Raw genomic sequence first — 57671 nt, 5'->3', positions numbered from 1 at the left:
CTTTCTACAACTTTCACCTCTTCCACAGCACTTACAGTTTGCTCTACCGGTTCTTTTGCCTCTAAACTCTTATCTTTTACTTCATTAGCAATATTATTACTATGATTAGCTGTCTTCCATTTATGTTTATTTTTTCGTAACTGTTCTTTTTGCGGCTCTTCTTCAGTATAATCAGCACTATGATTCTGAATCACCGGCTTAACAGGATTAACGTTATTGTTGTTTTTCTTCAACAGCTTCACTTTTTCAATTGAATAACTATCTGATGTAGCATTAGGATCAGAATAAAAATTAAGCTGTATATTATATTTTTCTTCAATAAATTTTATCTCAGCGCGTTTATTATTAAGTAGATAAATAACTGAAACGATATTGGTAAAAACATTTATTACATCAATTCTTTCTTCAAAAATTTCATTCTCTATAGTACGTAAAATTAACATAGCATTAGCATCACTCGCCCTAATGACTCCTTTACCGTTACAATGAGAACAAATAGCCGAATTAGTTTCTAAGAAAGAAGAACGTAATCGCTGCCTTGAGAATTCAAGGAGTCCAAACTGACTAATATTACCGGTTTGTATACGAGCACGATCACGACTTAAAAACTCTTTAAAGGATCGTTCAATGATTTTACGATTCTTAGCTTCGCTCATGTCTATAAAATCAACAACTATCAAACCTGATAGATCTCTAAGCTTTACTTGCTTTGCTACTTCTTTTGCTGCTTCTAAATTAGTTTTTAGTGCCGTTTCTTCGATATTGTTTTCAGAAGTTGATTTACCGGAATTTACATCAATTGAAATAAGAGCTTCCGTAGGATTAATAACGATATATCCCCCTGAAGGTAGTGTCACGACAGGCTGATATAATTTAACTAATTGCTCTTCTACTTGAAACTTAGTAAATATAGGAGTTTTATTTTTATGCTCTTTCAGCTTTGCAAGCTCTGAAGGTAATAAATCCTGCATAAATCTTGAAGCATCCTCATAGGCTTCCTGTCCTTGAATCACTACTTCTTTAACATTGTGATCACACATATCACGTATGGTTTTACGTATTATACTATCTTCTTCATGGATAAAACACGGAGCTGGAAATTTAATAGTACTTTTACGAATTTTATTCCATAATCTTGCTAAATAATTATAGTCTTTCTTCAAATCTAAGGTACTACTTCCTCTACCTGCAGTTCTAACAATTACGCTATAAGTATTTTTGTCACCACTTACTATTTTATTTAAAATATCTTTCAGTCTTTTTCTTTCTTCCCCGTTTGATATTTTACGTGATATGCCGTTTTGCGAACCTTTATTAGGCATTAAAACACAATATTTGCCGGCTAAAGATATATACGTAGTAAAAGCGGCACACTTATTTCCTCGTTCTTCCTTAGTAACCTGTACTAATAATATTTGGTTTTTTCTTATTACTTCTTGAACTTTATATTGTTTATATTGCGGAATATTTGACTCAGTGGTACCGCTTTGAATAATTTCAATATCATCAGCCGCTTCTAAATTAAGTTCTGACTGGAATTTACTCTCTACTAAATCTTCTATAGTTTTTAGGTCAATTTCTTCACTATCAACCAAAGAATCATATATAGCAACCGGTTTCTCTTTATCATCCTCAACCGTAATATTCGAAAGAGCTATTTCAGGAAAAGCATTAACCGGAAAATTTCTCTCCGAGGTAGGCAAATTGTAATAGTTAGGATGGATTTCACTAAACGGTAAAAAACCGCTTTTATCCATTCCATACTCTATAAAAACAGCTTGTAACGACGGTTCTATTCTTGTAACTTTTGCTAAATAAATATTACCTTTGTTTTGTTGTCTTACAGTTGTTTGAAATTCAATATCTTCTATATTGTTGCTTTGTCCTAATAAAACTACTCTTGTTTCACTTGGAAAATTAGCATCAATTATAATCTTTTTATTCATTTATCTTGCTCACTAACTTGAAGAACAAATAATTAATATAATGCCTGTATCTTAAGAACAATCATTGTTTATCTTGTATTAATTTATTTAAATAGATAATTTATCTATGATTAAAGAGCAAAAATGTAAATTCTAGATAAACTTCAAAGAACACCTCTTTAAAATACTAAAAAATATATTATTATTTTTCTTACATTAAAATATTTTCATATTATTTAATTCATTAATTTTTTTAAAATTAAACAATAATTATATACAAATTATAAATAAGACTACCATACTTGATTAAAAGCTGATAATCTAATAACTATCCATATATACTTAAATTACAAATCTCTTGAATTTTTAAGATAATAATCTTAATCATTATAATTAATGAGTTATATACCATGTATTTATGTTTAGCAAACACTTAATTTATGACTTTAAAAAACGATTATAAAACTATTTTTTTCTCGCTTTTGGGAATATTTATTTTTTCCTGTATCAATGCTATAAATTTTTATAATTTTAAAATCTTTTTACTGATAAATAAAAATCTAGGCGGAGAACAAATAAATCATATAAATCAAACTAAATTTATAGGTTCGATAATCGCAGGCTTTGCCTTAACACAGTTAATTAATAAGTTAAGTAATAAAAAAATTATTTTACTTAGCTTATCTTTATTAATTATTTGTACAATAAACCTCATTGTATTAAATAATTATACTCTAATTAAAATTAATTTTATTTTAATTAATTTTGGAACATTTTCATATTTCACTTCTATAACATTAGACATTGTTGAGAGTAGCAAAGAAAAGAAATATTTTTTTTTAGCTTGTATAATGTTGTTATGGGCGGGTGGAAACTTAATGGTAGATTTATTAAATCCATTTATAAAACCGACAAATAATACTATAGTAATTTGTGCATTGTTATATTGTATCAATATACTAACTGAATTTTTGCATTATAATCCTACATCTCATAAATTAAATCTAAATTCAAAATTCTCATCCTTAATAAAAAATGTCGAATTACAATTATTGACAGGCTTCGTAGTTGCTTATGTCACCTTGGATATATTATGGTATTATGAAGCTTTTGCATTAAAGAAAGAATTAGCATTAATTAATTTAAGACTCATATTAAAATATATTTTCCTAGCAATATGTGTTTCTATAATTCCTATATGCTACATATTAAGCAAAGTAAACAAATATTTGGCTAATTTATCACTAACTATAATTCTGCTCGTCTGCTTTATTTTACTACCGCTTCATGGAACTAGTAAAAACCTTAATATATTATATATAATACTAATCGGTAGTTGTTTAGGATCCATTTATATTTGCAATATTTTAATACTAATTGATAAATTTAGAGATTACGAACTCAGAACAGCTTTATTTTCGTATTTTTCAATGTGCAGCATCGGTATATATGCCGGAGCTTTATCATCTCATGTACCTTACGGCACTATTAACGGCAGTGATTTCTTATTTTCTGTTTTTGCCGTAGTCGGTAGTTTTGTAGCCTATCATTTTTGGTATTTTATTAAGTATCAATTGTATAGATTTTAAATTTAACTCTATGTCATTCCTGCAAACGCAGGAATGACATAAAATGAGCCGTACAACAATACCTATTACTGCTCGTAATGACGATTATGTAATATTTTGTAACATAATATAACTTGTATAATTTGGCATTAAAGATTAATATTTAAATATATTTTTTATAGTCTCGCATGCAGCAAAGTACATTATTAAAACCGGTTAGTTGTTACGGAATTGGGGTTCACTCAGGCAAACGCACCCAGTTAACTATAGAACCCGCTAAAGCAAATACCGGAATTATATTCATTAGCACCGATATATCTTCTGAAAATAATTATATTGAAGCTAACTATTTCAATGTTTCCGATACCTTGTTATCTACCACTATAAGTAATGAGCATAAAGTGCAAATTTCAACAATTGAACATTTAATGGCAGCACTTTGGGGATGCAGTATTGATAATGCAATTATTAAAATTGACGGTCCTGAAGTACCAATTATGGACGGCAGTAGTAAACCTTTTGTATTTATGATTGAATGTGCAGGAAAAAAATTACAAAATGCTCCTAAAAAATATCTAAAAATTTTAAAAGATATAAAAGTAGTTCATAAAGATTGTGAATTATATTGTACTCCTGCCGATCACATGACTGTAGATTTAACTATTGATTTTAACAGTAAAGCTATAGGTAGACAAAATCTAAGTTTTAGAGATCAAGAATCTTTTACTAAAAATATTGCGGATGCTAGAACTTTTGGATTTATAAGAGATGTTGATTATTTAAAAAGCAAAGGACTTGCCCAAGGTGCCTCATTTGAGAATGCTATAGGAATAGATGAGCAGGATAAAATCTTAAACCCAAACGGCTTACGTTATGAAGATGAATTTGTTCGCCATAAATTATTAGATTTATTCGGTGATTTATATACCAGCGGCACTAGCGTTGTAAGTTCAATTAAAGGCTACAAAACCAGTCACGCTCTTAATAATGAATTATTGCATAAAATATTTAGCGATACTACCTCTTACAAATTTGTAACTAGCAACGAGTTATAATAATCATTTCATATTGTTAAATTTCGCTTTCTTTTTTGCATCCTTTTTAAATTTTCACGTTTTGTTCTTTTTATTTCAGCATTATTAACTTTATCTTTATCCATAGCTTTAGTTAACGGACTATATCCTTCGGCTTTACTAGGCTTTTCATAAAATGGATTCATTACATTTTTAATATCTTTAACATAACTCTCTTGTCTATTATCCATTGTTATTTTATTTTCTTTAAAAAATTCTTCTAAACCGTTTCTTTCTATTTCAAAATTAAAATTACCTCTTATTTCTCGAAATTTTTGTATTTTTTGGTCTTTATTCATACTCCAATAATTCTTATCCGTTATTAATTTTTTTAAAGCCAACGTTTGCAATACTTGATTTTTAGTATAATTCTCTAATAGTTCTAAATTTTCATATATAGGAGTGTCTTGTTTTTTATATTCTTCATTTATATTTAATTTAAATATTGCTTTTATTTCTATTTTTTCCTTTTCAGTAAGACCGTCGATAATTAATGATACGGTCGTAACTACACCGTAACCCGTAGCTTTTAATATATCAAGCACATTACCGCTAGCACCTTTAATAATAGAGGCAGCCAAATTTACGACTCCACCCAAATTATTTCCAAATATTCGTCCTGTACTTTTCAATTTATTTACATTTAACTCATACTTATCTTGAGTAACATCCTTACATGCCGTTTGCGGCGTATATAATTCATTTTTCAAAATATCTTTTAAGCTTGGTTCTAATGATAATATATAATCTTGCTGACTTTTAGCATTTCTGTTATGTACTAATAAATTATTCTCTTTATGAAGTTTACGCAAACCATGCACTTTCAAAGTCTCATTTATAGCTTGAATTCCTACGCTAACTCCTGAAACAACAGCTACAGCTATAATTATCGGTGATATAGGAGTAAAAAGCCCGGAAACTGCAATTGCTATAGAAGCTACGGAAACTGTATAACTTAAACTATTGCTAAATAATATTTTACCGATTTTACTTTGTCTAAAACTAGTCCAATAAGATTTTAGCTTATTAAATATTGTTCTAACCCTTGATTTTTTTGAATCAGACATTTATTTTTCTCTCCAAAGAACAAATATTTTTATAAATTTTTCTTTTATTTAATTAACTTCTCTTACAACTTAAATTATAGTATAAATTCTAATAAAAAAACAAAATAAATGTCTGGAAAAGAATTAAATAAAATTGTTGCAGCCATCTTATTTGCTAGTTTAATTGCTATGATGGTTGGATTTATTGCAAATATATTATATAAACCCACTCTAGAGTTACAGCATCGCGGCTACAGCGTTGCGGTTCAAGAATCATCAGAAAATCAAGATACTATCGCACTAGAGCAAGCACCAATCAATATACCGGAATTGATGAAAACAGCGAATGCCGATAACGGTCGTGAAATAGCCAAGAAATGTTTAATGTGTCATTCTCTTGATAAAGACGGTCCAAATAAACTAGGACCGCATCTCTGGAATGTAGCAGGCAGGCCAAAAGCAAGCATAGCAGACTATAAATATTCCCCTGCTCTATCAAAACTCGGTGGCATATGGGATGATGATAGTTTATTTGCTTTCTTACATAAACCAAGTAGCTATACACCAGGAACTAAAATGTCCTTTGCCGGTATCTCAAGACCACAAGACATAGCGGACGTCATATTATTTTTAAAAACTTATGTTCATGATAAATAATCACCTCACCGAAATATGGTTAATAATCGGCATAATTTGTGTAGTTGTTGAATTTTTTGCAGTTCCAAATATTGGATTTTTATTCTTTGGGCTTGGAGCATTATCAAACACTCTTGTGGTATATCACTATCCTCTAGTTAGCTTAACAAATCAAATAACATTTTTTGGTATATTATCGCTTATTTGGTTTTGCATATTATATTATCCTCTTAAAAAATATGTTTATAATAAAACTGATAGAACAGAAAATTACTCAGATATGATAGGCAAAACGGTAGAGGTTTATAGTTCTACCGTTTCTTCTGATACTATAGGACAAGTAAGATGGTCCGGTGCTATTATGAATGCTTACCTTGCTCCAAGTGAAATCGATGCAAAAACAGGCGAGCAACTCTTCATCATTGCAATCAAAGGGAATGTACTAATTTGTTCTAAGCATAGACCTAAAACATAGAATCAAACCCTATATAATTTATGCCAAGATTAATAACGCATCATGGATTAAATAAATCTACTTTTGATGCTTCACAACTTAAAAAAGAGTTAGAAAGTCTTTGCCATTAGATGAACAGCTTTCCTTACTTGATCAATTACGCGAATTTGAGTTAGGTCGTTTTTTGTTGGCAAATAAAGGACTCAATGGTTATTGGACATCTTATATAATAATTCATGGTCTTTCAAAAGAAAAACTCCACATTTTAGAAAGATGGATTTTGTACCATGCTCCTTCTGTTAAAGCTACCCAAGAACGCTTTAACATATTGTACAACATTTTACAGGATAAGTTAGAAGACAGAATGAAATTTATTTCTGTTCCTTGCGGTACTATGGACGATTTGCTTACATTAGATTACAGCAAAATAAAAGAAATTTATATGACAGGGATTGATCTAGATGCTAGTTCTTTAGAACTAGCACAAGAAAACGCTAAAAAGCATCATCTTACGCATGTTAACTTTTGGCAACAAGATACTTGGAATCTTGATATTCACTAGGAATATAATATCCTTACGAGTAATGGTCTTAATATCTATGAATTTGATGATGATAAAGTTACTGATCTATATAAACAATTTAGTAAAGTGCTTAAACCTAGTGGTATACTAATTGCAAGCTTTTTAACACCTCATCTAACATTATCAAAGAAATCTACATGGACAAATGTTAATACTGTGAATGCTTTAAAACAAAAGGCTATTTTTGCAATATTATTAACGCTACATAGCAAGTTTTTCGTACAGAAGCCAAAACACGTACACAGCTAAAAAAAAGCAGGATTCCAAATCCTTGAAATTACATATGATTCTCAAGGTATTTTTCAGACAATAGTAGCAAGAAAAAATAATAATCGAATTCAAACATTCTCTTTAAACCAATCAAAAGCTTTTTTAAAGAAGCTACTATTTTCATCAAGTCTAATATGAGCAAATTCTTTTTGCTGTTTTAGAGCATGAATTTTTAGCATTCCTATAGTTGCTGAATACATAGCCGGATTATAGTCTTCTGTAAAACCGGCAATAATCTCCGGTTTACCGATTCTACTCTGTTTTTCAAAAATTTTATTTGAAAGCTCTTTAAGCCCTCTAAGCTGAGACCCGCCGCCGGTAATTACAACTCTAAAAACTTCAACCTGCCCTTTTGTTGCTTTATCATATTCGGCTTTTACCATTGATAATATTTCTTCGACTCTTGCTCTTATTACCTCGGCTAATTTATAAATTGTTACGGAAGTATTTAAATTATGATGAGTCTCAACCTGAAAATCATCCATATTTATAATACTATCTTTCTCAAATAAAGGTATCATTGCATTACCGTATAAAATTTTTAATTTCTCTGCCGTAACAAGATCAATACCGAAAACTTTAGCAATATCTGAGCTAATATGAAAACTACCTATATTTACATGCCATGTATATATTAATTTACCGGCAAAAAAAATGCCGAAAGAGGTAGTTTTATCGCCCATATCTATAATAAGCGAGCCTAAATTTTTTTCATCATTTGTAAGACAGCTAATAGCAGAAGCATAAATTGCTAGAGTAATATTTGTGACTTCAACATGACATTTAGCAAAGCATTGTACAATATTTGATAACATATTTGAACTAGCTGCAATAATATGTAATTCACAACTAAGCTCTCTACCGTACATACCTATAGGATTCTCGACTGAATTATTATCAAGAGTAAATTCAAGAGGAAAATAATGAATAATTTCTTGGTTTTTAACTTTAAACTCAAGTAATGCTTTTTGTAATAACTTTTTAATATCCTGCTGCGTTACGGTTTGCCCGTTAACTTTAATGGTATAATTAATATAATAAGATTTAGTATCGGCACCTGACAACGATAATATAACTTTTTTTATATTTTTACCGCAATCTTTTTCAAGTGCATAAATTGCCGAAACAATGCTAGTTTCAGCATTTTTTAAATCTGATATAACTCCTGATTTAATACCTTTAGAATGATGCAAATTTTGGCTAGCTACTTTAATCTCACCATTTTTACTAATATAGGCAGCAATTATAGCGATCTTACTACTGCCAAAATCAAGCGTTACAAAATTTGATATTTTCTCTTTCATTTTTTTATGTTTGTTATTCCAAAAACATCATTGCGAGGAGCGAAGCAACATGGCAATCTAGAAAAAAATTTAAAAAATTCTGTAAATCAGAATTTTTAACTAAATTGCTTCGTCGAATTACTACGTAATTCTCCTCGCAATGACGATTCTCAATACTTTTCAATATAATACTTGTTCTTATCCCTTAAATCCAAAGCCTTATAATTTTGGTTAAATAGCTTGTTAGCTTTATTTAGTGCATCGACATACTTTAATGCTGCTTCAAACTCTTTTTCAGGTAACTTAATACTTATATTACCTTTAAGATTTAAATCCCACCTTCTATCTCCAACCCTTATAGCAACTAAAGCTTTATTCATTAATGCCGGATATTTCTGTAGCTCTAGTACTAATTTACCTGCATAGATATTTGCCCCTTCCCCTACAACATGTAATAAATGAGGAAAAGGTTGAATATTTTTACTAATTTCGTAACCTTCTTCATCGACTAAGAAAAGCTGATTATTAATTTGCCAAATAGCAATAGGTTCTCTTTCAAATAATTTTATATATACCGTATTTGGTAATCTTCTACTGACATATACCTCCTTGATCCATTTATTTTTCTTTAAATTATTTCTAATTTCATCTAATTTAAGAGCAAAAATAGGACTGCCATTATTCGTATTTAAAACCTTTAATATTGTAGACTCACCGACATTTTGCTGTCCTTCGATGATAACATTCTCAAGTTTAAACCCAAGTTTCGTTGTTGTTTGATATATATTTGTTATTAAGTAGGTTTTTATGCCGGCAAAATATTTTGTAAAAACAAATATACATACAAAGATAATTAAAGCAATCTTAAGCCCTAATATTGCTTTTTTGTAAATTAGTCCTAATTTTCGGCGTAATGAGATATTATTAGGTTTTTTTTTGTTTTTTTTATTGGAGCTTGTTTTTTTTCTCATGATTCAAAACTTGCCGTCTTTATAATTTCTTCAATTAAGTTAGTAAAATTTATCCCTGCATAAGCTGCAATTTCCGGCACTATTGATAAAAGAGTCATACCTGGGTGAGTATTTATCTCCAAAGCATATAATTTGTTTGTCTGCTCTTCTAAAATAAACTCTGCTCTAGCAGGACCTTTACAATTCATTGTTTTATAAATTTTTTCTGATGCTATAAGTAATTTTTCATATAAATTAGCAGGTAGCGGAGCAGGACAAAGATGTTCAGCAAATCCTTCAGTATATTTAGTTGCATAATCATAGAAACGATTTTTTAGTAATTTAATCTCTAAAACTCCTAAAGCTTTACTGTTTAATACCGCTACTTGCAATTCGCGTCCTTTTATATATCTCTCTATTACTACCTGATCACCGTAAGGAAAATCATAATCGGCAAAGTTAAAATCATCTTCTTCAAATATCACTTCAACACCAATACTTGATCCTTGCGTAAGAGGTTTGATTACATATGGTCGTTTCATAGGATCAGTTTTTATATTATCGCTTTTACTTACAACAATACTTTCTGCCGTATTAATATTATTCGTTACAAACCAACTGCTAGAATGTATTTTATCGAATGCTAAAGCTGAAGATAACACGCCGCTATGAGTATAAGGAATCCGCATTATATTAAGTAATCCAGGCAAGCAACCATCTTCACCATATGTACCGTGTAAACAGTTAAAAACAATATCAGGTTTTATTTTTTGTAATTTAACCGCAATATCCGCTCCCATATCAATAAAGGTCACTTTATATCCTAATTCAATCAAGGCTTTATGAACCCCTTCGCTTGATACTAACGATACTTCACGCTCAGCAGACATACCGCCAGCTACTAACGCTATATGTTTTTTACCGGTAGTACTTAATATCTTGACTACAGAATGTTCTATCCAATGTGTTTGATATTTCATATTATTTATTGCGAGGAAAAACTGTAAGTTTTGACGAAGCAATCCAGTACAAAATGCTAATTTATAGCATTTTGTACTGGATTGCCACGCAGTCTACGACTGCGCGCAATGACGGTTTTTAACCACACTGCCCTATTCTCTTAATTTCCCACTTTAATTCAACGCCGCTATCTTCAAATACTTTCTGCCGGACAAAATCAGCTAAATCTTCTAAATCCTTAGCGGTAGCATCACCATTATTTATCATAAAATTACAGTGAAGTTCTGACATCGAAGCACCGCCTATTCTATAGCCCCTAAGCCCTGCTTTGTCAATAAGTTCCCAAGATTTAAGCCCTTCAGGATTTGCAAAAGTACTACCGCCCGTACGCTCTTTAATAGGCTGAGTCGATGATCTTGCGTTATTGATTTCATTCATCCGTAATAATATATTCTCACTATCGCCTTTATTTACTTTAAAAACGGCTTTGAGAATAATTAAATCCTTTGGTAAATTGTTGCCGCGATATTTAAAACCGCTTTCTTCATTAGTAAATGTTCGAAAATTTCCTGCAAAGTCAATCGCTTCTATTTTAACTATAATATCTTTAAATTCAGAGCCGTAAGCTCCAGCATTCATAGCAACACCGCCACCGATAGTACCAGGAATACCTACTAAAAACTCAAAACCGGAAATAGCATTTGCTTGACAGAATTTTGCTAAATTATAATTAAGGCAGCTGCTACCTACTATTAAATGATTATCTATAAACTCAATATTGCTAAAATTCTGACCAAGTTTTATAACAACCCCTTCTATGCCGCCGTCTCTTATAATAATATTTGAGCCTGCACCGAAAGTAGTTATAGGTAATTTTTGTTTATTTTGTATTAAGAAATTTGCTAAATCTTCGCTATCTAAAGGTTTAAAGAAAATTTCGGCATCACCGCCTACTTTAAACCATGTCAGATGTTTTAAATTATAATCTTTTTTATACTCGCCCTTTACTGTCGGTAAAATTAACATATTTTTACTTTCATCTGTTTTCTTGTATTACGTTGTTGCATGGATATCAAGTGCGGGATGACAATCTCTCATCTAATTCATTAGCAAAACTTGAAATATTACCTGCTCCCATCATAATGATCATATCACCGGAAGCCGCATTATCTATAATAACTCCAACTACATCCTCTAATTCAGCTAAAAAATTTGCTTGGTCATGATGCTTATTTTTAGTAATCTCATTAACTAAATTTTGACCTGTAATCCCTTCTATGTGCTCTTCTCCTGCAGCATATATATCGGTAATATAAACCATATCCGCATCATTAAAACAACGCATAAAATCATCAAATAAATGCTGCATCCTTGAATATCTATGAGGCTGAAAAATAGCAATAACTTTACCGTTTTGCTTATCGGCTATATTTCGAGCCGTAGCAAGCGTCGCTTTGATTTCCTCAGGATGATGAGCGTAATCATCGATAACCACCGCCTTATTATATTCAGCTACTTTAGTAAATCTCCTCTTCACTCCTTTAAAATTATTAAAACCGTTTTTAATAGCTTTAATACCAAAATCTAATTCTATCCCAACGGCAATTGCAGCAAGACTATTTAAAATATTATGTCTTCCAGGCGTGGGAATAGTAATTTTTTCAATAATCGTTGTACCTAGTACATTTGGTAGACTAATTTTTACGTCAAAAGTAGAGGAAGCAATATCAGTGTTAATATTAAACGCTATAATATGAGCATCTTCTGAATCGATTCCATAAGTAACAATCTTCCTTTCAGTAATATCATCTACTAACTTACGAACTATTTTATGATCGATACAACAAACGGCAAAACCGTAAAACGGCAAATTAGTAATAAAGCTTTTAAATGCACCAATTAATGTTTCAAAATCTTTATAATAATCTAAATGTTCAGGATCAATGTTAGTTATTATCGCAATAGTTGATGGAATATGAATAAACGTTGCATCCGATTCATCGGCCTCCGCAATTAAATAATTACTTGAACCAAGATATGCATTAGTCGATTTATTATTTATAATCCCGCCGTTAATAACTGTAGGACATAAACCGGCAGCCTCAAATAAACAAGCAATTAAAGAAGTAGTAGTGGTTTTACCGTGCGATCCCGACACTGCTACAGAACATTTTAATCTCATAAGTTCAGCGAGCATTTCCGCACGCCTAATAATCGGAATTTTACGCTCTAATGCCTCTGTTATTTCAGGATTATTTGAATTAATTGCCGATGAAATAACAACATACGAAACATTGGTAATGTGCTGCTTAGCATGTCCTAAAAATATTTTAATGCCGTATGACTCAAGTCTTTTAGTATTATAATTTTCTACTAAATCGGAACCTTGTACTTTATAACCTAGATTATGTAATATCTCAGCAATACCACTCATTCCAACACCGCCGATACCTAAAAAATGTATAGTTTCTAAAGTTTGGTTAGTTTTTTTTAATTCAAGTAACAGCATCTAAGTTTAATTATTTAAAGTTGAGTTCTGCATAGAGGTTTTTATGTAGATTGTCAAGTATTATACTTCGTATGTCATTCCCGCGTAGGCGGGAATGACATACGAGACAGATTTACACTACTCCACCCTATCAAATTTTGCTTCGGAATAGAAGTTCCCTTGTAGCCCACCGACTTTTAGATCAATTAAAAATTTGGCTATTTCTCCGTTTTCTACGAATTCAGCTACTGTTTCAATACCTAAATCTTCTGAAATTTTAATTAATCTTTCTACAAAATACCTACTTTGTACATCACTTGTAATACTACGCACATATTTACCGTCAATTTTGATAATATCAATTGGTAAGCTTTGAAGTTGTTTAAAAGAAGTAAAACCCGAGCCAAAATCGTCTAATGCAAATTTACATCTGTACTTACGTAGTTTATTAATAAATAAAGTTATTTTATCATAATTCTCATTGAAAGAAGTTTCTGTAATTTCAATAATTAAACGATCCCGAACATTATGAGCTTTTAATAAGTTTTCTGCTATTTCCCATAAAGCTTCATCGCCTGTTCCTATATTTGAAATATTAACGGCTAACATTAAGTTTGGGTTGCTTGCAAGTTCGTTAATAGTCATTTCCAAAACAATTTGATCAATTATAAAAATTAATCCTTTATTTTCAGCAATAGGTATTATAGGACCTACGGAAATATAAACGCCGTTCTCGTCAGGTATACGAAGCAGACATTCATAATAATGCACTTTCATGGTATTGCGACCTATTATAGGCTGATAAGCAAATCGCATAGTATTTTTTGCTAAGGCTTGTCGTAATAAGTTAAGCTGAAGATTAGATTTTCTTATATTTTCCAAATCATGTTCTGTACTGCTATATTCACGGTAATAATAATTATTATTTTGTGAAAGTAACATATTTAATATTTTTTCAATTTCTTGAGCATTATTACTTACTTTTGGAAATTTAATACTAGCAATATAACAATTCATATAAATTGCCGGCTTCTGTTCATTAATATAAAGCTGCGAAAATAAATATAATTTTCTAGCAAAATTTTTAATTAAGTCAGAATCAGTAGTATTTAGGATAAATAATATTCTATCTTTCTTTATTTTCTTAAACTTTGAAAAAATATTAAGTTCTTTGCTTACATCCTCAATGATTTGATCTAAATCTTCAATTATAAAATGCTTATCCTGCTCTATAAATTCTATTTCATCATAATTCACTAATCTACAAGCAAAACATACGCCTTTTTCCAATTTATCTATCTCATCTTGTAAATCTTTATAATCCGTTATTAATTCTGACATTGCCATTTTTATCATAAAATTATATACTTAAGGATATTAGGACATTTTTACTGTAAATGAAATAAAAATATGAGCCGCATAGAAAGGATACAAGAAAAATTAAGTGTGTTAAAACCACATTTTCAAGAAATAATAGATGAAAGCTATAAACATGCTAGTCATTATGACGGAATTCACAGCCATATAAAAATAAGAATTGCTGCAGAAACATTACAGGGAAAAAGCTTAATTGTAAGTCACCGCACTATTAATAACTTACTTGCCGATGAATTTAATAGCGGCTTACATGCTTTATCTATAGAGGTGATATGAAAACAAATAATATTTTAAAAGTAGCCGTTGGAGCGAGCAGCGTAGCACAAAAAGCCTTAAATAGTATATCGGATAAAAGCTGTGGCATAATTGAGGATAAAATAATTAAAGGTAATTACGTCACTCGCGAAGAATTTGAAAAATTACAAACTTTAGTAATAAAACTAAAAAAAGAGTTAACAGAGTTAAGCGGTAAATAATTAATCAACTAGCTTTAGAATTTTCTATTTTTGCTTCTAGCTCTTCTATTTCTGCTTTAGATAATCCTGTGCACTCTATTATTTGCTGAACAGTTTTACCTTGTTCTAGCATCATTTGTATCCGCTCTGCTTTCCCTTCGGCTTTACCTTTTTCAAAATTTTTAGATAAAGCTATTTCCTCAGCATCTTCTATTAATTTTGCTCTTATGTATGCGTCATACTCTTTTCGCGGGGGTAGGTTATGCATTTCTATTACATTATACACATCTAATACTTTCTTACTCTTGATATTTGCAGGCGGACTAGTTTCGTTTTCTGCACACTTAAATAAATGTAGCCATTCATCTATAGTATTATCAAACTTATCTTTATCAAACTTTTTAAGCTCTATAAATACATAGAAAAATCAAATAAATATTGCTTATTTGTTTTAGTTTCAAGCATTTGATGCAGACTTATACAAGGTACTTCATCATCAAAAATTTTAGTCTTACTAAGCGCAATAACTATTACCGGTAGTAAATCTTTATGCTGTATTCCTTGAGTAAGTTGCTGTACGTATGAATGAGCCAAATAATATTGCACTCTTTTTTAAGTAATCGCTTTCATTTCTTTTTTGCATTTCGATTATATACCAGCTACCTGCTTCATCTTTAACCTTTAAATCAAATATGCTTTTTTTCCCTTTATCAATAATAGGTACTTGCTCTACAGGTATAAAGTCTATTTCTTTAATCCTAAACCCCTCAGGTAATTCAAGAACTGCATTGATAAATTCCTTTAACCTTTCTAAATCACGAAAGATTTTTTTAAATAAACTATCATTAGTGGGATCTAAATATCTTTGCACATTAATTATTACTTTTGGTATTACTGATATTATATAGCTTTTTAAGTAATAAGTAAATAATACTAGAATATGTACTTTTAAGAGAATAATTATTGCTATTTTTTGACGAACATTATGTCTTTTGATCGGTTCTGATTGATACTATTGCTGACATGCCAGGGACTAGATTAGCATTTGGGGATTCAAAATCTATTAAAACAGGTACACGTTGTACGATTTTAGTAAAATTACCTGTAGCATTATCGGGTGGGATTAAACTAAATTTAGAGCCGGTAGCAGGAGCAATATTACGAATCTTCCCGTCAATTATTTTTTTAGGCAAAGCATCAAATTCAATTTTGACTTTCATACCAGACTTAAATTTCTTAATTTGCGTTTCTTTAAAATTAGCCTGAATATACATAGTATTATCTTGAACTATAGAAAACAACACCCTACCCGGTACTATGTAATTTCTGACTTCTAAACTACTATTACCGAATATACCGGGTACCATAGCAATAAGTTTAGTATTTTTTAAGCTCCTTAACGTTACTTTTTTGTTTTCCGTTAGCTCTTTAAGTTTTGCCTGTTCTGCTTGCTTTTTCAAGCTCAAGAAGTTGTAAATTTTGCTTAGATATATCTAACTAACTGTGCTTGTTTATAATACGTTTTGGCTTTTTGATATGCGTTTTTAGCATCACCTAATGTTTTAGAACTAGCAAATTTTGCCTTATTTAATTCCTGCACTCTAGTAAAATCTGTTGAAACAATATCAAAGCTTATTTTAGTAAGCTTTAATTTTTCAGCCGCCTGTTCTAGGCTAATCTGCCCTATTGAGGTTTTTTGCTATATAATTTCTATATTTTTTATGCAAGCTTCAATAGATGCTTCAAGTGCTGCAAGCTTTGCCTTATAATCTCTATCGTCAATTTCACCTATCAGATCACCTTTATTAACTTTAGTATTATCGGTAACAAATAACTTTGTTAAAACACCGCTAACTTCAGCACTAACATTTGAAATATCTGCATCTATGTAAGCATTATCCGTGGATTGTGTATTTGCTCAAACATACATTCTATATCCCAAATAAATAAATATTATTAAGGCTATAATAATTACATATTTAGTAAATGGATGATGTTTGTATTTGTCGATAGCTTGTTGTAATATACTCGGCATAATTAACTTTACCAATACCCTCTATGTTTAAAAAAATAACAAATTGGTATAGAAAGAATATATATAACTGCAATTAACGGCAGTGAATACCATGGATATATGATAAGATTTATAATCACAATAGCAATTAAAATCATTGCAAGCGATAAATATTCAGGTTTAATACTCAAATTTTTTGTTGAGATTGTAGGAAGCCTACTAGCAAGTAGAAAAGCTATAATAACCAAATATATATTAATTGTTATAGTATGAGTACGGGTATTAATATTTAATAACGTACCGATTTCAAAATCTATCATTACAGGAGTTAAAGCAAGTAAAGCACCGCATGGGGCAGGTACACCGGTAAAAAAATATTCAGTTTTTTTATCTTGTTTCGGTTGATAAATACCAACGTTAAAGCGCGCTAAACGTAATGCCATACACACTATAAATAATAGCATTACTGCTGATGAAAATACCTTATATTCATATTGCTGAAAAGACCATAAATATATTAAATAAGCAGGAGCTATACCAAAATTAGCAAAATCGCATAATGAATCAAGCTCTGCACCAAATGGGCTAGCTGCATTTAGCATCCTTGCTATTCTACCGTCGATACCATCAACAATTGCCGCTACTATAATGCAATATACCGCAAGTTCCCACCTGCTATCCAAAGCAAATTTTAAAGAACTCATACCGGTTACTAAACCAAGCAACGTAATAAAGTTGGGAATTAATTTTATTAGAGGTACAGGTTTAGTTATTATAGATTTACGAATTTTTAACAATTTTTATACTCCCAAGTGTCATAACATTGCTTGACTACGGTATCCATAAAAACAATAAAAAATACTAGTATTTTACTGGATCCCACGATTAAGTCGCCGGGGGGATATGACAAGGTGGTGGCATCGATCCACACAACGACGCTGGTCAAGCCCACGGTATGATATTTAACTATCTTCTCTCAAACTTAAATTCTGCTGTCTTTTTACATCCAAAATCAGCAATGATAGTTTCACCACCTATAGCAGTCTGCCCTTTACTCACTAATAAAGCTGTTTTCAACGGTAGATACACATCTACTCTGCTACCAAAACGAATTATACCGTATCGCTCACCCGTTTTAACTTCATTCCCCTCTTCTAAATCACAAACTATACGCCTTGCTATAAGTCCTGCTATTTGAACAAAAACGATTTTCTGCCCTTTATCAGTTTCCATTAATACTGATTGACGCTCATTATAAATACTAGCTTTATCAAGTGAAGCATTAAAAAACTTTCCGGGATTATAATGAAGTGCTAAAATTTTTCCGTTTGCCGGGATCCTATTAACATGGACATTAAAAATATTTAGAAAAATACTAACTCTAATCATTTCCATATCACCAAGACCTAATTCTGGGGGTGGCAGTGCTTCCTTAATTTCTTGAATTATTCCGTCTGCAGGACTTATTACCAGATCATCACTTATAGGCACAAAACGATCAGGATTACGGAAAAAATAAATACACCAAGCAGTAGCGATAAATCCAATACAGCCAAGTTTTTCATTAAATGATGCTAATAAAAAACTTACTAATGCAAAGCTAGCAATAAATATATATCCTTCGCGGTGAATAATTTTAAATAAATCATTATATTGTTTCATTTTAATCCCTATGAATCTTCTTAACGCGAATAGCGCATTACATAAGTAATTTGCTATTCGCGATTCTTATTATTTTTAACTATGCCTGCTCTGCTTTATCTTCGTGGTTTTCACTCTCATCTTCATCTTCTTCTTGAGGGGTAGCTTGGGCTTCTTGAGCAGAACCAAGAGCATATACGCATAAATCCGGAAGTGGAACACCGTTTTTTTTAGCAAGATCATTTAGCTGTGATATTGCTTTCATAACCTCATCAGGAATAGTACCGCCTCTTTCGTCAGATAACCATTTTGCTTGAAATTGTAGCGGATGATGCCCTTCTTGAGGCGTCCCTATATAAAACTTAAACTTGGCTCTTTGTCCACCAAAATCGCAGTCAAATTCAAACTCTTTGTAATGTGCCATAACTTATATGAATTAATAATTATATTCTAACAATAAAAATGCAAATCTAAAATAATTTCTTTCCAAGAGGTTACTGAATCAGTTACTTTAAAGCTAATCAAATGCTTTTTTGCTACAAATTATAAGATTTTCTTGAAAAGAACTACTATTCCTTCCAAAATCTTATTAATTTTTGCTATAAAATTTCTTTAATTATCAATTAAAATAACTGATACAGATAACCTCTAATATTTTTTAAGTTTCTTAGCAATATAACAATTTGAATATATAAATTTATCTCTAGAATCTATAATTATCCCGCCTCCTTCCTTAATAAGAAGCTCAAATGCATAATATAATGTAAAATTTAATACTGATAAACATATTAAATCCGCTTTACCTGAAGCTACAAGCGTAACACCGTAGCAAGGAGAACCAAAAGATCTAATATTATCTACCTCTATCGCCTCCAAATCATTATGATTTACATCTTCAATAATTGCTAAACAGTTTTTTAAATCGGCATTATCGGAAACTCTAAGTCTTAATCCTTGATAATTAGAGTTTAAATTATTTTTTTCTATCCAAGCTCCTTTGCCTTTTTCAGCATAATAAACTTCATTAAGAGCAGGAAAATATATTACTGTAGAAGTAGGAGTTAAAACTTCTTGATTCCTTTTCAAATACGTTACAGATATCGAAAAAAAAGGTATGCTTCTAGCGAAATTATTTGGGCTATCTATAGGATTAATTAAAAAAACACTCTCATAATTATTATTTAAATCAAATTGATCCTCCGGAAAAAATAAATATTGTGTATGTTTTTGCAATTCTTCACATAATAAAGTTTTTAATCTTAAATAAGATCGCTTACAAAATTCTTCGTTTCTTACAGAATTTCTTTGCAGCATTTCAAGTTCTAAAAAATCTCTATGCAAAAACTTAACTGCTTTACGCAGGGCATTAATTAATAAATTAGTTATAGGTTGCATAATAGAAATTTATTTAGCTCGCTCGACATATGTTATATCATCAGTTTTAACAACAATTTTTTCTCCTATTTCTAAATATTGCGGTACCTTAACTTTAATACCGTTTTCTAAAACTGCCGGTTTATAAGAAGCGGTTGCGGTTGCTCCTTTTATTACCGGATCAGTTTCACTAATTTCAAGTATAACAGTTGGAGGAAGCTCAATATTTAAAGGCTTTTCATTATAAAATTCGACTTTAACAATCATATTTTCAGTTAATAAAGGTAATTTTTCTTCTAAAATTTCCTTAGGGACATTTATTTGATCAAAATGTTTGGTATCCATCAATATTAAATCATCACCTTCAAAATATAAAAATTGATAGTCTTTTTGTTCAAGTTCGGCTTTTTCTAAATAATCGGAAGAACTGAATCTATCGTTACGCTTTGTACCTGTTTTTAAATTTTTCATCTCAACTTGTACATAAGCTCCACCTTTGCCAGGTTGCGTATGTTCTGGTGTTTTGCATACAACCCATAAATCATTATTACAAACTAATATGTTACCTGTTCTAATTGAATTTGCTGAGATTTTCATATATTATACATTTAAGACTTAAAATTAAAGTATAAATATACAAATTATTTCATTTAAAAACAAGAATTTAATCTTATGACCACAATATTAGTAGTAGATGATATAGAAACCAATATTAAGTTACTGACAGCCAAACTTTTAAAAGAGTATTATACGGTTCTTACTGCAAATAACGGCAAAGAAGCAATAGCAATTCTTAAAAAGGAGAAAATCGATACTATACTACTTGATGTTATGATGCCGGAAATGGATGGATTTGAGGTATGTAAAACGATAAAAACCGATCCGGAAACTACTCATATACCGGTCGTAATGGTCACTGCACTTTCTGATATTGATGATCGAGTTAAAGGTCTTGAGGCAGGGGCTGATGAGTTTTTAACAAAGCCGATTAACGATACTGCTCTATTTGTAAGACTTAAATCGCTATCTAGAATGAAAAGCTTAATTGATGAATTAAAGCTTCGTAATAGCACTAATGCATTATTAGGCGTAACAAATATCGAAATGCATGACACTTTTGCAGATAAAAAAATATTACTAATTAATGATGATGTAGTACAAGCTAAAAATATAAAACAAATGTTACTTAAGATTACCCAAAACGTAAAGGTCATCAGTAATTCCGATGAATTAGATATTATAAATGAATATACACCAGATTTAGTAATTATCAGTAGTACGCTCGAAAATGAAGATCCTTTGAGAATCAGTGTTATTTTAAGAGGTAAAGCAGAAATAAGCGGCGTGGTAATAATTTTACAAATTGATGAAGACGGTATGCCTTTAGTTGTGAAAGGTATTGAACTCGGTATTAATGATTATTTCGTTTACCCTATAGAGGAAAGCGAACTACTTGCCAGAATTAGAACACAATTAAGGCGTAAGCAATATCAAGATAATTTACGTAATGATCTTGAACAAAGTGTTAATTTAGCAGCTAAAGATGGCTTAACCGGCTTATTTAATCGTCGCTATTTTGATATACACCTCAAACAAATGATTGAGAAAGCTAATAACGAAACTATTAAATTATATTTACTTATGTGCGATATCGACAATTTTAAACACGTAAACGATACTTACGGTCATCAAGCAGGCGATAAGGTTTTAACGATTGTATCACGTATTTTGAAGAATACGCTCAGAGTAACAGACTTAATAGCAAGATTCGGCGGTGAAGAATTTACTATACTTTTAACGGATATAGATATTTCTAAAGCAATTGAAACTGCGGAGAGAATTAGAGTTAAAATAGAATATATGGATTTTCACATTGAAGATCAAATTGAACCTTTACAAAAAACTATTTCAATCGGAGTTACGGAATATAAAAAAGAAGAATCAATAGAATCTTTCATTGAACGTGCTGATAAAGCTATGTATGAAGCTAAAACAACGGGTAAAAATAAAGTAGTAAAATTATAATTGATTTTTTAAAGTAAAAAAATAATGAGAAATTCTTCCAAAAAACATCTTGATTTACCATATAGACTAGGAGTCGGCATGATGATATTAAATTCCGATAACCATATATTCGTCGGTAAAAGAATAGATACAAAAATATCTGCATGGCAAATGCCTCAAGGTGGGATAGTCCCGGGTGAAACTCCAAGTATTGCAGCAATGCGTGAGATGTTAGAAGAAATAGGAAGCGATAAAGGATATATTATTGCCGAAAGCAAATGCTGGTATAGTTATGATGTACCAAGCTTTTTAATACCTAAATTGTGGAACGGTAATTTTCGTGGACAAAAACAACGCTGGTTTTTAATTAGGTTTACCGGACATAACAAAGATATTAATATAAATACCTCTAATCCGGAATTTGACCAATGGCGTTGGGCATCACTTGACGAACTATTATCTATTATAATTCCTTTCAAACGGAAACTTTATCAAGCCGTCGTAAAAGAATTTGAATCATTAATTCAGTAAAAATTTTATATATACCTCTCATAAATGAAGAGTTGGTAGACGAAGTTTAATTTGGAAAAGAGAGAAGCATCTTGAAACTAATAAATGCAACGTACATATTAGTACGTGAGGACTATCAGCACAAGATAACGTAGCCAATTTTTCAAATTAAACAAGTATACTTAACTATTTAGACCCTCTTGATACTCTATTTGACCTAAACATATATTATGTTGATCGCTATCATCATAGTAATCAGAATTTATATGTATCTTAATTTTATTAGCTATGTATCTTATGCCTAATATGCTTAATGTTACTGCTGTTGTAATACAGATAAATATAGTACTTGTAGCAGCACTATTGACCTCTCCATCACCTTCAACTAATTCATTTATAGCACTAAATAATGAAGTATCCGTATCATTGCCTAAAGTAAATACAGCACATTCATTTGTTCCTCTAGACAATAAACTAATATCTTTATCGCAACTAGATTCAATCATATAATATTAAGTTATAATTATTATCACTGATTATATGTGCAGTAAATGCATTTGCTAGGTTATATTAGCAATAAAATCTTTTACTTCTCTTATATGAAATAAGTTTATAATAAAATTACTTAGACAGTGATTTGTTATTACAGTTTCCCAATTAACCTTATCAATTTGAGCTTCCGGCATTACAAACCATGATTTTATATCTTCAAACGCAAATTTTAGCTCTCTAACCAATCCACATAAAATATATTTTTTATTAGCAATATGTACAAAGGTATGATCAGGATGCTCATCTAAAAAATATGTAGAACTATTAGAAAAAGGTTTTAAATGTACAGAATATACCTTATTTCTATTAAGGCTTTGATCATAAATATTTTCACTAGAATCATCTGGTATTAAATATGGTAATAAAATAAGTCTACAAAAACAACCGATTAAATTAACTATATTTGGTAAAATTTAATATGATAATTTGGCATAACGTTACCTTATGTTTACTATAAACATGCCTTATTATTAAATATTATTAAGATTATTGTTATAATTCAATTAATTTAATAAGAAACCATCATTTAGCTATTGATACTTGTATGATTTTTGCTATTATTCTTCTAACCTAAGTAATTAATACTTTCTATCTTTGCAGCCAATATAAAGTCGTTTTCCGTAAGACCGTCGATTTTATGAGTCCATATTTCAACATTACATGCTCCCCAAGATATAGTGAAATCGGGATGATGTGCTGCCTGCTCTGCAATTTCAGTTATCTTATTTGCAAATTCCATAGCTTGTACAAAATTAGGAAATTGATATTTTTTATAAAGATGCCCTACTTCATTCACTTACCAATTGTTTTGTAACTGAACTAGTAACTTATCAATTTCTTTTTTCTCAAGCGGCGAAATACCGCCATCACATGGTATATATCTTTTCTTACTTAATACTGTCGTAGTTTTTTATTAGACTTCCTGCATAAGTCATCTTATAAAGAGGAAGTTGAAGGAGATACGGAAACGCAGAACTGCAGCGTACACAAGCGTACGTGAGGATTCGAGTACCGGATTGACGTACAAATGACTTTTAGAAGTAACTTATGCAGGAAGTCTATTCTATATCAAAGTTAAAATATTGATCTTTATAAGACTCATCTTCAAGTGTATAGCCACCACTCAATCTGACATGCTTTAAAATTATGTTTTTGCATCTTAGAACGTAAATAATTACGTTTTTCTAAATATTGGTTATCAATTAATTTTCTGTCATGATATGAAGCTTCATCAAATAAATCAAAAAAAGTATACATATCTACCGTATTATCATCTCAATAGGATATAACACGTTCATCTTTCAATTTTCTCTTAATGACCTCAGGATTATTATTAACTTCCTTCTGAAGCTTTATTATTGATAAATCTACAATACTACCCTACTATGACTGGATCTTTCAGCTATATAACCTAGTGTAAAACATTTAGACTTATCTATATATGGGTAAAAGCTTTCCTTATTTTTTTGATCAATATTATCCATTTGCTCCATCTTAAAAAATGTTGTACAGCTTTTTGCGGTCTAGATGCATCATATATAATAAGTGAATAACCATCTTTTTTTATCTCAGCTTGTACTGCTTTAGGAGCCTTAGCAGCTTCTATGGTTAAAGTTGCTTCTGGTGCTTTATAACCATCCTTTTTACCAACAAAATTTTTATCTGAATAATAACGCATATTTTGAATAATTGTAAGGTCGATATCTTTAGATACACGAACCCTTTATGTAAGGATTTAGCATATATTGGAAAAAAGCTCATGAATATAAAAATCAAACTTGTTAAAGTCAATTTCATAAAATACTAGGTTCTGTACACTTTTGATTAATGATTATAATTATGAGATATTTTTAGCTGTAAATTATCAGATTTTTTTGAAATATGAATAACTATTCCTGCAAAAATCTTATTAATTTTGTGACAGGCATGAAGGTAGAACTCATATATTAATAGACTAGATGATGAACAACAAAGCACAAAGTTCAAATCAGTTTAATATAGAACTTTCAAAAAGATGAATGAATGGTAGCGAGGGAGGGAGTTGAACCCACGACACACGGATTATGATTCCGTTGCTCTAACCAGCTGAGCTACCCCGCCATGGGGAAAAGTGTTTATATAATTTGTTAAGATCGTAGGCATTGTCGTATAGGCTTGTTTATGTCACTCCACAACTTGATCACAGGACCTAGTCTTTGTTTAATTTTTTTCTGGAGCCCTGCCTACACGGGAATTATATTGAATAGACCTCTCAAACCATACAACAAACACTAGCAAATGCTCATAATAGTGAAGAATGCAACAATGACAATAGCCAATATCTTAACGTTTAGAGAATTGTGTTTTCTTACGTGCTTTACGTTGTCCATATTTCTTACGCTCTACTACCCTAGAATCACGTGTTAAAAGACCGCTTTTACGCAAAATAGCATGAAAACCCGGCACCGATTTATCTAAAGCTTTAGAAATTCCATGTAAAATAGCACCTTTTTGTCCTGAAATTCCTCCACCTCTAACAGTACAAATTATATCATACTGATCAATAGTGTTTGTTAAGACAAACGGCTGTAAGATAGTTTTCACATAAGTTTCAGAAGGAAAATACTGGTTTATTGTTTTTTTATTAACAACTATTTTTCCTTTTCCTACTTTAAGCCATACTCGTGCTACAGCATTTTTTCTCTTACCTGTAGCATAAAACTTACCTGAATTATCTATTTTTTCTTTAAGAACTTTTAATACCGGTTTTAAAGGCTCTTTGGTTAACTGCTTTTCTACTTTTGCTGTTTTAATTTTTAACTCGGTCATATTCTATTACTTTTTATTTTTTGGATTTTGGCTTGCAAAATCATAAACCGTAGGTTGCTGTGCCATATGAGGATGATCGCCATTCGCATAAACATACAAATTACTCATTTGCTTAGCACCTAAAGCATTTCTTGTAATCATTCTTTTTACGGCCATTTTAATCACTCTCTCAGGGTGTTTACCGCTTAAGATTTTACCTGCCGTAGTATCTTTTATCCCACCTGGAAATCCTGTATGCCTGTAATATATTTTTCCATCTTTGGGATTCGCTTTTTTACCTGTCAATTTTACATGCTCTGCATTTATTATGATTATATTATCACCACAATCTAAATGAGGCGTAAAGCTAGGCTTATGCTTACCGCGTAGCATATTAGCAACTCTGCTAGCGAGTCGTCCTAGTACAATATTTTTTGCGTCTATGACCCACCATTTCTTTTCAATTTCCGATGGCTTTGCTGAATAAGTTTTCACAATAGTATCTATTTTAATTAGAATTTAAAATTAAAGAATCAAGAAACATATTTAATAGCATTAATACCCGCTATCTGTCAAGCTAAATATAATCTATTTACTGCCAAATATTATTTTTTTATCGGTCGAAAAATATAAATTATTATTTGCCATTAGCCCATAATAACGAATATTTTTTATAATTTTGACAATATGAGGTATCATGTTTAATCCATTATTATCAACATCAAAACTATATAAAACACCATTAACGGAAATAACATTTAAACTTCGTTTATTGTTATTATCAACTCCAACAAAAGGTACTAAAAAAGTAGCAGATTTTAGTTTCTTAGGATCTTTTCCATCATTTAAATCAGCTACAAACTTTACTTTCCCTGTTTTAGGATTAAATGCTGCTATTTGTCTGGCATTATTTGTTACAAATAGGCTATTACCAATTAAAGACATTGATTGAATATCTTCGGCATTTACCTGCCAAATCACGCTACCAGTTGCTATATTAAGCTTAATAAGCTTACCAAGACCGGTCGCTATATACAGATTCATATTATCATGAACGGGGGTACATAAAATACTTGATTCGTCAAAATTCGGTATAGCTGTACGATCATTGAGATTTGCAAACTCAAAATTCCATCTTACTTCACCATTTTTTATATTTAATGCAAGTACTTGACCGGAATTATAAGTTACTATTACATTATCATGCTGTACTATCGGCGTCATAAAATAACTAGCCGATAAAACTTCCGCTAGGCTTTCATGTTCCCATACGGTTTTTAAAGTTTCTGCATTTAAAGCAATAGTTTGATTACTGATAGTTTGCACTAAGATAGTATTATCATCGAGCACAATAGGCTTAATTCTAATAATATCCGGAAGTTCTTTTCTAATTATTTCATAACCTGATTTTGCATCTAGTACTACTAACATCCTTGAACCGTATGTTACGTATAATTGTCCGTTATGGTGTAAAATTCCGCCGCCTATATAATTATCTTTTTTATATCTACTTAAATTATAAGACCAGATAATCTTATTTTTCTCTATAGAAAATGCAGAAACATTCGATCTAATATCTAATGCATAAATTATATCGCCTATAAAAATAGGCTCAGTAATTGTTTTGCTTCTAGCAAAACTATACTGTTTATTCTTAAGCATATTTGCATTAAATGTATATATATTTGCATTATTAGAATCTAAATATATAGTATCATTAGCCTGAATTGCTAATTTAGGAGTCAACTCAATAATATTTTTTACCCTTTTTGGGCCAAGCCCGTTACATGAAATTAAAATAAAAGGTAATAACAGAAGTGCTATTTTTTTTGTCATATTTTTCCTTAAGTACAAATTATTATTTATTTAAATTTACAAGCAATGCTTTAGCCTGATCTTTTATTAGATCAGATACATTATTTGAAATTAATAAATTTTTTAGATTTTTTGCTGCTTGTGGTTGCATATTATTCTTAATATCCCACATAGCTTTTATGATAGTTGCTGTAGCCCAAAAAGGTTTTTTCTCGTCATCAAAATAATTTAAATATTTTGTCAATTTTTCTTTATCTTGAATATCTAGATTCTGATCATCAATAACAAGACCACACCATGAAATACGTGCATAAGCAGTAGAAATTTCAGAATATTCTTTATTTGCAATAATTTTATTAAGCAGGTCTTTTGCTTCTGAATATTTTTTTTCCGAAATCTTTATAGCTACTTGTTCTAATGCAGCTATTTCTTTTATTTTAGTATTACTAGTAGTAACTAAATTCTCTAAAGTATTAAAAGCTAATTCTTCATTATCTTTTGTTGTTTCCAAACCAACAGTCTTAACAAGAATATCTCCGTTTTTTTGGTTATTTTTAATTCTTTTATCTTTATTATTATTAATAACAACCATTATAGTAATAGCTATTATAGCAATGATTATTATTATAGGTAAAAGCTTTTTAAAAAAAAGTAACCTTTTTTCTTCATTGTGATCACTCAGTACTTCATCCAAAATATCAGTCATATTTTATTATTCTTATTTATTTTTACAGCCAAATTTGATCTTAGCATCTTCTGCCATTTTCTTGGATGCGGCAGTTCTATTAGTGGGAAATTCCTTATCAAGCTTAGCAAGCATGTTACATGCTTCCTGAGTTTTTTTTAATTCGCCTAAGGAAAGTGATAACTTCAATAACCCATCGGAAGATTTTACCCCTTTCGGCGACTCTTTATAACCTTTTAAATAGTTAATCGCTGCTCCGTTATAGTCTTTTTGTTTAAAAAAGCATTCCCCATACCAAAAATAAGCATTACTAATTAGCAAACTATTAGGATATTTTTGGATAAAATTTTTAAACTTATCTTTTGCCTCAGTAAGTTTATTATCTTTATAAGCAGCAAGAGCCAAATCGTAAGCTTGCTTATCAAAAGCTATATCATTATTAACCGCAATAGGTTTTTTAGGAGCATTATCCGGTATATCTTTAAGCAAAGCTATATCAAAAACATCTTGTTTTTTTGAATCACCGGCTTCTAAAACTTCAGTATTTTCTTCTTGATTTGGAATATTTGAGTTTTGCGTTAGCAGATCAATTTTATGCTGTAAAACCTCAACTTTACCGATTAGCCTTCTAATTTCTTGTTCCTGTTCATCTAGTCTATTTTCAAAATCATTATTTGCTACATATTTTAAAGGTTTTCCTTTAATAGTTTCGCTTTCTCCAAAAGAAAACATAGAAAATAAAAAAGTCAATAATAAGACAATAAGCTTCATATATTTTTTAAAAATTTATAATTCTTTATAATACCGAAAATTTTTTAATATTCCACACAATTTTTTTATATTTCCATAATGTAGAATAAATCGTCATGAGCTATGCAGCCGTAGGTGTTTGTTGAATAGCTTGAAAAACACACTCGATGTCATACCGTGGCTGGACCCCGTGATCAAGTCACGGGGTGACAATGGAAAGCACTGAACCACGCAACAATATCATATTTCAATACTACCATCATATGTAAAAGTTATTGTTATGGTGGTACCTTCATTTATCTTACTTTGCAAATCAAATTTACCGTTCATAAGTTCAACCAGCTTTTTAGTAAGCGGCAAACCAAGACCAGTACCTTCATATTTTCGACTAAGCTCACTATCAATTTGACCAAACGCCGATAAAGTTTTTGGAATATCTTTTTCCTCAATACCGATACCGGTATCTATAACTTTTATATATACTAATTTTGTTAACTCATCTTTTTCAAGTGCAATAGTAACACTTCCTCCGGAATTTGTAAATTTCACGGCATTTGATAAAAGATTTAAGAATACTTGTTTTAGCCTTTTTGGATCAGCCTTTATAACCACATGCTCTTTCGGTAATTTACTAATTAAAGCCACTTCGGCTTGATCGGCACGAGGCTTAACAAGTATCAGCGAAGAACTAATTAATTTATTTAAATCAAGATCTATACTATCTACTTTTAATTTATCGGCAGAAGCTTTAGACAGATCTAAAATATCATTAATCATACTAAGCAAATGTTTACCGGCATCATTTATATCTTTAATATAATTTTTACTTTTTTCTGCATCTCTTTCCGACATAAGAATTTCCGAAAAGCCTATTATAGCATTAAGCGGTGTACGCAATTCATGGCTAATATTAGCAAAAAACTTTGTATTTGAAGAGCTGGTTTTTTCTACTTTTACTATTTGAGCTTTTAAATTTCTATTTGTTTCAAGCTGTTCCTCAATAATTTGTCTAGCATAATTAGTATTACTAATAATTATAGTGCAGAATATTATAAAAATAATGATAAAAGTTATAAAAACCTTTTGCTCAAGAGAGGTTATATTTTGCCACTGGCTGGTAATATTAGTGTTAATCTCAAATACTGCATCTACGGGAAAATCTAAATTATTATCTATAACAGGGATATAGCTAGTAACAAAAGAAGCTTCTTCCACTGTTAAATCACTTTCATTTTCTATTACTACCCTTGGTAATAATATATGACTTGTAATACCCTCAAAAGCATCTCGAAGCGGAGCTTTTGAAGTAAAGGATTTCAAAAAAAATTTATCGATTTTTGCGGTAAATATCTCAACCAAACTATCATCTTTATAATTGTCTACACTATACATATGCAACATATTACTAGTGATGAATTTATTACCTTTGAGATCGTAGAGAGAAATATTAATATTAAGATTGGTGAACCATTGAGCGGTAATCTTTGCAAAATTAATAAAATCTTGATCTTGTAATAATTTTAAATAATCGAATTTATGTAATTTACTGATTACGTTCTGATGAGTATTCCAAATATTATCAGTGTACAGTTCTACAATTTTAGTATGTTCCAAAGCCACTTGTTTTACTATCATTTCTTTTATCATAAAATAACGATAAAACATCATATTTATGACAATATTAAGAAATAATATAATAAATGACAATCTTACTATATACTTATTATGGTTCATTACGAGACCTAGTAGTTATTTTTAGCTCAAGTCATCCTATAGCTTGCCTCCTTACTGTACGAATGCTCAGGATGTCATTCCCGCGGAGGCGGAAAGCCAGTACTTTAAAATTTTTTAAAAAGTTTATTTGAAAAGCTTGATTTATCTTGCTTTACCCTAGATTCCCGCCTACGCGGGAATGACATAAACGCACCATGCAACAAGGCCGCTTTTAGCTAGGAATGACATCATGCTCTCTACTTATCTTCTTGTTTAACTTTCTCTGTTGTGGCCAGCTTCCTATTAATAATCAACCCTGTAATTACATCATAAGCACGAGCAAATTGATAATCTTTTTTGTATAATTCCGATAATTCATTCTCTTCTTGTTTATTATTTTTGGCTTTTGTTTCTTTTTTGCTATCTTTATTTTTTTCATTATCATTCTTTAAGTAATTTTTTAAAGAACTTTCTGAAAAACGCTTATCTATTTTTTTTACCTCAGGATATTCGACTTTTGCTGGCTCAATTAAAATATCAGGCTCTATTCCTTTTGCCTGAATAGAACGACCGCTTGGGGTGTAATATTTAGATATAGTGAGTTTTACAGCAGCCCGAGAATTGATTTGCGTTAAAGCCTGAACTGATCCTTTACCAAAAGACTTAGTGCCAAGTATTATTGCTCTTTTATGATCTTGCAAAGCTCCGGCAACTATTTCCGAGGCAGAAGCAGAATTACCGTTTATTAAAACTATCATAGGTACTTTGGGAGCTTTTAACGAAAACTCATTTGCTTTAGTCTCGCTATTACTTGATGTAGTTCTACCTTTTGTTGTCACAATTACACCGGAATCAATAAAGTAATCACTAACGGCAATAGCTTGATCGAGTATACCACCGGCATTATTACGTAAATCTAGAATTATACCTTTAAGATCATCTTTACTTTCAGTTGTTAACTTCTTTACTACTGCTTTCAGCTCAGAAATTGTTGACTCATTAAAAGTAGTTATACGTATATATGCAATATTATTTTTTTCTAAATGTGCTTTTATCGGCTTGATTTTTACTATTTCGCGAGTAAGCTCTAGCTCTTGTGGTTTTGCCTCTTCTTCCTTAATTATCAACAATTTAACCTTAGTACCAGGCGTACCACGCATCTCTTTTATAGCTTTATTAGGACCAAGCGTAGAGACTAACTCATCATTCACGCCTACTATATAATCCCCGCCTTTAAGCCCTGCTTTAAAAGCCGGTAAATCGTCAATAGGCGATATTATCTTAATTACTCCGCTATCATACATTATTTCAACACCGATTCCGCCGAATTCACCTTTTGTAAAAGTAAAAATATCCTCTAAATCCTCATCGGTATAATAGCTTGAATGAGGATCAAGAGAGCTTAACATACCGTTAATTGCTTCATCTATCATTTTTTGCCTATCGGGTACCTGTACATAATCCTTTTCGATACGTTCAAATACGTCTTGAAATTGCTTATAAGCTTCCTGATTTGATATTTTATTTTCAGTTTCTTTTTCTTCTGCTGCAAATGTACAAATAGAATTTATAATAAACAATAGTGTTATAATTAAACGTAATAACATAATACTCCAATAAAAGTTAATATGTCATGCCGCGAAGTCGGGAATGACATCTAGTAAGTTTTTCAAGCCATGTGGGCAACGTTGACAATGCCTCACAATGACGCCTTGTCTTAAATATCTAACTCGTTAATAATTTTATCCATTTTAACTAACGCCTGTTCATAAATAAATTGAAATCTTTTTTCTGGCTTTTTACCCATTAAATCATCTACTATTTTATCGACATTTTGGGAATCTTCTAAAGTTACCTTTAAAAGCAATCTTTTTTCTGGATGCATAGTAGTTTCCTTTAATTGTGCAGGCATCATTTCACCGAGACCTTTAAACCTACCTACTTCAATTTTAGCTTTACTAGCTTTCGATAATTTATCCATTAATTTAGCTTTTTCCTCTTCATCGCCTGCATAATAAGTTTTATTAGACTGCATTAAACGATAAAGCGGAGGCTTAGCTAGATATAAATGCCCCTCTTCTACCAATTTCGGCATTCGTAAAAAAAAGAAAGTCATTAACAACGAAGCTATATGAGCACCGTCAACATCTGCATCAGTCATAATAATTATTTTTTCGTAACGCAAATTTTCTTTTTTATAATTCTTTAAACTACCGCAGGCAAGTGCTACTTCTAAATCTTGTATTGCTTGATTATTAACGATTTTTTCAAGCGTAGAACTCGCAACATTTAGCACTTTACCCCATAGCGGTAATACTGCTTGCGTTTCTCTATTACGTGCTTGTTTTGCAGAGCCTCCTGCCGAATCACCTTCTACAATAAATAATTCCGTCCCTTCAGGTGAAGTTCGTGTACAATCGGCAAGTTTACCGGGTAAACGTAATTTTTGAGTAGCATTTTTACGGAAAATATTTTTTTTGTTTTTCTTACTTATTCTAAACTCGGCAATAGCAATTACATGCTCAAGTAAATTAGTAGCTAAAGCTTTATCGCTACTAAGGAAGTGGTCAAAATGATCTTTTATTATATTCTCAACCGGTTTACTTACACCGTTTGACACTAATTTTTCCTTAGTTTGTCCTTGAAAAGACGGCTCAGCTATAAAAATAGAAAGTACGACACTTGCGGTTTCTAAAATATCCTCAATAGTTAGGTTAGCAGCTTTTTTATTCCCTATCATTTCACCGTACGCTTTAAGCCCACGTAAAATAGCCGACTTAAGTCCTTGCTCATGTGTTCCTCCTTGAAGAGTCGGAACAGTATTACAATATGATTGAATAAATGCCGAGTTATCATTATTTTGCCAACAAATCGCCCATTCAAGTTTTATCCCGTCCGGCGTAGACTCTATATTACCTGAAAAAATTTCCGGAATAATTAAATTATCTAAAGTTATTTTTGAGCTTAAATAATCTTTTAAACCGTTTGGGAAATTTATTAATGCCTTTTTAGGTATATCTGACAGTACTTCTACTTCGCATTCCCATTCTATAGTAACACCGCGATATAAATAAGCTTTTGACCTTGCAAGCTCATAAATCTTTTTAGGATTAAAATGTAATTTTTCACTAAAAATTTCCGGATCTGGAGTGAAATTTATTGATGTACCTCTTAGCCTTTTATATGCTTCTTCACATATTAAATCAGTTAATTTTTCTCCTTTAGAATAACTTTGGCTATATAACTTACCTTGTTTATACACCTTTATTTCTAAATGTTTAGATAAAGCATTTACTACCGATATTCCAACGCCATGCAATCCGCCTGCAGTATGATAAACATTATTGGAGAATTTACCGCCTGAATGAAGAGTCGTTAAAATTACTTCTAAAGCTGATTTATCAGGAAATTTAGGATGATTATCAATAGGAATACCACGACCGTTATCAAATATAGTAATACTATGATCTTGATGCATTTTGATCGTGATGATACTTGCAAAGCCGGCGACTGCTTCATCCATAGCATTATCCAGCACCTCAGATACTAAATGATGCATAGCATTTGAATCAGTACCACCGATATACATCCCCGGTCTTTTACGAACAGGCTCAAGCCCTTCTAATACTTCAATATCTTTTGCACTATAGTTATTATCGACTAGCTTATTTTTCTTTTCTTTGTTAAAGCTGAATAAATCATTCATATATATAGTGGAGGAATTAATTGTTTTCTTTCCTAAATTAAACTATTTAACTTAAGAAAGCAATGAAGCTTTAAAGAAATTGTTTGGCATTACCTAACAAGAATCACTTGGGATAGCCTAATACTTCTAAATCATTCACGCGAAAGCGGAAATCCAGAAAAATAACCTTCATGAAGTACATATTCGATAAAAATAAACATATAAAAACTTGGTTTTTATATGTTTTACTAGATTCCCGCCTACGCGGGAATGACATAATTAATTATATCCATTAGCTTTGATTAACATGCAAGCTATGTTAGCGTTTTCTTGAGCTAATGCAATATCTAACGGATATTGGCATTCATCATTTATAGTAGAACTTTTAACACCTCGTATGACTAAAAATTTTGCTAAATAGTAATTATTATTATAAATAGCAGCAGTTAGTAATGTTTCGCCGCTTCTACTTTTTTCTTGCAATATTGGATAAACGTCAAGTAATGCACGTAGCCCAAAAAGATTATTGCTATCAACTGCTCTAAAAGCATTATCTACTGCCTTACAATAAGATAGATTGGCATAAATATCTTTCTTTTTATTTATATCACTATCATATTTAATAAAACTCTCTACAACTTTTCTTCTTTTTGCACTTGCTATCCATTCTTCTTTCTTTTGGAACAGTTCTATATATGCATACATATCCATCTGCTCTAAAGTCGCTTGCTCTGTTAGTTTACCAAGAACTATATCATCATCAGGTAAAAGTAACATTTGTGTTTCATTTTTAACGAATTTTGTTGTCGATTCTGAGGTTTCATTATTCACCTTATTATCTTGTTCTTGAATTGTGACATTTGGAGAGCTTACCGGAGGTGATTTCTCTTGATTATGTGTAGTTTGATTATTGACTTGCTTCTCTAAAGTCTGAAGTTGATTCGGCTTCACTACAACAACTGGTATAAGCGGAGTATTCCAGTCTTGTTTTTTTGGGACATCTGAAACAGCAACAAATGTCTCTTGCGAGTTATTTATTTCCGCCGAAGAACCAATTGTAGGAACTACTTGAGACGGAGTAGTAACGGGTGTATTTGGGCTAGTCGGTGTTATAGGCTGCGTAGAAGGTTGATTTGTAGGCATTACTGGAGGATTACTAGGTACTGCCGGAGTTTCTGCAGGAGGTACCGTTGTCGGCATAGTACTAGGGGTAGTAATATCTTGGGTCACCGGCTGGCTAACCACAGGCGGAGAAACCGCAGGCATATTAGGTATAGATTGCGGTGCTACGCTTTCTTCCTCTTTATTAGCATCAGGAGGTGAATTAAGCGGAATAGGCTTATGCACAGGCATCAAATTGGTCGGTTTATATATTTGCACCGGTCGTCGCTGCGGAGGCACTACATAACTTCCTGCTTGAGCCGGAGGCATAGATACTATCGGTCTCGGTACGTTAGGAGTTATAATATTAGAAGCTAAATTTGTATCTTTATGCTCATTAGAAGCGACTTCTGCCTCATGTATTTCATTACTTGTAGCACTAGTAGGCAACTTTGCACTACCAATATCTATAAAAGGTTCAGATGTTTCTGATTCATTAGGTTCTTGTTGTGTAACTTGTATATCCGGTGTGTTATCATGAAAAGCTAAATTTGTACTATTTTCATGCTCGATATTTGTATGAACATCATTACTTGCAGCACTAGGCAATGCTGTATTACCAACATCTATAAAAGGTTTAGATGCCTCAGTTTCATTAGATTCCTGAATGTCATGAGAAGCTAAATTTACACTATTTTCATGTTCATTATTTGCGGTGGCACTAGGCAACGCCGTATTACCGGTATCTATAAAAGGTTCAGACGCATCAGCTTCAATATGCTCTTGTGAAGCTAGCTTTGGCTCTTCTTGAGGAGCTGCTTTAGTTTGTTCATTTGACTGTTTAGGGGGAATATTTTTCTTTTTTGATTTACTAAACAATTGCTTAAATTTATCAAAAAAAGAAATATCGGAATTAGAGCTAACATCTTTGTCTTTAGTATCTGCCGGTAATGATGGCGGTAAGGGCGGAGGGGAAGCATAACTTTGCACTACAACCAATAACAGATTGATAAAAAATAATATCTTACATAATTTATTTAACATATAATTCCTTATTTATCCTGTCACCGCGTGGTCAAGCCACAGGGTGACAATAATTCGCTCCCCTACCTCTTACTATTCTGCACCAATTTCTTTATTTCAATTTCTACTAACTCTTTAACAAGTACAGGTAGATTTTTATCAAGCCAAGCTTTAAGCTCTGGTTTTAACATCTGGGCTACTAATTCTTCAAGTGCATTTTTAGATGAGATATTATTATCCAGATTTTTATCTTTAATAGTATCGGTAAAATTTTTAAAAATATCACCTACTGCTTCAGCAGATTTAGTTGATATTAACTTTTCTTCCTCATCGTGATTTACTATTTCCGTTAGCTCTAATATATCTTCATCTTCACTATCATTTTCATAAATAGGATTTTTATGCTTGTTAATTACTCCTTTAATCGATTTTAATATGTCTTCTACAGACATATCTTGGTTCTTTTTATTTTCCTTACTCACGTTAGAAACCTATAAACATTTTCTTTTTAATAGTCTTAAACTCTTCTTCAGGACTAAAATATTTTACTTTAAGTTTTAAACTTTGAGCCGTTAGCTCGCCGATTAACAATTTCATTTGATATGCCGCAAGTACTGAATTCTTATACGCATCCACACGAGTTATTTTTGCTTCATACAATTTTTGCTCAGCATCTAAAACATCGAGTATAGTTTTGGAGCCGACTATTTCCTCTTGCACTGTACCATCGTATGATATTTGTGCAGCCTCCACACCTTGATTAGCTGCAACAATACGAGATTTTGCTGCTTCAAATCCTTCCCACACGCTTACAACACTCGCGTGTGTCTGCTTTATCGCACTATCAAGCTGAACTGCACTACTTCTTGTTTGGTTTTTAGCCGATCTTATTCTTGAATATTGAGCTCCTCCATCTGGATAAATAGGTATATTTACCGAAAGAATAGTAGTATAGCTTTTATTGTTTATATTTTGCACAGCTAGATCTTGTGGATTATAGTTAGTTCTACCTGATTGCAACCTTACGCTTACTTGCGGCAATAATTTTCCTTTCTGCACCATTTCCAAAGCTTTCGCCGAAGTTACATTATGCCTTGCCGAATCAATATCAGGATTTAACTTAGCCGCTTTTCTTGTTAACTCATCCAATGAAGTAGGTAATCTATCAGGTAAATTAGGCATAGTTAGATCAGTAGCCTCTATTCCAAATACTCTAATAAAATTTGCTTTTTTTCCTTGAAAATCGGCATAGGCAGCTAGTTTATTCATTTCTGCCGCTGCAAGCCCTGCTCTTGCAGTTGCTATATCTATTGCCGTTGCTTCCCCTAGTCTTAATTTCTCTTCAACAGTGTTAACTTGTTGTATGTTAGTACGAACCCTACTTTCAGAAATATCATATTTCTCTTTGCTCTCAAAACAATCAAGATAAGCAGTTATTAAATTTAATAATATTTTTTGTTCACCAGAATAATATTCGCCTCGTGATGCTCTAAACCCTGATTGAGCAGCTTTAAGAGCCGCAACACTAGAACCACCGCTAAATAATGATTGCTCTATTGTTAATGCACTTTGATTGCTATCCATCTTTCTTGGAGTAAGACCAAGCCTATCAGTATATTTTTTATTATATTTAGTCTTACTATTTTGTCTATTAATCTGCAATCCGGCACTAGGCATAAATCCTGAGAACGCTTGAGGGAATTGCTCAATCGCATTCAAAAACTTAATTCTAGCAGCTTTCAGCTCCTCATTATTCTTATATCCTTCAGTTAAAGCTTCCTGCAAATCAACAGCGGCAGCCGAACCGGTTAGTAATAATGTGATAATAAATGTAGCTAATTTACGCATAAATTTTTTGAATAATTGATAATATGTTAGTTAGGTTAGTTTAATCTTTCAAGAATATACCTATATCCCAATAAAACAATATAAATCTATTGTAGCAATGTTAGCACGTAATATAACAAAAATTAATCTCAAGGACAATGATAACTATTTTACATTTTATTTTAAGGTTATAAAGCTTTAAGATTAATTAATATTTGGTAACAAAATAATAAATTTTATGTCTATAATTGATTTTTCTATTTTAGTGGATTAAATAAAGAACAACAAGAAGAACTACAAAGACTTTTAATAAAATTAAACGGTTTTACAAAATCTTTGAAAATGAATGTAAAAGATTTAGAAGATCATTTATTTTATATTTTACAAAATTCTTTAAATGAATTCTCTCACACTGAAAATATCAATATAGAGAAAATAGAAAAACTTTTTAATAGGACAATCCAAGAATCTCTAATTACTTTATCTGAAGCACTTGAGAAAGCATATCAAGAACAGTTAAAAACAAAAGGTATCTTTTTATTTAACTTAATTTAACGGGATTATTGTAAAAAAATGTTTAAACGTTTTAGAACAAGTTTTAAAATTTCAGCAAGAATTAGATAAACTCTATCCTGGAGCTTCTAAAAAAATTATAGAATTATTAGAAAATATATTAGTCGGGGTTATATCGACTCAAATGCCGATGCTTGGAATATTTATACAAACAAGCGGTATACTTGAAAAAGTAAATAACCTCATGGATTCGGAAAAATTATTGCCAAAAATAATAAAATTGTATCATGATATAAAAGAAATAAGGGGAGAGGTTAAATCTAATGACCAAATTGAAAGCCTTTATGAAAAAGCTAAGATAAGTGGCAGCAATTTCAGAAATCTCAAAGGAATTGCCCAAAAAAATTATTGAAATAGCACATAAAAACCCTAATAACAGAGCTTCGCTAGAGAATGTTGCAAAAGCTGCTAAAGCTATACCAAAAAGCAAAAATGAAGTAGAAGAAAAAATAGCAGAACTAAAAAGTAATATTGAAATTGCAATTTCACAAGATATAAATATTGACAAATTAAACTCTGTAAAGAATACTATTTCGGATAATCTAAATGAAACTAAAACAGAATTATTAAAAATATTAAATCCAGAAGCTTCTTTTGGTAACAAAATAGAATCCTTATGTAAAGCAGCAGCAAAAGCTACGGAAATTGCAAGCAACATAAAAAAATAGTAGGAGTAATACCTAGAAGCAAAGAACTTGGAAATGTTATAAGTCTAGCAATAGAAACTAACTTATTACCGACTCCGGTCTTAGCAGTTGCAAAGCTAGCTCCTGATATAGCTAACTTAGTTAATATAGGTAAAGCAGCGGTTACGATGCTTTCTAAAACACAAAACTTAACGCAACAACAAGGAAGAGCAAAATAGTGTCTAATTCTAATACTCATATTTTAATTACCATAGGTTGCTTAGCATTATTATTATTTTTAATGTATAAGAAAATAGCAGCACGTAAAAAAAATATATTACCTACTGAAGTAGGCAATATTGATGATTCACCAAACGTTGCCATTAATAGTCAAAAACCAGAAAATAAAAAGCTGACATTACAAGAAAGAATAGAATTATCTTGGAAATTCCTTTACGACATTACGGAAGTTATTTTAAATAAGTTCTCTAAAGAAGATGTTATTCAAGTGAATAAATGCGGTCAAGTTTTATTTGAAAACGGCGTTAGATATGAACATGTAGTCGATCTTGCAATCCCTCAAGTTCAATCTCATACTCAAGCAGTTGAACAAGAACAATCTAAAGGTAAAAAAGCTTTAGGGGTATAACTTTTTGCTTGGAAAAATAGTATTTTATACTTCTTTTTAAAGCAAGCTTAAAATCAATACTAATATAGCTATTTAGGAACTTATTCCTAAATAGTAAGCTTTTTTAGGAATAAACTTCGATTAAGTTAGATTATAAAAGGCAGTATTCTTAGCTAAATAGGTAAATTTTATTTAAACTATGTCTAACATATATCTTGTTACTATATCGTTTACTAAAAGTAAGCAATTCTTACTAAAGGATTAGATGCTTTACATGCTTAACATTTAAGCTATCATGCATTGAAAGATAAAGATAAATTAGAGCAATTGGGCGTAATAATTAGTTATAAAATAACAGCAGACTATATTAGCGAAACCCTTATTGATATTGAAGAAAATATTGAGAATGCAAAATTGCTCTATTTACATCCTATCTCATGGTCAAAATCTTATGAAGAGCAGCTTGTATTACGACAGATGATGGGGGATATCCACCTTTATATATAATAAATGATAAAGACCGATATCTCGGAGAAACAATTACTTTTTGGCAAAATAATTATGCAACGGCTTGCAGATTATGGCTTTAAGCTGTACAAAATTGTGAGCACGTCAAGCTACATCAAGAATAGCTTGTGCCGCTATAAAAACCATTACCGGTTTATAACTTTGTGCAAATGTAACCTTTGCGTTTTGGTTAAACCAATCAAGCAAAAGCTTTATGGGCATAGTTATATAAAACAGGATACAAAGAGCACTCGCAAACGGTGCAATCATCATAACAAGATAGCAATATTTATATGGCTTTATAACCGACCATAAAAAGAAACAGGATAGTTAGGAAGGCATTGCTGTATGGCTTGTTTTATGTCATTCTCGTGAAAGCGAGAATCAAAAAAAAAGCAAAAATGTCATTCCGTGGCTTGACCACGGGATCTTGTTATTACATGCTGAGTCCTAAGATACCGCGATCAAGTCCGCGGTATGACATTAATGGTAGCTGGATTCCTGCTTACGCAGGAATGACATCGAAACATTAGGTTGTCTTAAACAATTCTAAATTGCATATATACTACAAATACTTCTCATTCTCTTCCTTAATTAATGTTATCAACTGTTCGAGCGATAATACTTCCTGCTCGGTAGTTCCAAGTCTTCTTATCGTTACTTGTTTATTTTCTTGCTCTTGTTTACCGATTACAGCAATCATAGGTATTTTTTGATTAGAAAACTCACGAATCTTATAGTTAATTTTATCAGGTGAGATATTAATATCCGTTCTTACACCATTATCAATTAAAGCTTTTTGCACTTCTAAAGCGTAATCGTTTAAATCGCTTGTGATTGTTGCAATAGCGACTTGTATAGGAGCAAGCCAAAGAGGAAAACGCCCAGCATATTCTTCAATCAATATACCAATAAAACGCTCAAGCGAGCCTAGTATTGCCCTATGGAGCATTACCGGTCTTTTTTTCTCACCGCTTGCTGCAATATAGCTAGCATCGAGTCGCTCCGGCAAAACAAAATCCATCTGAAGTGTACCGCATTGCCACTGCCGTCCTATCGCATCGGTTAAAACAAACTCAAGCTTCGGACCGTAAAATGCACCTTCGCCCGGGTTTAGCGTATAAGTAAACCCGGCTTTTTCCACTGCTTCTTTTAAAGCATTCTCTGCCTTATTCCACGTCTCATTGCTACCAGCTCTCACCTCAGGACGATCAGAAAATTTTACCCTTATATTGGTAAAACCAAAATCTTTATAAATTTCCGTCAGTAATTTACAAAAACTAACCGTTTCATCGGTAATTTGTTCCTCTGCACAAAATATATGTGCATCGTCTTGCACTAAACTCCGCACTCTCATTAAACCGTGCAATGCACCGGACGCCTCATTACGATGACATAAACCAAACTCCGACATACGTAGCGGTAAATCACGATAGCTCTTGATACCTTGTTTAAATATCTGCACGTGGCAAGGGCAATTCATCGGCTTTAAAGCAAGCGTCTTGTCATCTGTTTCTAACGCAAACATATCGTCACGAAACTTTTCCCAGTGTCCTGAAGCTTCCCAAAGACTTTTATCGACTAAAACAGGTGTTTTAACCTCAGTATAACCATTTTTACGAATCTTTTTCCTAATATACTGCTCAATGGTATTATATATACTCCAACCTTTATCATGCCAAAATACCATCCCTTGAGCTTCTTCTTGGAAGTGGAATAAATCAAGCTCTTTCCCTAGCTTTCTATGATCACGTTTCTCGGCTTCTTCAAGCCTAAAGAGATAATTATCGAGTTGCTCTTTTGTAGCCCACGCCGTACCGTATATACGCTGCAACATCTCATTACGACTATCGCCTCGCCAATAAGCTCCTGCAACTTTCATCAACTTAAAATGCTTAACAAAACCTGTGGAAGGGGCATGCGGGCCTCGACATAAATCAATAAAATTACCTTGCCTGTATAAAGTAATCTGCTCACCTGCCGGAATTGAAGCAATAATTTCGGCTTTATAGTGCTCCCCTATCGATTTAAAAAACTCAACGGCTTTATCACGATCCCATAATTCTCTAGTAATTTGCTCGTTTCGCTTTACTATTTCATGCATTCTTGCTTCTATCATTGCCACATCATCCGGTGTAAATGGCTTATCCTTAGCAAAATCGTAAAAAAAACCATTTTCAATTGCAGGACCGATAGTTACCTGAATATCAGGAAATAATTCTTTAGCAGCTTCAGCTATAATATGAGCCGCATCGTGCCTTATGAGCTCAAGACATTCAGAATCTTTTGCAGTTAAAATACGAAGCTTGCAATCATTTTCAATTACGGTACTTAAATCTTTAAGCTCACCATTTATTTCAGCAACCATTGCTACTTTAGCAAGCGACATTGAAATTGCATTTGCTACTTCATAGGCTGTAATATCTTTTTCAAATTGTCTTACACTACCGTCGGGAAAAGAAATATTTATCATTTTTATTCTAACTTATTTTTTCTAGGTTTCTATTTTAGACGTTGCCGATATGATTCTTGAAAAATCCGCTGTCATCCCGTGGCTTGACCACAGGATGACAATTTCTCTAACTGAACAATACTTAAAATTATTTACCGACCACTTGTTTTCTTTCTTGATCTATCATAACCATGGCATTCATAAATTCTAATACTCTTGCATCACTAAGGATCTGATCAATAGCTTTATCGTTAAAGGTTAGCACGGCGTCTTTACTTTTTACATCAACTACTAAAGATTCACCGTCTTTTAATTCAGAATTTTTACTAAAAGCTTCTATAGCTCTAAAACCGTATTGCTTTATTACTGAAGATTGTTTTCCTAGATTTGAAGCAAATTCCTTAGAATCTTCTATTTTATTAAGCACAGGTATTACAGCATTATCGGTATAATTCACAAAATTATTTATAAACACATTTGGATCCGATAATTTTATTACACTTTCTAGCTTCAGAGGACTATCTAAATTATGCATATCAATATCAATAGCAAAATTAAAATCATCCATTACAAGATTAGTTTTACCAGATAATTTTTTTGCTTCAGGATCAAACTCACCTTTTAAATTAAATTCAGAATTATTTATTTTTGCAAAAACACCCATTACTTTTTCCCCATCTTCTTGAGTAATAGGGCTAGTCAGTTTAAAAATTTTATCTAACTCAGCTCTTTTGTTTAAACCATTACTAAAGTAGCGTCCTAAAACTTCAATTGCCGTTTTTTGGTATGTTTCAGAAGGTTCTATAGTATATTTAATATTTAAAGCAAAATCAAAAATTTTATCTTTTTCTATATTGAATTTATATGAATTACTTTCTACTTTTCCTTTTCTTTCAATGTCGCAAGAGAATAAAAACGGTTTACCTTTTACTAATTCTCCTAACATCTGCATAAAAATAACAGCATGCATATTTTCATCTTGCTTTTGATTTAGAGAAAAGTTTTGAATTAATAATTTCCCAAGAGCTACTAACTCATCACTATATTTTAGTTTTAATTTGGAATTATAAGAAATAGGTAAATTCAATATATCTAACTTTGTCAAACCATACTCAAAGGAAGCAGTATCAGAATCATTAGCTATTTTATCTCTCAAAAATTCAAAAATTTTATCATATAAACTTCTTCTGTAATTTTCAGAAATAAAAGAAACAGTATTTTTTCCATCCAAAATTAACAAATTCAGGTTATCCGATGTTTTAGTATTAGTAATTACAAAATTGCTAATATCACTTTCTGCTAATTTTTCTGCATCTAAAGAACTATAAAGAGTTGATTTATTATCACTTAAGCTTAATTTCCAATAACCCGGTTCTCTATTAAATAAAGATTTTCTAAACCAAATTGTTATATGATGATCAGGTGAGTAAAAAATATTTTTTTCATCTTGAACGGTGGTAATTTTTACATTATTACCGTAAGAATCAATTTTTGTAATATTTAAAAATGGTATATGCCTAATAACTATTTCATCAAAATAACAATCTATAGGTTTTAACATTACCTTATTTAAAGTAACGCTAAATCTATATTTATTAACTTTTATTGAATCATAGGCTATATATTCCCTATATCCATCAAGAATAGCGATAATATTCTCTTTACTTTGATGTTCAAATTTATAGGTAGCATATCCCCATCCCACTAAGATTAGAGCTATAAAACTTATTATAATAAATCGTCTTTTCATTTTTTTTACTGTAAACAATTATTAAAAATCAAAAATTCTCTTATGTCATTCCCGCGTGGATAATTAAACCATACTGTCCCCCCGTGGCTTGCTAACTAGGTCTATAAAAACAATAAAAAATACTAATAATTTTAGTATTTTTAACTGGATACCGTGGTCAAGCCATGGGATGACAGCAGTGAAATTGACCCACGCGGGCAAAACCTACTCGCAATAACGATGAAAACGAACCATACAACAAAACCGGTATGACATCGGAGTGTTTTTCAAGTCCAAAATAGCATATACAGCTTTAAAAATATATTTATTTTTCTTTTAAACGATCAGCTATTAGCTGATATGATTCAAAAGCTTTATTCGACTTGTGTTCAAGCAATTCAAACCCTAATTTTTCATTACTGTTAATATGCCATAATCTACAATTATCCGGACTAATTTCATCAGTTAACATAATGATAGATTCTTCACCGTTCAACACACGCCCAAATTCTAATTTACACTCAACAAGCCGAATCCCGACACCGATAAATAAGCCGCTTAGAAAATCATATATACGCAAAGCCTGCTCTTTTACTGCTTTAATTTCATCCCTAGTTAACCAGCCGAAATTTAATATTTGATACTCATTAACTATCGGATATTTAAATTCACGGCTTCGGACCTTAAAATCGATTATAGGTTTATCAAACACATACCCTTCGTCCATTCCAAATTCTTTTACAAATCTACCACACGCTACTGATGATATTATTACTTGTACCGGAAAAACCTCAACATATTGAATTAATTGCTCCCTCATATTTATTTTTTCGATAAAATGATTTTCAATGCCGATCATTTCCAGTTTATCCATTAGAAAAGAAGAAATATTATTATTAAGTACCCCCTTGCCTGAGACCTCAATAATTTCACCACTTTCTAAGGTAACATTATCAGAAAAGGCCATTATAAGTAAAAAATCTTCTTCAGCGGAATATAAAATTTTACTTGAACCTTTGTAAATTTGTGTTTTCATTTGTTATTTTCTCAAAATTCATTTTCCTCGTCATTGCCTGAGTGAATACCTATGTCATTCCTGCGAAAGCAGGAATGACATTAAACCTCTCTCAAACCATTCGGACCAATAATTGCCAACGTAGTAGTACTACTAAATATTTTATTTGCAGTATTAATAATGTCATCGGCTTTTATATTTGTAATAATTTCCATAATCTCCTCAGGAGGAATATATTTACCGAAAACAGAATAATTTTTACCTATTTCTTCTGACTTATAAGCATTTTTCTCTTGAGCCATTTGTAAATTACTACGAAGTTGTGTTTTAGCTCTAATAATCTCTTCTGCACTTACTTTTTCGGTCATTTTTATTATTTCGTTTTTAATCTCTCTATATAATAATTCTAATTTATCATGTGCAATAGACGCATAAATTGTAAACACTCCACTATCAAAGTAAGCACTATTATAACTACCTACTGCATATGCTAAACCTAATTGCTCACGAATAGTTTGAAATAAACGCGATGACATACCGCCGCCGAATATTATAGAAAGTAGATGGGTTTGGTACAGCTTTTCTAAATTAATATATGATGTACCTTCAAACCCTAGCACTAAACTAGTTTGCTCTAACTCCTTATTAATAAAGCTGTTTCCACCTATATATTTTGCCGGAATAAAGCTACTTTTTACTCCTTGATTCAAAGAAGAAAATAACTTGTCCGCTATAATTACTATTTTATCATGATCAATATTACCGGCAATTGATAAATAAAGATTTTCAGCATTATAATGTTTACCTATAAAGTTAAAAAAATGCTCTTTCGTAAAAGTTGCAATGGTTTTAGCAGTACCTAAGATCACCTTACCTAATGGTTGATCTCTATAAACTTTATTATAAAATTTTTCATATACTAGGTCATCCGGATTATCCTGATGATGAGCAATTTCCTGCATTATCACCTGATATTCCTTAGCTATTTCTTCGTCAGCAAAAATAGAATTTTGAATTATATCAGCAAGTATATTAAGTGCTTTATCACAATTTTCAGACAAGACTCGTGCATAATATACCGTATTCTCATGACCGGTATAGGCATTAAAATGTCCGCCTATAGAGTCAAACTCTTCTGCTATCTGTTTTGCCGTTCTAGTTTTTGTACCTTTAAAAGCCATATGCTCAAGAAAGTGAGATATGCCTTCCTCTTCTGCATTCTCATAACGTGCTCCAACTTTAGCAATTAAATTTATTGCTACCGAATTAACATAAGTCATATTATAGGTTAAAATTGTTAAACCATTTTTTAATTTACTAACGTTAAAATTTTCTTTCATAAGTTACTTTTATTTTCTAAATCATCATTGCGAGTAGGCGTTATTACGTGGATCGGTTTTCTGTCATTGGGAAAAGAATTACGTAGTAATTCAACGAAGCAATCTAGTAAAAAATTCTGTAAATCAGAATTTTTTTAATTATTTTTCTGGATTGCTGCGTTGCTTCGCTTCTCGCAATGACGACTTGGTATCCATGCAATCATGCCTATAGTCGCTCGCAATGACGTTTTTTGATTTAAGCGATGACTCTCTTAACTTCGCAAGCCTTAGAAATCTTGCAAAAGCAAAAATTATTGAATCTACAAAACCGTCAAAACCGAATACAAAATAGCGTCTGATAAAAAACGCTTTAAAAAACCACCATATCATTTCAGTTGTTAAACGAAAATTTGAAAGCTTTTTTCCTTGCTTAACTAAATCTTTTGCTTGCTCGCTAGAATAAAAATGTGCTTTAGTTACCAACTGCTCAATTGAAGTACCAGAATAATGATAAGCAGTTTCATTTAATAGATAAATTTTACCTGCAAAATCAACATCTTTGTTAAATACCACCGAATCATGAGTAGTACTATTTACGGTATTTGCAAAGCTTGCAAATTTTTTATTATACAACCGAGTACATTTATTAAATGGAGCAAACATTCGTGGCTTTTGGTCATTACGATGGATTATTAACAGCTTTATTTGATAAGCCAAATAATGATCTTGATTATGAGAGGCAAAAATATACTCTATTTCATCTTGTAACTCTTTAGACAACTCCTCATCGGCATCAATATTAAGCACCCAATCATTTACGCAAAGGCTTTCGGCAAAAGACTTTTGCCCTACATAGCCAAGCCACGGCTTTACTATTACCTTTGCTCCTAATTTTTTAGCTATATTAACCGTATCATCAGTACTTTCATTATCGACTACTATCACCTCATCAGTAATATTTTTTACGCTGTTTATAGCTCGTGCTATCCTTGCTGCTTCATTTTTGGTAATAATAAATGCTGAGATTTTTTCCATATATCTATACTTTAAATGTCATTGCATATATTCAATGTCATTCCTGCGAAAGCAGGAATCCAAAAAAATATCAATACAGCAATTTTTTGAAATTCAAAGCTCGTTCTATCGCGCTTTATGATGGATGCCTGCTTTCGCAGGAATGACATTGAACACTTTTCTCAAACCATGCAACAAAACCTCTTTTAGCTAGGCATGACATTATTACGCTTGTAATAATAATAATTTTACCCTATCACCCTAAACACCAACTTAACTATATAAGTTAAAAGTAGCGTGGATAATAATCCGCTAAACCATAGGATAATAAACCATTGCCACCCTTTTAGACAAGAAGTTATTTTTTTAAATTTTTTAGAAATGTTCACAGAGCCTAATATATCGGATAATGAGATGATTTGCCACGGAATATATAATAACAATAGAAAGTATAGCCAAGTATGACAGGTAGGAATATCCCCGCCCCTACCAACAGTAAAGACTGTGATTCCGGTGCTGCTGCTGCGGTTTCGAGCGTCACTTTATAAGGAACGATATATGGCCATATACTTATTGCAAGCCCTAAATATCCTAATAAAAATAACAAGATTGTATAAACAAACGGCTTTACTTCTTTTTTTTGTTTAACGGCTTTAATTAACTTGATAAATATTAAAGCAGTTACAATAGGTACAATCAATAAATAGTAAATATTAGGTACACTAAACCAACGATGATTTATGTGGTTATTTAAGAAAGGAACCCATAAGCTTACAAGCCCCATAAAAAGTGCAACGTAAAATAAAATATATAAAGCAGATTTATAAGCCCAATCTTGTGTTTTCTTTTCTGTTTTCAAAATAAGCCAAGTAGCACCCAAGAGTGCATAACCGAATATTAATGCTATCCCAGTCATAACAGAAAAGGGAGTAAGAAAATCAAAGCTCCCTCCTGCAAATTCTCGTCCCTCTATCTTTATTCCTTGGACAAACGTACCAAGCATTAAGCCTTGACAAAAAACAGCAAGCATAGAACCAAAATGAAAAGCATAATCCCAAATACAACGATGACCTATATGAGCCTTAAAACGGAATTCAAACGCTACACCACGAAATATTAGACCAAGTAACATTAATATAATAGGAATATATAAAGCCGGCATTAATAGCGAATATGCCAGCGGGAAAGCTGCAAATAAACCACCGCCGCCAAGTACTAACCAAGTTTCGTTACCGTCCCAAAAAGGAGCAATAGAATTGATCATTTTATGACGGCAATCATCGGTAGGTGCAAACGGAAATAAGATTCCTACTCCTAAATCAAAACCGTCTAATAAAACATATAAACAAATAGCGGTAGCTATAAGACCACCCCAAACAAGCGGTAAATCTATATAAGGTGTAAAGTTTAACATAAATTGCCTACATTGTCATACCGCGACTTGATCGCGGTATATTTTGAATTACATTTTTGGTAGATACCGCGATCAAATCGCGGTATGACATAAATCACAACCGATTATCCATACCTCTGTACGTTTCTTTATTATCTATCGCTTCTATACCTTGCTTTATTAAATGCATTATATAATACATACCCGCTCCGAAAATAATCACATACACCACTACAAAAGCAATTAGAGAAATAAACACATATTTGCCGAGTACCGGTGATACCATATCCACAGTTTTTAAAATATTATATACTATATAAGGTTGTCTACCTACCTCGGTTACAAACCAACCAGCAAGTACTGCAATAAAACCTGAAGGCGACATTAATATATACCAATATTGAAACCAATGCGTAGTATATAATCTTTTCTTTAAGTAAAGATATAACCCCGCAATACCTGTAAATACCATTAAGAAACCGATTCCTATCATAATACGAAAGCTAAAAAATACTACTGCAACTGGCGGACGCTCTTCTTTTATCCATTCTTTTAATCCTTTCACCTCACCATCTAAGCTATGCGTTAAAATTAAACTACTAGCATAAGGTATTTCTACAGCATATTTTGTTTTTTCTTCTGCCACGTCAGGAAAACCGATAAGATTAAAAGCTGCTCCTTTTTCCGTATTCCAAATCCCTTCCATAGCCGAAACTTTAACCGGCTGATATTTAAGAGTATTTAAACCATGCAAATCACCGATAAATATTTGAATAGGTGCAACGATTAACGCCATTAACACCGCCATAAAAAGCATAATTTTAGCATGCTCTTTATAACGATTATTTAGTAAATAAAAGCTAGCTACACCACCGATAACAAAAGAAGTAGTTAAATAAGCCGCCGTAATCATATGGAAAAAGCGATATGGGAAAGAAGGGTTAAAGATAATTTCTAGCCAATTTAAAGGGAAAAAAACCCATCGCCTTGCAGTTCAAAACCAGCAGGCGTATGCATCCAACTACTAGCTGCAAGTATCCAAAAAGCTGAGATTACAGTACCAACAGCAACTATTAACGTAGAAATAAAATGTACTTTTTTACTGACTTTATTAAAGCCGAATAACATTATACCTAAAAAAGAAGATTCGAGGAAAAAGGCAGTAAATACTTCAAAACCGAGAAGTGGACCGAGGACATTTCCAACCTTATCTGAAAAACTCGACCAGTTAGTACCGAATTGATAAGACATTACAACGCCCGAAACTACTCCCATACTGAAAGTAACGGCAAAAATCTTCACCCAAAATTTGTATATTTCTTGATAAACCAGCTTTTTTGTTTTTAACCATAACCCTTCAATTACCACTAAAAAGCTTGCAAGCCCTATAGTAAAAGCAGGAAATATTATATGAAAACTTATGGTAAAAGCAAACTGAATCCTAGATAATAATACTTGATCAAATTCCATATTTAAGCTGCTGTTTTAAGATTCAAAGTCATTGCAAGAAAAATTGAAAATTTTGACGAAGCAATCTCAGGAGTTTCTTATTATTTCATGAGATTGCCACGCAGCCTATGGCTGCTCGCAATGACGATTTGGTATCACACGGGCAATGCCCGCTTGCAATGACGAAAAAACCTAAGTACACAATAACATTAATACAGTATTTGATTTAATCATCCACCTTTGCTATTATTAAATTCTATCTGATTAGTTTTAACAAATTTTCCTTTTTCGGAGTTCCAATTATAATGAACATTTACTATTCTTACTTCTGTAACATTAATATCACCATTGGGCAATTGAGTTACATCATACCCTTTTCGGATAGAATCCGTAATTAGTAAACTTGCTTGACAAATATATTTTACATCAAAGAACGGAGAATCGTCTTCCTTAGACTTTTCTTGTTCTTCTAAAAAGTTATTAGATACTTCTTTTTCTTGCATTTCTAATGATTTTGAAGTTATTTTCCGAATTTTGTAGCATTATTTAAGGTAAGAAGCAAGGCTTGTTTATTATTTTTCCATAGATTTAATATTTTAAAGTATATTTTTGCAAAATAATTAAATTTAAATATGCTCTGCAATAACACGAATTATATATTATTTTAAAATTGAGGTACATTATCGTGATAAAATACCCTACTTTATCTAAATCAACATTTAGCTTAGGTATTTATTTTTTAAAATTCGATAACGTTAAAATTACTTTATTGACTGTAATTTGTATTTTACTCGGTATGATTCCGGCAATTGATAGTATCCTACTTCAAAAAATCATTGATTTAATAGAATCTTTCAGCGATGAGAATGCTAATAACCTTTTATCTTCCATGATTTACTGGGCAGTATTTTATGCTCTGTGGTGGGAAAGTATTAATATAGCATATCGTTCATATGATTATTTGTATCTAAAGACTATGCCCGTAATAAAAGGCAAAATACTAAATGAACTTTATAATTATACTCAATATCATAGCCATAAATTCTTTCAGGATAATTTAGCCGGACATATTAGCAATCGTATTACCGAAACCGCAAGATCGTTTGAGATGATTATTTCAATATTCGGTGAAAAAATTCTGCGCAAACTTGCTATTATCATATTTGCATTAATTGCTTTATATTCTGTACATTACGTTTTTGCGACGATATTTACTTTATGGATTACGGTTTTTTTAGGGCTTAGTGTTCTTTTCTCGGATAGAATCAATAAATACTCCTTAAATTATGCTAGAAGTCAATCTTTTGTTGCCGGTAGTATCGTAGATGCAATTAGCAATATTACTGCTGTTAGAATGTTTACAGCCCATAAATTTGAACGTCAACATCTAGAAACAAGGGTAGAAAATGCCGTGGCTGATGAGCAGACTATGCAATTCTTTATGTTCAAATTGCGTTATGCTCTTGGAACTTCTTGTTCAATAATGATTTTTATAATGATTTATTATTTATCTAAACTTCGCAGCGAATTATCTATAAGCATAGGTGATTGCGTATTAGTGCTAACATTATGTATAAATGTAGCAGACGATATTTGGGATTTAACGCAAGAAATCGGTGATATGTTCGAGCAGGTCGGGGCATTTAATCAAGGCTTATCTTTAATGGCACCGCATATTATAACGGATATTGAAAACGCTACTCCTTTAGATATCAAAGAAGGGGTTATCGAATTTAGAAATGTTACATTTAATTATCATCATAATAGCAATCTATTTTATAATAAATCGGTATTAATACCGAGTAAACAAAAAGTAGGACTGGTCGGATTTTCCGGTTCAGGGAAAACCACTTTTATTAGTTTGCTGACTAGGTTACATGATATAGAAGAAGGAATGATTTTAATAGATAATCAAAATATTAAAAACGTAACTCAAGATTCTTTAAGAAAAGCAATTAGCCTTATACCTCAAGAACCAGTACTTTTTCATCGTACCATTTTGGAAAATATCAGATACGGAAAAAAAGAAGCTACTCTTGAGGAGGTTATAATTGCTGCAAAAGCTGCGCATATTCATGATGTTATCGATAATCTACAGGACGGTTACGATACTATGTGCGGCGAGCGGGGGAATAACTTATCAGGTGGTCAGCGTCAAAGAATTATCATAGCAAGAGCCATCTTAAAAAATGCTCCTATTCTAATTCTTGATGAAGCAACAAGTAGCTTAGATAGTGATACTGAAAGCCTGATTCAAGAGTCAATGGATTATTTGATGCAAAATAAAACCGTAATAGTCATTGCTCACAGATTATCTACTTTACTCAATATGGATAGAATTCTAGTTTTTGAAAAAGGTAGCATAATCGATGACGGTAGCCACGCAGAATTACTAAAAAATAGTAAGCTATATCAAAAATTATGGAACTCCCAAGTTAAAGGGTTGATATTGTGAAACAATTATTGTCATACCGTGGGGGGGAGGGCGCGCGCGCCCCCCACCGGCGTTGTGGCATAGACGCCAGATAGTCATTGCGAGGAGCGAAGCGACGTGGCGATCTTGTCAAGCATCCCTGAGATTGCTTCACCAAAACTTACAGTTTTTCCTTGCAATAACGACCTTTAGTATACACGCAAGCAAACCTTACGTGACATAATACCGTCCTCAACCTTTAAACTAAGTCAGTAGTTCCTCTGCTTCTCCTGTTACTTGAACTTAAAACCTGTTTTTTTCAGTAAATCCAGTGCAATATTATATGTTAACTCATCATCAAATGTTATCTGACATTCAACGTTACCTTTAATAATATCTGCAATTTTTACAAGGCATTGAAACTTCAAAGAGATGCCAATTTATCTATCTTTTCTCTTAATTTTATTAGCGGTTGTTCTATGGAATCATTCAAATCCAATTTCACTTGTTTTGAAAATGTAGTCAGCCCTAATAAACTTTTAATATACTCATCCTTAGAAACATCTTTTTTAACCAGCCATATTTCTGATTTCCATTGAATAAATGCTACTAAATCTTTCTTGTCAATAGCCTTAAGTCCCTTGTAATCATTCAGACGAAATGCAGATCCAAGCGTTAAAAGTGCTCTCAGAGGTTCATAAACTGCTTCCATATCCTTGATCATTTGACCGTTAGAATACACCACATCTGAATTAACACCGTATTGTAAAAATACTTTTATATCTATTTTATGTTGCTTATCCTGCAGAGTCTGAATCCAATGATCTTTATTTAAATACGTTAACCTTTCAAATACGGTATCTTCCATATTTAGCACCATAAGCAAGCAATTTAGCTACCATAGCTACATTTCTGTTTAAAACAGCTGTTTCTAAACAAGAGAAATTTTTCCCTTCCCTGTAAAAACCATTTTCAAGTAAAAATGCTACCATATCCAAGTGTCCGGCTTCTATAGCACTATATAAAGGTGGGTTACAATAATTCTTACTAAAGTTTATATCCGCTCCTTTTTCAAATAAAAGCTTGGCTATCTTTTTCTGATGATGCTTACACGCAAAATATAAAAGACTGCCAAAATCATGTTCTATTGTACTTGCATAAGTATGCTGATCAACATTTAGAGCTATTAATATATTATCAACTAAATCATAATTACCTTGACTAATTGCTTTAACTATAAACTCGCTAGACATTACTGCTATACTACATGTATTGGTGTATGCCTCCTTGTACGCGTAACGAATATTTATATTTGGATCTTCAATAAAAATTATTAAATCCCATAATTTGTTGTTCTTCTATATCTTTACCGCTTAATATCTCATCAAATTTATTCCTAATTATATCATCGGTTATTTTTATTTTTTCTGCTTGTTTCTTCATAATTTCCTCTTTGTTAATCAATTAATAAAATAAAATCTTATATTAAATATTGTAATATACTGTTATAATCACTTCTTTAACTGCTAATATTCTATAATGAAACTATCTGATTTTGACTTTAATTTACCAAGCGAGCTTATAGCACAGTATCCATCTAGTGAACGCGATAACTCAGATTTACTAATTGCGGCTATGCCGCCTATTAAAACTAAATTCTATAACATAATAGATTACTTAAAAGAAGGGGATTTATTAGTCTTTAATAATAGCAAAGTGATAAAAGCAAAGCTACATTTGTGGAAGAATGTTACAATAAATTTGAATCAAAAATTATCGGATGATAGTTGGTCGGCTTTTGCTAAACCGACTCGAAAGCTTCATGTAGATGATGAATTTTATTTTGATAATCATAAGGTAATTATTACCGAAAAACTTGTGATGGGCGAGATTAAAGTAAAATTCGATCTTGATAATATTTCGGTATTTGAATTTTTGGACAAATACGGTGAGATGCCGCTGCCTGTTTATATTAGGAGGTCACATTCATTGTATCATACCCGTAGCACTTTATATCATACCCCTGAAAACGGATATCCAGAAAAATTAGATTCCTGCTTTCGCAGGAATGACATTAAAGATAAGGACAATGACATAGTGTATGACAACGAACGCTATCAAACAATTTACAGTCAAATAGAAGGTTCAGTTGCAACACCGACTGCAGGGTTACACTTTACAAAGGATATACTTGATAAACTCAAAACAAAAGGCGTACATACTGCATTTTTAACATTACATGTAGGAGCGGGAACTTTTTTACCTGTAAAAACCGAAAATATTCATGAGCATAAAATGCACACCGAATATTGCTCTATTACTCCTGAAACTGCTGAAATCATCAACAGAGCAAAGCAAGAAAGGAGGCGTATTATCGCAGTCGGTACCACAACACTTAGAACAGTTGAGAGTTCTTGCAATAATGGCATCGTAAAAGCAGGTAGCTTTGAAACCGATATCTTCATAACACCGGGTTTTAAATTTCAAACAGCAGATATGCTACTTACTAATTTCCATTTCCCTAAATCTACTTTATTTATGCTTATATGTGCTTTTGCCGGCTTTAAAGAGATGCATGAATTATATAAATATGCTATAAAAGAAAAAATGCGTTTTTTCAGCTATGGCGATGCAACACTTTTGTATAAGAAATGATAACCACAATCGTCATTACAAACAACTAAAAGGATGGTGCAATCTAGAAAAAATAACAAAAAAATGTCAAAGGTTAGCATTTTTCACTGGATTCCGTGGTCAAGCCACGGTATGACAGAGGTGAAATTGATCCACACAACAAACTCTTCCTGCTTTTAGTTAAGAACGACATTTTAGAAAAAATATATAACAAATTAGAGAAAAAATATTTTGGATGATTAAATCCTCTACTTCATTAATACTAGATTCAAAACAAGCTGCTTTACTAGAAGCATTAAAACAGCTGGCAACAGAACTTAATAAGCCTAAAAGTTTATTCAAATTCTTTAATCAAAACAACTTAAAAAGCGGAATTTATTTATACGGTCCGGTGGGCAGCGGTAAAACTATGCTCATGAATTCTTTTTTTGAAGAATTAGCTACATCTAAAATAATAATACACTATCAGCACTTTATGCAAGAAGTACATAAATCTATGCATAAATTACAGACAGAAAATCAAAAAGATATCATCCCTAAAATTGCCACAGATTATGCTAAACAAACTAGAGTACTTGGAATAGATGAATTTGAAATTAAAGACATTACCGATGCAATGATAATCGGTAGATTATTTAATGCATTAATAAAGCAAAATATTTTTATTTTTATAACCTCTAACACGAGTCCCAATAATCTTTACAAAGACGGATTACAACGAGAATCTTTCTTACCTTTTATAAAGATAATCAATAATACATTTTACGTTAAATATCTAGATAATCACCATGATTATCGATTTGATAAAGCTTTAGGAGTTAAAGGAGAAAGGATAATTTATCCCTTAACTTTAGAACACCAAAACAAACTTGAAAAAATTATCACGGAGATTAGTGATAATAAGCTTGTTTCTCAAAATATACAGGTTCTAGGTAGAGAAATATCATTTCAAAAAGTGCATAAACGAATATTAGTAACAGATTATAATGAATTATTTACAAGAGACTTAAGCTATATCGATTATGTTAATATTTGTCAAAATTTCAACGTTATCATAGTGAAGAACGTTTATACTATCGATGCTAACGATACAAATACAACCGTTAGATTTATCAACTTTATCGATAATGCCTATTTCTATAAAATCCTTTTATTTATGAGCTTAGAAGATAAGCCGAGTAAAATATATCAAGGTTCAGCACGAGCCGCAGAATTCAAACGCACTATTTCAAGACTAAATGGAATGAATAGCGAATCTTATTTATTAAACAATGATTTTAAGAATTCACTGCCTTAAGAGCTTAAAATATGAATATTATTCTTTCAAAAATCTTATCAATTTTTGCTCAAAAAGCTCTTTAATTAATAAC

The 57671-nt window shown here is 31.6% G+C and carries 56 protein-coding genes, 1 tRNA gene and 5 pseudogenes (1 of these 62 running past the window's edge); 16 read left to right on the top strand and 46 right to left on the bottom strand.

The window, feature by feature from the left end:
• On the bottom strand, positions 1-1946 hold the 5' portion of the coding sequence (locus A452_RS0101405; protein WP_014413015.1) for an Rne/Rng family ribonuclease. It extends 127 nt beyond the left edge of the window; the window shows 1946 of its 2073 coding nt (coding positions 1-1946); its start codon is at positions 1944-1946; its stop codon lies off the left edge, out of view.
• 419 nt (positions 1947-2365) lie between these two features.
• Here A452_RS0101405 and A452_RS0101400 point away from each other — a divergent pair, with 419 nt between their 5' ends.
• Together A452_RS0101400 and lpxC are read left to right on the top strand one after the other, a co-directional pair.
• Positions 2366-3514 (top strand): MFS transporter, encoded by a 1149-nt coding sequence (locus A452_RS0101400; protein WP_014413016.1) that lies wholly within the window; start codon positions 2366-2368, stop codon positions 3512-3514.
• Positions 3515-3681: 167 nt separating this feature from the next.
• Positions 3682-4548 carry a UDP-3-O-acyl-N-acetylglucosamine deacetylase gene (gene lpxC / locus A452_RS0101395; RefSeq protein ID WP_014413017.1) on the top strand — a complete coding sequence of 289 codons (867 nt, stop codon included), beginning with the start codon at positions 3682-3684 and terminating at the stop codon, positions 4546-4548.
• 8 nt (positions 4549-4556) lie between these two features.
• On the opposite strand, the gene A452_RS0101390 is transcribed toward lpxC, so the two are convergent.
• Positions 4557-5633: a hypothetical protein gene (locus A452_RS0101390; protein ID WP_014413018.1), complete on the bottom strand. Its 1077-nt coding sequence runs from the start codon at positions 5631-5633 to the stop codon at positions 4557-4559.
• 108 nt (positions 5634-5741) lie between these two features.
• Here A452_RS0101390 and A452_RS0101385 point away from each other — a divergent pair, with 108 nt between their 5' ends.
• The 3 genes from A452_RS0101385 to A452_RS0101375 all read left to right on the top strand — a co-directional run bounded on the left by A452_RS0101385 (position 5742) and on the right by A452_RS0101375 (position 7264).
• Positions 5742-6269 carry a c-type cytochrome gene (locus A452_RS0101385; RefSeq protein ID WP_014413019.1) on the top strand — a complete coding sequence of 176 codons (528 nt, stop codon included), beginning with the start codon at positions 5742-5744 and terminating at the stop codon, positions 6267-6269.
• Positions 6253-6723: an NfeD family protein gene (locus A452_RS0101380; RefSeq protein ID WP_014413020.1), complete on the top strand. Its 471-nt coding sequence runs from the start codon at positions 6253-6255 to the stop codon at positions 6721-6723. The genes A452_RS0101385 and A452_RS0101380 overlap by 17 nt, the downstream gene beginning before the upstream one ends.
• Positions 6724-6823: 100 nt before the next feature.
• Positions 6824-7264 (top strand): methyltransferase domain-containing protein, encoded by a 441-nt coding sequence (locus tag A452_RS0101375; protein ID WP_014413021.1) that lies wholly within the window; start codon positions 6824-6826, stop codon positions 7262-7264.
• A 359-nt stretch (positions 7265-7623) separates the two neighbouring features.
• Here the strand turns inward: A452_RS0101375 and ftsA are convergent, their stop codons facing one another.
• The 6 genes from ftsA to A452_RS0101345 all read right to left on the bottom strand — a co-directional run bounded on the left by ftsA (position 7624) and on the right by A452_RS0101345 (position 14592).
• Entirely contained in the window at positions 7624-8859 is a 1236-nt protein-coding gene (ftsA, locus tag A452_RS0101370; RefSeq protein WP_014413023.1) for a cell division protein FtsA, read from the bottom strand.
• A 149-nt stretch (positions 8860-9008) separates the two neighbouring features.
• On the bottom strand, positions 9009-9809 hold the full coding sequence (locus A452_RS0101365; RefSeq protein WP_017208476.1) for a cell division protein FtsQ/DivIB: 801 nt from the start codon (positions 9807-9809) through the stop codon (positions 9009-9011).
• Positions 9806-10768 carry a D-alanine--D-alanine ligase gene (locus A452_RS0101360; RefSeq protein ID WP_014413025.1) on the bottom strand — a complete coding sequence of 321 codons (963 nt, stop codon included), beginning with the start codon at positions 10766-10768 and terminating at the stop codon, positions 9806-9808. Before A452_RS0101360 ends, A452_RS0101365 begins: the two co-directional genes overlap by 4 nt.
• Before the next feature lie 118 nt (positions 10769-10886).
• Positions 10887-11774, bottom strand: coding sequence for a UDP-N-acetylmuramate dehydrogenase (gene murB / locus A452_RS0101355; protein WP_014413026.1), 888 nt, complete (start codon positions 11772-11774; stop codon positions 10887-10889).
• Positions 11775-11820: 46 nt separating this feature from the next.
• The gene (gene murC / locus A452_RS0101350; protein WP_014413027.1) at positions 11821-13257 is read right to left on the bottom strand and encodes a UDP-N-acetylmuramate--L-alanine ligase; all 1437 of its coding nucleotides are present in this window, start codon (positions 13255-13257) and stop codon (positions 11821-11823) included.
• Between the two features lie 117 nt (positions 13258-13374).
• Positions 13375-14592: an EAL domain-containing protein gene (locus A452_RS0101345; protein ID WP_014413028.1), complete on the bottom strand. Its 1218-nt coding sequence runs from the start codon at positions 14590-14592 to the stop codon at positions 13375-13377.
• A gap of 54 nt (positions 14593-14646) precedes the next feature.
• On the opposite strand from A452_RS0101345, the gene A452_RS0101340 reads away from it, so the two are divergent.
• Together A452_RS0101340 and A452_RS0101335 are read left to right on the top strand one after the other, a co-directional pair.
• The gene (locus A452_RS0101340) at positions 14647-14889 is read left to right on the top strand and encodes a BolA family protein (RefSeq protein WP_014413029.1); all 243 of its coding nucleotides are present in this window, start codon (positions 14647-14649) and stop codon (positions 14887-14889) included.
• Positions 14886-15089: a hypothetical protein gene (locus tag A452_RS0101335; RefSeq protein ID WP_014413030.1), complete on the top strand. Its 204-nt coding sequence runs from the start codon at positions 14886-14888 to the stop codon at positions 15087-15089. The genes A452_RS0101340 and A452_RS0101335 overlap by 4 nt, the downstream gene beginning before the upstream one ends.
• 4 nt (positions 15090-15093) lie before the next feature.
• Here A452_RS0101335 and A452_RS11725 read toward each other — a convergent pair whose 3' ends face one another.
• The 8 genes and pseudogenes from A452_RS11725 to efp all read right to left on the bottom strand — a co-directional run bounded on the left by A452_RS11725 (position 15094) and on the right by efp (position 20694).
• Positions 15094-15354, bottom strand: coding sequence for a hypothetical protein (locus tag A452_RS11725; protein WP_014413031.1), 261 nt, complete (start codon positions 15352-15354; stop codon positions 15094-15096).
• Positions 15355-15615: 261 nt separating this feature from the next.
• Positions 15616-15939 carry a PD-(D/E)XK nuclease family transposase gene (locus A452_RS11720; RefSeq protein WP_014413033.1) on the bottom strand — a complete coding sequence of 108 codons (324 nt, stop codon included), beginning with the start codon at positions 15937-15939 and terminating at the stop codon, positions 15616-15618.
• A gap of 112 nt (positions 15940-16051) precedes the next feature.
• A pseudogene (locus A452_RS07870) lies at positions 16052-17103 on the bottom strand (HlyD family secretion protein).
• Positions 17104-17111: 8 nt separating this feature from the next.
• Positions 17112-17879 (bottom strand): CDP-alcohol phosphatidyltransferase family protein, encoded by a 768-nt coding sequence (locus tag A452_RS0101315; RefSeq protein WP_014413034.1) that lies wholly within the window; start codon positions 17877-17879, stop codon positions 17112-17114.
• A 169-nt stretch (positions 17880-18048) separates the two neighbouring features.
• Complete coding sequence (locus A452_RS0101310) at positions 18049-18744, bottom strand: phosphatidylserine decarboxylase (RefSeq protein ID WP_014413035.1); 696 nt, start codon at positions 18742-18744, stop codon at positions 18049-18051.
• A 79-nt stretch (positions 18745-18823) separates the two neighbouring features.
• Positions 18824-19147 carry a DUF2610 domain-containing protein gene (locus tag A452_RS0101305; RefSeq protein ID WP_014413036.1) on the bottom strand — a complete coding sequence of 108 codons (324 nt, stop codon included), beginning with the start codon at positions 19145-19147 and terminating at the stop codon, positions 18824-18826.
• Between the two features lie 224 nt (positions 19148-19371).
• A complete protein-coding gene (locus tag A452_RS0101300) occupies positions 19372-20118 on the bottom strand; it encodes an inositol monophosphatase family protein (protein WP_014413037.1) in 747 nt (248 codons plus the stop codon).
• A gap of 9 nt (positions 20119-20127) precedes the next feature.
• Positions 20128-20694, bottom strand: a complete 567-nt coding sequence (gene efp, locus A452_RS0101295; RefSeq protein ID WP_014413038.1) for an elongation factor P — start codon at positions 20692-20694, stop codon at positions 20128-20130.
• A gap of 75 nt (positions 20695-20769) precedes the next feature.
• Between efp and A452_RS0101290 the strand changes: the two genes are divergently transcribed.
• Together A452_RS0101290 and A452_RS0101285 are read left to right on the top strand one after the other, a co-directional pair.
• Complete coding sequence (locus A452_RS0101290; protein WP_014413039.1) at positions 20770-22122, top strand: PleD family two-component system response regulator; 1353 nt, start codon at positions 20770-20772, stop codon at positions 22120-22122.
• Positions 22123-22146: 24 nt separating this feature from the next.
• A complete protein-coding gene (locus A452_RS0101285; RefSeq protein ID WP_014413040.1) occupies positions 22147-22632 on the top strand; it encodes an RNA pyrophosphohydrolase in 486 nt (161 codons plus the stop codon).
• A gap of 161 nt (positions 22633-22793) precedes the next feature.
• On the opposite strand, the gene A452_RS07865 is transcribed toward A452_RS0101285, so the two are convergent.
• The 17 genes and pseudogenes from A452_RS07865 to A452_RS0101200 form a co-directional block, all read right to left on the bottom strand.
• A complete protein-coding gene (locus tag A452_RS07865) occupies positions 22794-23117 on the bottom strand; it encodes a hypothetical protein (protein ID WP_037197291.1) in 324 nt (107 codons plus the stop codon).
• 189 nt (positions 23118-23306) lie between these two features.
• Positions 23307-23596 (bottom strand): annotated as a pseudogene (locus A452_RS09315) (hypothetical protein); the annotation flags it as partial.
• Between the two features lie 132 nt (positions 23597-23728).
• Positions 23729-24040: pseudogene (locus A452_RS0101270) on the bottom strand (4a-hydroxytetrahydrobiopterin dehydratase).
• A gap of 227 nt (positions 24041-24267) precedes the next feature.
• The gene (locus tag A452_RS0101265; RefSeq protein ID WP_014413042.1) at positions 24268-24420 is read right to left on the bottom strand and encodes a M15 family metallopeptidase domain-containing protein; all 153 of its coding nucleotides are present in this window, start codon (positions 24418-24420) and stop codon (positions 24268-24270) included.
• Between the two features lie 178 nt (positions 24421-24598).
• On the bottom strand, positions 24599-24841 hold the full coding sequence (locus A452_RS08955; protein WP_014413043.1) for a M15 family metallopeptidase: 243 nt from the start codon (positions 24839-24841) through the stop codon (positions 24599-24601).
• Between the two features lie 345 nt (positions 24842-25186).
• A tRNA-Met gene (locus A452_RS0101255) sits at positions 25187-25263 on the bottom strand.
• Between the two features lie 222 nt (positions 25264-25485).
• Positions 25486-25971, bottom strand: a complete 486-nt coding sequence (gene rpsI, locus A452_RS0101250) for a 30S ribosomal protein S9 (RefSeq protein ID WP_014413044.1) — start codon at positions 25969-25971, stop codon at positions 25486-25488.
• 6 nt (positions 25972-25977) lie between these two features.
• Positions 25978-26445: a 50S ribosomal protein L13 gene (rplM, locus tag A452_RS0101245; RefSeq protein ID WP_014413045.1), complete on the bottom strand. Its 468-nt coding sequence runs from the start codon at positions 26443-26445 to the stop codon at positions 25978-25980.
• Between the two features lie 93 nt (positions 26446-26538).
• A complete protein-coding gene (locus tag A452_RS0101240) occupies positions 26539-27786 on the bottom strand; it encodes an outer membrane protein assembly factor BamB (protein ID WP_025999533.1) in 1248 nt (415 codons plus the stop codon).
• Positions 27787-27808: 22 nt separating this feature from the next.
• Positions 27809-28471, bottom strand: coding sequence for a DUF2659 family protein (locus tag A452_RS0101235; protein WP_014413047.1), 663 nt, complete (start codon positions 28469-28471; stop codon positions 27809-27811).
• A 12-nt stretch (positions 28472-28483) separates the two neighbouring features.
• On the bottom strand, positions 28484-29221 hold the full coding sequence (ybgF, locus tag A452_RS0101230) for a tol-pal system protein YbgF (protein WP_014413048.1): 738 nt from the start codon (positions 29219-29221) through the stop codon (positions 28484-28486).
• A 219-nt stretch (positions 29222-29440) separates the two neighbouring features.
• Positions 29441-30934 carry a sensor histidine kinase gene (locus A452_RS0101225; protein WP_014413049.1) on the bottom strand — a complete coding sequence of 498 codons (1494 nt, stop codon included), beginning with the start codon at positions 30932-30934 and terminating at the stop codon, positions 29441-29443.
• 236 nt (positions 30935-31170) lie between these two features.
• Positions 31171-32520 carry a S41 family peptidase gene (locus A452_RS0101220; RefSeq protein WP_014413050.1) on the bottom strand — a complete coding sequence of 450 codons (1350 nt, stop codon included), beginning with the start codon at positions 32518-32520 and terminating at the stop codon, positions 31171-31173.
• A gap of 110 nt (positions 32521-32630) precedes the next feature.
• A complete protein-coding gene (gene parE / locus A452_RS0101215; RefSeq protein ID WP_014413051.1) occupies positions 32631-34619 on the bottom strand; it encodes a DNA topoisomerase IV subunit B in 1989 nt (662 codons plus the stop codon).
• Between the two features lie 258 nt (positions 34620-34877).
• Positions 34878-36743, bottom strand: coding sequence for an ankyrin repeat domain-containing protein (locus A452_RS0101210; RefSeq protein WP_014413052.1), 1866 nt, complete (start codon positions 36741-36743; stop codon positions 34878-34880).
• A gap of 62 nt (positions 36744-36805) precedes the next feature.
• The gene (locus A452_RS0101205; protein ID WP_014413053.1) at positions 36806-37204 is read right to left on the bottom strand and encodes a DUF2497 domain-containing protein; all 399 of its coding nucleotides are present in this window, start codon (positions 37202-37204) and stop codon (positions 36806-36808) included.
• Between the two features lies 1 nt (position 37205).
• Positions 37206-38570, bottom strand: a complete 1365-nt coding sequence (locus A452_RS0101200) for a TolC family outer membrane protein (RefSeq protein ID WP_014413054.1) — start codon at positions 38568-38570, stop codon at positions 37206-37208.
• 321 nt (positions 38571-38891) lie between these two features.
• Here A452_RS0101200 and A452_RS07850 point away from each other — a divergent pair, with 321 nt between their 5' ends.
• Positions 38892-39104: a hypothetical protein gene (locus A452_RS07850; RefSeq protein WP_231289969.1), complete on the top strand. Its 213-nt coding sequence runs from the start codon at positions 38892-38894 to the stop codon at positions 39102-39104.
• Between the two features lie 202 nt (positions 39105-39306).
• Positions 39307-39790 (top strand): annotated as a pseudogene (locus A452_RS11710) (hypothetical protein).
• On the opposite strand, the gene A452_RS11705 reads toward A452_RS11710, so the two are convergent.
• Complete coding sequence (locus A452_RS11705; RefSeq protein ID WP_014413056.1) at positions 39759-40007, bottom strand: hypothetical protein; 249 nt, start codon at positions 40005-40007, stop codon at positions 39759-39761. The pseudogene A452_RS11710 and the gene A452_RS11705 overlap by 32 nt on opposite strands.
• Here A452_RS11705 and A452_RS0101180 point away from each other — a divergent pair.
• Both A452_RS0101180 and A452_RS0101175 read left to right on the top strand, forming a co-directional pair.
• A complete protein-coding gene (locus tag A452_RS0101180) occupies positions 39987-40397 on the top strand; it encodes a DUF2660 domain-containing protein (protein ID WP_014413057.1) in 411 nt (136 codons plus the stop codon). The genes A452_RS11705 and A452_RS0101180 overlap by 21 nt on opposite strands.
• A 279-nt stretch (positions 40398-40676) precedes the next feature.
• Entirely contained in the window at positions 40677-40883 is a 207-nt protein-coding gene (locus tag A452_RS0101175; RefSeq protein ID WP_014413058.1) for a hypothetical protein, read from the top strand.
• Positions 40884-40988: 105 nt separating this feature from the next.
• On the opposite strand, the gene A452_RS0101170 is transcribed toward A452_RS0101175, so the two are convergent.
• The 9 genes and pseudogenes from A452_RS0101170 to A452_RS0101130 form a co-directional block, all read right to left on the bottom strand.
• Positions 40989-41105, bottom strand: coding sequence for a multidrug ABC transporter ATPase (locus tag A452_RS0101170; RefSeq protein WP_155813382.1), 117 nt, complete (start codon positions 41103-41105; stop codon positions 40989-40991).
• Between the two features lie 343 nt (positions 41106-41448).
• Complete coding sequence (gene thrS, locus A452_RS0101165; RefSeq protein WP_014413060.1) at positions 41449-43356, bottom strand: threonine--tRNA ligase; 1908 nt, start codon at positions 43354-43356, stop codon at positions 41449-41451.
• Positions 43357-43483: 127 nt separating this feature from the next.
• Positions 43484-45085, bottom strand: coding sequence for a hypothetical protein (locus A452_RS0101160; RefSeq protein ID WP_014413061.1), 1602 nt, complete (start codon positions 45083-45085; stop codon positions 43484-43486).
• A 304-nt stretch (positions 45086-45389) separates the two neighbouring features.
• The gene (locus tag A452_RS0101155; RefSeq protein ID WP_014413062.1) at positions 45390-46100 is read right to left on the bottom strand and encodes a phosphoribosylaminoimidazolesuccinocarboxamide synthase; all 711 of its coding nucleotides are present in this window, start codon (positions 46098-46100) and stop codon (positions 45390-45392) included.
• A gap of 80 nt (positions 46101-46180) precedes the next feature.
• Complete coding sequence (locus A452_RS0101150; RefSeq protein ID WP_014413063.1) at positions 46181-47419, bottom strand: M16 family metallopeptidase; 1239 nt, start codon at positions 47417-47419, stop codon at positions 46181-46183.
• Between the two features lie 138 nt (positions 47420-47557).
• Entirely contained in the window at positions 47558-48433 is an 876-nt protein-coding gene (locus A452_RS0101145) for a glycosyltransferase family 2 protein (RefSeq protein ID WP_014413064.1), read from the bottom strand.
• 373 nt (positions 48434-48806) lie between these two features.
• Entirely contained in the window at positions 48807-49826 is a 1020-nt protein-coding gene (gene cydB, locus A452_RS0101140) for a cytochrome d ubiquinol oxidase subunit II (RefSeq protein ID WP_014413065.1), read from the bottom strand.
• Between the two features lie 94 nt (positions 49827-49920).
• Positions 49921-51275, bottom strand: a pseudogene (locus A452_RS07835) (cytochrome ubiquinol oxidase subunit I).
• Between the two features lie 209 nt (positions 51276-51484).
• Positions 51485-51757 carry a DUF2671 domain-containing protein gene (locus A452_RS0101130; RefSeq protein ID WP_014413067.1) on the bottom strand — a complete coding sequence of 91 codons (273 nt, stop codon included), beginning with the start codon at positions 51755-51757 and terminating at the stop codon, positions 51485-51487.
• A 182-nt stretch (positions 51758-51939) separates the two neighbouring features.
• Between A452_RS0101130 and A452_RS0101125 the strand changes: the two genes are divergently transcribed.
• Positions 51940-53709 carry an ABC transporter ATP-binding protein gene (locus tag A452_RS0101125; RefSeq protein WP_014413068.1) on the top strand — a complete coding sequence of 590 codons (1770 nt, stop codon included), beginning with the start codon at positions 51940-51942 and terminating at the stop codon, positions 53707-53709.
• A gap of 382 nt (positions 53710-54091) precedes the next feature.
• Here A452_RS0101125 and A452_RS07830 read toward each other — a convergent pair whose 3' ends face one another.
• The 3 genes from A452_RS07830 to A452_RS12445 form a co-directional block, all read right to left on the bottom strand.
• The gene (locus tag A452_RS07830; RefSeq protein WP_014413070.1) at positions 54092-54535 is read right to left on the bottom strand and encodes a hypothetical protein; all 444 of its coding nucleotides are present in this window, start codon (positions 54533-54535) and stop codon (positions 54092-54094) included.
• Entirely contained in the window at positions 54516-54920 is a 405-nt protein-coding gene (locus A452_RS0101110) for an ankyrin repeat domain-containing protein (protein WP_014413071.1), read from the bottom strand. Before A452_RS0101110 ends, A452_RS07830 begins: the two co-directional genes overlap by 20 nt.
• A 67-nt stretch (positions 54921-54987) precedes the next feature.
• Positions 54988-55110 (bottom strand): hypothetical protein, encoded by a 123-nt coding sequence (locus tag A452_RS12445; RefSeq protein WP_014413072.1) that lies wholly within the window; start codon positions 55108-55110, stop codon positions 54988-54990.
• A 96-nt stretch (positions 55111-55206) separates the two neighbouring features.
• Here A452_RS12445 and queA point away from each other — a divergent pair, with 96 nt between their 5' ends.
• Both queA and zapE read left to right on the top strand, forming a co-directional pair.
• On the top strand, positions 55207-56322 hold the full coding sequence (gene queA, locus A452_RS0101100) for a tRNA preQ1(34) S-adenosylmethionine ribosyltransferase-isomerase QueA (protein WP_014413073.1): 1116 nt from the start codon (positions 55207-55209) through the stop codon (positions 56320-56322).
• 214 nt (positions 56323-56536) lie between these two features.
• Positions 56537-57598, top strand: coding sequence for a cell division protein ZapE (gene zapE, locus A452_RS0101095; protein WP_014413074.1), 1062 nt, complete (start codon positions 56537-56539; stop codon positions 57596-57598).
• The last annotated feature ends 73 nt before the right edge of the window (positions 57599-57671 follow it).

Origin of the sequence: Rickettsia australis str. Phillips (genome assembly GCF_000273745.1) — a bacterium.
GTDB lineage: Bacteria > Pseudomonadota > Alphaproteobacteria > Rickettsiales > Rickettsiaceae > Rickettsia > Rickettsia australis.
Note: the sequence above shows the minus strand (reverse complement) of the source record. Positions and strands in the feature narration are given on the sequence as shown.

What these genes read in the sequence shown, in the direction of transcription:
- A452_RS0101400 (WP_014413016.1), top strand. Translation starts at nt 2,366, where the DNA reads ATGACTTTAAAAAACGATTATAAAACTATTTTTTTCTCGCTTTTGGGA.
- lpxC (WP_014413017.1), top strand. Translation starts at nt 3,682, where the DNA reads ATGCAGCAAAGTACATTATTAAAACCGGTTAGTTGTTACGGAATTGGG.
- A452_RS0101390 (WP_014413018.1), bottom strand. Translation starts at nt 5,633, where the DNA reads ATGTCTGATTCAAAAAAATCAAGGGTTAGAACAATATTTAATAAGCTA.
- A452_RS0101385 (WP_014413019.1), top strand. Translation starts at nt 5,742, where the DNA reads ATGTCTGGAAAAGAATTAAATAAAATTGTTGCAGCCATCTTATTTGCT.
- A452_RS0101380 (WP_014413020.1), top strand. Translation starts at nt 6,253, where the DNA reads ATGTTCATGATAAATAATCACCTCACCGAAATATGGTTAATAATCGGC.
- ftsA (WP_014413023.1), bottom strand. Translation starts at nt 8,859, where the DNA reads ATGAAAGAGAAAATATCAAATTTTGTAACGCTTGATTTTGGCAGTAGT.
- A452_RS0101365 (WP_017208476.1), bottom strand. Translation starts at nt 9,809, where the DNA reads ATGAGAAAAAAAACAAGCTCCAATAAAAAAAACAAAAAAAAACCTAAT.
- A452_RS0101360 (WP_014413025.1), bottom strand. Translation starts at nt 10,768, where the DNA reads ATGAAATATCAAACACATTGGATAGAACATTCTGTAGTCAAGATATTA.
- murB (WP_014413026.1), bottom strand. Translation starts at nt 11,774, where the DNA reads ATGTTAATTTTACCGACAGTAAAGGGCGAGTATAAAAAAGATTATAAT.
- murC (WP_014413027.1), bottom strand. Translation starts at nt 13,257, where the DNA reads ATGCTGTTACTTGAATTAAAAAAAACTAACCAAACTTTAGAAACTATA.
- A452_RS0101345 (WP_014413028.1), bottom strand. Translation starts at nt 14,592, where the DNA reads ATGATAAAAATGGCAATGTCAGAATTAATAACGGATTATAAAGATTTA.
- A452_RS0101340 (WP_014413029.1), top strand. Translation starts at nt 14,647, where the DNA reads ATGAGCCGCATAGAAAGGATACAAGAAAAATTAAGTGTGTTAAAACCA.
- A452_RS0101335 (WP_014413030.1), top strand. Translation starts at nt 14,886, where the DNA reads ATGAAAACAAATAATATTTTAAAAGTAGCCGTTGGAGCGAGCAGCGTA.
- A452_RS0101310 (WP_014413035.1), bottom strand. Translation starts at nt 18,744, where the DNA reads ATGAAACAATATAATGATTTATTTAAAATTATTCACCGCGAAGGATAT.
- A452_RS0101305 (WP_014413036.1), bottom strand. Translation starts at nt 19,147, where the DNA reads ATGGCACATTACAAAGAGTTTGAATTTGACTGCGATTTTGGTGGACAA.
- A452_RS0101300 (WP_014413037.1), bottom strand. Translation starts at nt 20,118, where the DNA reads ATGCAACCTATAACTAATTTATTAATTAATGCCCTGCGTAAAGCAGTT.
- efp (WP_014413038.1), bottom strand. Translation starts at nt 20,694, where the DNA reads ATGAAAATCTCAGCAAATTCAATTAGAACAGGTAACATATTAGTTTGT.
- A452_RS0101290 (WP_014413039.1), top strand. Translation starts at nt 20,770, where the DNA reads ATGACCACAATATTAGTAGTAGATGATATAGAAACCAATATTAAGTTA.
- A452_RS0101285 (WP_014413040.1), top strand. Translation starts at nt 22,147, where the DNA reads ATGAGAAATTCTTCCAAAAAACATCTTGATTTACCATATAGACTAGGA.
- A452_RS07865 (WP_037197291.1), bottom strand. Translation starts at nt 23,117, where the DNA reads ATGATTGAATCTAGTTGCGATAAAGATATTAGTTTATTGTCTAGAGGA.
- A452_RS0101265 (WP_014413042.1), bottom strand. Translation starts at nt 24,420, where the DNA reads ATGTATACTTTTTTTGATTTATTTGATGAAGCTTCATATCATGACAGA.
- A452_RS08955 (WP_014413043.1), bottom strand. Translation starts at nt 24,841, where the DNA reads ATGCGTTATTATTCAGATAAAAATTTTGTTGGTAAAAAGGATGGTTAT.
- rpsI (WP_014413044.1), bottom strand. Translation starts at nt 25,971, where the DNA reads ATGACCGAGTTAAAAATTAAAACAGCAAAAGTAGAAAAGCAGTTAACC.
- A452_RS0101240 (WP_025999533.1), bottom strand. Translation starts at nt 27,786, where the DNA reads ATGACAAAAAAAATAGCACTTCTGTTATTACCTTTTATTTTAATTTCA.
- A452_RS0101235 (WP_014413047.1), bottom strand. Translation starts at nt 28,471, where the DNA reads ATGACTGATATTTTGGATGAAGTACTGAGTGATCACAATGAAGAAAAA.
- ybgF (WP_014413048.1), bottom strand. Translation starts at nt 29,221, where the DNA reads ATGAAGCTTATTGTCTTATTATTGACTTTTTTATTTTCTATGTTTTCT.
- A452_RS0101225 (WP_014413049.1), bottom strand. Translation starts at nt 30,934, where the DNA reads ATGAACCATAATAAGTATATAGTAAGATTGTCATTTATTATATTATTT.
- A452_RS0101220 (WP_014413050.1), bottom strand. Translation starts at nt 32,520, where the DNA reads ATGTTATTACGTTTAATTATAACACTATTGTTTATTATAAATTCTATT.
- parE (WP_014413051.1), bottom strand. Translation starts at nt 34,619, where the DNA reads ATGAATGATTTATTCAGCTTTAACAAAGAAAAGAAAAATAAGCTAGTC.
- A452_RS0101210 (WP_014413052.1), bottom strand. Translation starts at nt 36,743, where the DNA reads ATGTTAAATAAATTATGTAAGATATTATTTTTTATCAATCTGTTATTG.
- A452_RS0101200 (WP_014413054.1), bottom strand. Translation starts at nt 38,570, where the DNA reads ATGCGTAAATTAGCTACATTTATTATCACATTATTACTAACCGGTTCG.
- A452_RS07850 (WP_231289969.1), top strand. Translation starts at nt 38,892, where the DNA reads ATGAATGTAAAAGATTTAGAAGATCATTTATTTTATATTTTACAAAAT.
- A452_RS11705 (WP_014413056.1), bottom strand. Translation starts at nt 40,007, where the DNA reads ATGAGTATTAGAATTAGACACTATTTTGCTCTTCCTTGTTGTTGCGTT.
- A452_RS0101170 (WP_155813382.1), bottom strand. Translation starts at nt 41,105, where the DNA reads ATGCCCATAAAGCTTTTGCTTGATTGGTTTAACCAAAACGCAAAGGTT.
- thrS (WP_014413060.1), bottom strand. Translation starts at nt 43,356, where the DNA reads ATGATAAATATTTCTTTTCCCGACGGTAGTGTAAGACAATTTGAAAAA.
- A452_RS0101160 (WP_014413061.1), bottom strand. Translation starts at nt 45,085, where the DNA reads ATGAAAAGACGATTTATTATAATAAGTTTTATAGCTCTAATCTTAGTG.
- A452_RS0101155 (WP_014413062.1), bottom strand. Translation starts at nt 46,100, where the DNA reads ATGAAAACACAAATTTACAAAGGTTCAAGTAAAATTTTATATTCCGCT.
- A452_RS0101150 (WP_014413063.1), bottom strand. Translation starts at nt 47,419, where the DNA reads ATGAAAGAAAATTTTAACGTTAGTAAATTAAAAAATGGTTTAACAATT.
- A452_RS0101145 (WP_014413064.1), bottom strand. Translation starts at nt 48,433, where the DNA reads ATGGAAAAAATCTCAGCATTTATTATTACCAAAAATGAAGCAGCAAGG.
- cydB (WP_014413065.1), bottom strand. Translation starts at nt 49,826, where the DNA reads ATGTTAAACTTTACACCTTATATAGATTTACCGCTTGTTTGGGGTGGT.
- A452_RS0101130 (WP_014413067.1), bottom strand. Translation starts at nt 51,757, where the DNA reads ATGCAAGAAAAAGAAGTATCTAATAACTTTTTAGAAGAACAAGAAAAG.
- A452_RS07830 (WP_014413070.1), bottom strand. Translation starts at nt 54,535, where the DNA reads ATGGAAGATACCGTATTTGAAAGGTTAACGTATTTAAATAAAGATCAT.
- A452_RS0101110 (WP_014413071.1), bottom strand. Translation starts at nt 54,920, where the DNA reads ATGTCTAGCGAGTTTATAGTTAAAGCAATTAGTCAAGGTAATTATGAT.
- A452_RS12445 (WP_014413072.1), bottom strand. Translation starts at nt 55,110, where the DNA reads ATGAAGAAACAAGCAGAAAAAATAAAAATAACCGATGATATAATTAGG.
- queA (WP_014413073.1), top strand. Translation starts at nt 55,207, where the DNA reads ATGAAACTATCTGATTTTGACTTTAATTTACCAAGCGAGCTTATAGCA.
- zapE (WP_014413074.1), top strand. Translation starts at nt 56,537, where the DNA reads ATGATTAAATCCTCTACTTCATTAATACTAGATTCAAAACAAGCTGCT.